This window comes from Brachybacterium sillae (assembly GCF_025028335.1).
In the GTDB taxonomy this organism is placed as follows: Bacteria; Actinomycetota; Actinomycetes; order Actinomycetales; family Dermabacteraceae; genus Brachybacterium; species Brachybacterium sillae.
In genome coordinates this window covers 2,564,804-2,622,245 of record NZ_JAFEUW010000001.1, presented here as the reverse complement: position 1 = coordinate 2,622,245, position 57,442 = coordinate 2,564,804, and the positions used below count along the sequence as shown (strand labels likewise).

Sequence of the window (57,442 nt, the reverse complement as noted above, 5' to 3'; positions counted from 1 at the left end):
GCTGAAGACGAAACGCGGCCACGCCGTCTACGCCCGCCGCAAGACGATCGTGGAACCGGTGTTCGGACACCCCACAACGCGCATGAGTCGGTGCACCGCGACCCGCACGACCCGTCCGTCTACTCGGAGACTTCCGGGTACTACGGCACCCTGCGCGAGCACGGTGACCATCCCGCGCTCGCGGGCAAGGCCGACCGCATGGACGGCCAGTACATCGGGGAGGACGTCGTGCTCGTGGACGACGTGGTCATCGACGCCCGCCGGATCTGACGCGATCCGGCCCCCTCGGAGCGCTCAGATCAGACCGTAGTGCTCGAAGAAGTGGATGAAACTGAGGGACCCGAACTGGTCGGCGGCCTCGCTGCCGAGGAGCTCGCGGGGCTCCACCGTCGAACCGTCCGCGCCGTGCACTGTGACCAGGACGGTCCGTGACCCGAAGCCCTCGTCCTTCTCGAAGATGTACTCGGTCACCTCCCGCCACACTGGATCCAGGGCCTCCAGAAGCTGATCCTGCCCGACGTCGAAGTGGATGTCTCCGCGCAGGCTGGTGCTCATGGTCCCGCCGCCGCTGGTCTCCATCTCGGAGGAGGTCACATGCTCGAACTCCTCCACCGGGTCGTTCAACGGGTCCGTGCGCGACGGCAGCAGACGCCCGCACGCCGCCAGCGCGGCGATCATGCCCGCAAGTCCTCCGGCCATCAGCACTCGCCTCCGCATCCGCTCCGCCTCTCCTGATCCCACCCCTGCGATTGCTCCAGCATCGCATATCCTGCCTGCTCGCTCACCGTCGCCGCGTCTCCCCGGTCCGCCCGCTCAGCTCCAGGCCCCGGCGTCCTGCGCGCTCAGCGCTGCGTGAGGTACAGCGGCTCGCCGTCGATCGTCTCGACGGAGAACAGGGCGGAGCCCCGCTCCCCCTCGGCCAGCTCGAGGGCGACGACCGCGGTCGCACGGTCACCGTCGGTGAGGGCGCCGATGTCCCGGGGCCAGGCGGCTGCGGTGCCGGCGAGCGCGGCCGCGCCGCCCGTTCCACGTCCCGACCACCAGGAGGACCCTGTGGCCGTCGTGAAGATCAACCGCCTCGCCGTCCCCGCCGGACAGGCGGCCGAGCTCGAGAAGCGCTTCACCGCCCGGAAGCGCTCCGTGGACGGGGCGCCCGGCTTCGAGGGCTTCGAGCTGCTGCGCCCGGTCGCGGGCGAGGAGCGCTACTTCGTCCTGACCCGCTGGGCGGATGAGGAGAGCTTCCGGGCCTGGGCCGACCAGCGCGAGGCGCGGGACCCGTCCACCACCGTCTCCCGGGCCGAGGGCATGCTCGAGTTCGAGGTCGTCGACCTGGAGTGACTCGGGCGCTCGGCCCGCCGGTCCGCCCCTGCCTCTCCACCTCCCGCCTCGTTCGGCCGACGCGGGGACGGGGAGAACTCCCCATGGCCTCCTCACCTCCGGGTCTCTAGTCTTCGGAAGCACGGACCACGAGCCTCAGGGGGAATCAGATGGCGGCGTTCACCGCTTCTCTGGACAGCACGTTCGTGCGCGACGCCGCCGCACGGGCACGAGACGCCGGCGCGGACCTCAATCCGCTGTGGCGGACCATGATCACCGTCCCCGACGCCCCGTCCCTCGATCCGGTCGAGCACGATCCCGAGCACGAGACGCTCCTCCGGCGCGCCCTGACCTCACCGTGCGTGGCCGCGGTCGGCGTGACCCCCGCCGACGGCCCGCGCACCGAGCTGCAGATCTCCGTCGATGCCGAGGGCGCCGTCGTCTGCGCCCGGCGAGGCGACGGAGCGGCCGGCTGGTCGCCGGTGGACGCGGAGGCGCTCCCCGAGATCGTCATATCGATGGCCCCTCCGGGATCCCGGCTGGCGGCCCCGGCGTCCATGACCACCCGCTCGAAGGCCACTCGTCTGCAGCTGAGCAGTGCACAGGTCGAGCAGATCCGCAGCGCCGTCGAGCACGGCGACACCGCCGACAGCGCCATCGCTGCGCTCCCGGATCTCGATCCCGACCTGCGCGATGCGCTGACCAGCAAGGGTGATCGAGCGAGCCTCGCGATCCACCTCATCCCGCCCGCCCCGGAGGAGAGCGTGACCCTCCTGCGCCGGTGGACCAGCGGGGAGCGGGGTCTCTACAGCGCCGACGGGCCGGCCGGCCCCGTCGCCGGGGTGCACCCGGTCGAAGACGGGGACTTCTTCGGCACCGTGATCCCCCTGCTGCAGGAGGGCACGCGGATCGCCCGGGCGCACTCAACGGCGGGAGGTGCGGCATGAGCGGCTTCCAGGGGATGGACCCGGAGCAGGCGCGCACCCACGCCGAGCACCTGCGCACAGGATCCCGGCGGATCGATGAGATCCATGCCGAGATCGACGCGTTCGTGCAGGGCGTCGACTGGGTGGGCCCGGACCGCGAGGCCTTCGTCCAGGAATGGGCCGGTCAGGTCCGCCCGCAGGTCAGCACGCTGAGCGAGCGCCTCCAGGGACTCGGCTTCGACCTCGAGGCGGAGGCCGACCAGCAGGATGCGGCCTCGGAGCCCGGCGGCGACGGCGGCGACCCCGAGAGCCTGCTGCCCGAGGACGTCACCGACTTCCTGGACCGGCTCGACGAGGGGATCCGCGGACTGCCCGAAGGGCTCCAGCGCCTGCTCCCCGACACCCCCTGGGCGGAGATGATCGCGGGTGGCGTCGTCGACCTCGCTGAACGGGCCGAGGGCTTCCTCGAGGGCGGACGCGACACCCTGAAGGGGCTGCCCGGACCGCTCGGCGACCTCTTCGACGGCCTGCCCGACGGGGACATCGAGATCCTCGACGAGCGCTCCGAGATCGAGCTCGGCGAGGAGCCCCGCCACGTGCAGGACAGCGACGCCCCGCAGCATCTGGCCGACCTCGTCCTCGACAACTACGAGACCCGCCGCGACATCACGACCGTGCCGCCGGGTGGGGAGTACGACCCCGAGGATTCGGCACAGATCCGGATCCAGACCCTCCAGGGCGCCGACGGCACCGAGCGGTACATCGTGCACGTGCCGCCCACCCAGGGCGCGGACCTGTGGTCGAGCGAGGGCGGTCTCCCGGGGACCCTCGAGGGATGGAACGGGCAGGGCCAGCCCTTCGGCTGGGCCAACAACATCTACGCGATGGCGGGACGGGAGAATGCCGGGGCGAACGCCGTGACGGCCGCGATGGAGGAGGCCGGGATCCTCCCGGGCTCGGACGTCGCCTTCGTGGCGCACTCCCAGGGCGGTCTGGTCGCCGCGCAGCTGGCCGACGATCCCGCCTTCAACGCCGCCACCGGCGCGGAGGGCACCTACAACGTCACCGACATCTTCTCCGTCGGCTCCCCGGTGCAGACCTACACCCCGGCCCAGAGCTCCACCGATGTGCTCAACGTGCAGCACGTCCAGAACGAGGGGACCGACGGGGACTTCGTCCCCACGCTCGATCTCGAGGGGCGCTCCTTCCGTCATCCCGGCGGCAATCCGGCGGAGAACGTGCAGGACGTGCCCATGCAGACTCCGCACGAGAACCCGGACTTCCCGCAGCCGGACGCGGCCCACAACGCGCATGAGTCGGTGCACCGCAGTCGCGACGGCTCCTACTCGGATACGTCCGGCTACTACGGCACTCTCACCCAGCATCCCGACCATCCGACCCTGGCGGGCAAGGCGGATCGCATGGACGGCCGATACATCGGGGAGGACGTCGTGCTCGTGGACGACGTGGTCATCGACGCCCGCCGGATCTGACGCGATCCGGCCCCCTCGGAGCGCTCAGATCAGACCGTAGTGCTCGAAGAAGTCTCCGAAGTGCACGGCCGCGTCCTGGTCGGCATACTCGGAGCCCAGCAGCTCTTTCGGCGCGACGGTGGAGCCATCTGCCCCGTGGGCGACCACCAGGACTCTGCGCATCTCGAACCCGTCGTCGAGCTCGAAGACGTACTCGGTCACCTCCCGCCACACTGGATCCAGGGCCTCCAGAAGCTGATCCTGCCCGACGTCGAAGTGGATGTCTCCGCGCAGGCTGGTGCTCATGGTCCCGCCGCCGCTGGTCTCCATCTCGGAGGAGGTCACATGCTCGAACTCCTCCACCGGGTCGTTCAACGGGTCCGTGCGCGACGGCAGCAGGCGCCCGCACGCCGCCAGCGCGGCGATCATGCCCGCAAGTCCTCCGGCCATCAGCACTCGCCTCCGCATCCGCTCCGCCTCTCCTGATCCCACCGCTGCGATTGCTCCAGCATCGCAGATCCTGCCTGCTCGCTCACCGTCGTCGCGTCTCCCCGGTCCGCCCGCTCAGCTCCAGGCCCCGGCGTCCTGCGCGCTCAGCGCTCCGCGAGGTGCAGCGGCTCGCCGGCGATGGCGCTCCTGCAGGGACGCGGCCTCAGCCCTCGAGGGTGATCAGCTGCTTCCCGCCGGGCGCGACGATCCGCACCTCGGGGCCGAAGGTCGCGTTCTGCACCTCGTGCGCGAACACGTCGGAGGAGACCATCGCGGCGAGGACGCCGGCGCCGCCCGCGCGGAAGAGGAACAGCTGCGTGGAGGACTGGTAGTACTTCCCAGTGAGCAGTTTCGTGCCAGCCGCCTCGTTGACGCGATCTGCGGGGGTGGCCTCCGGGAACACCATCAGCTCGTCGAACTCCACGTCGACCACGTCGGCGAGAGCACGCTCACCACCGCCCTCCCACAGGGGACCGATCGCGTCGTCGATCGTCTTTCCCGAGGTCAGCTTCATGACACCTTCTCCTTCATCCGCAGGTTGTGTGAGCCCGCATCCGGTCACCACGCTCATGGTGAGCATGAGAGCCGCTCGCCGCGTCAGGGTCTTGGCCCCGACGTCCGTCTGTTGCATCAGCTGGTCTGCCTCTCCTGCGGATGGTCGGAGACGATCTGCGTGATCGCTGTCTGCCCTCGCGTCAAGGCGGTCGCGCAGCCGCGCACTGCCTCTGTGTCCTGTCCGAGAAAATTCATGCCCCGCCCCGTCACTCGAGTCGTCGTCTCTCGGCGCCGATGCTAGCCCGTGCTGACAGGGGAGGCGATGGGGAGCACTCCCCATCGCCTCCCGAGTCACGGAGCTTCGACGATCACGCGAACGCGCTGGTCCCGGTGATCGACCGGCCCACGATCAGGGACTGCATCGTGTCGGTGCCCTCGTAGGTGTGCAGCGCCTCGATGTCGGCCATGTGGCGGATCACCTGGTTCTCCAGCAGGATCCCGCTGCCGCCGAGGAGGTCGCGGGCGTCGGCCGCGATGGCGCGGGCCGAGCGGGTGCAGAACACCTTGGCGAGCGAGGCCTGCTCGGGCCGCAGGCTGCCGGCCGATTCCAGGTCCGCCAGGCGCCGGCAGTGCAGCTGCATGGAGGTGAGGGTGGCGAGCATGTCCGTCAGACGCACCTGGACATGCTGGGCCTTGGCCAGAGGGCGTCCGAACTGCACGCGGGTGCGAGCGTGCTCGAGGGCGGCCTCGTAGCAGGCCACGGCGTGGCCGAGCGCTCCCCAGGCCACTCCGCGCGGGTAGCGAACAGCACCCGGGACGTGTCCTTGAAGGAACGGGCCCCGGGCAGGCGCGCATCCAGCGGCACGCGCACGTCGGCCAGATGGATGTGTGCCTGGTGGATGGCGCGCAGGGACACCTTGCCGCGGATCACCTGCGCCTCGTAGCCGGGCAGGGACTGCTCGACCAGGAAGCCGGAGACCTGGCCGTGCAGGGCATCGTCGGAGGGGTCGTCCACCCGCGCCCACACCACGGTGAGGTGGCCGTCGGCCCCGTTGCCGATCCAGCGCTTCTGGCCGCTGATCACCCACTGCTCGCCGTCACGACGGGCGGTGGTCTCCAGGGACACGGAGTCGGAGCCGTGGTCGGGCTCGGTCAGGGCGAAGGCGGCGAAGGCCTGCCCGGTCACCACGGGCTCCACCCAGCGCTGCTTCTGCTCCTCGGAGCCCAGCAGCACGATCGAGCGCAGGGCGAGGCCGCCCTGCACGCCCACCATGGTGCCCACGGAGCCGTCCAGGCGGGACAGCTCCATGGTGACCAGGCCGGTGGCGAGGGGGCTGAGGCGGCGGTGGCCGGGGATGTCCATGCCGTCGGTGAACAGGTCCAGCTCGCCCAGGCGGGCGATGAGGTCGGTCGGGTACTCGCCGCGGTCCCAGCACTCGTCGATGCGGGGCAGCACCTCGGGGGCGAGGGAGCGGGCCACCCGCCAGGCCTCGAGGTCCTCACCGTCGACGTCCTGGAACAGGGCGTAGTGGTCGGCGGTGCGGGGAAGCAGGGCCTCGGCGGTGCTCGGGCAGGGAGATCACGGGGCCGGGGCCGGCGGCGGTCTTAGCGGGGTCCGGGGCGTCAGGGGCATCGGCGATCTCGGTGGTGGTCATCAGTTCATCCTCTCGATGATGAGGGCCATGCCCTGTCCGCCTCCGACGCACAGGGTGGCCAGGCCCAGCTCGCCGTCTCGCGCGCGCAGGCCATTGATCAGGGTCGTGGTCATGCGGGCACCGGTGGAGCCCCAAGGATGGCCCAGCGCGATGGCGCCGCCGTGGACGTTGAGCCTGTCGTGGTCGATGCCGAGGTCCTCTGCCGCCGGGAGCACCTGGGCGGCGAAGGCTTCGTTGAACTCGACCAGGTCGATGTCGTCGATGGTGAGGCCGGCCAGCGCCAGTGCGCGGCGGGTCGACTCCACCGGGCCCAGGCCCATGATCTCGGGGCTGAGGCCGGAGACGCCGGTGGCCAGGATGCGGGCCAGCGGCGCGATGCCGAGCTCCTCGGCGTGGTCTCGGTCCATCACCACCGGCGCGGCAGCGCCGTCGGAGAGCGGGCAGCAGTTGCCGGCGGTGACGGTGCCGTCGGGCCGGAACACGGGGTCGAGCCCCGCCACGGCCTCGAGGGTGACCCCGGGGCGCGGGGAGTCGTCCGTGGTGACCTGGGTGCCGTCAGGGGTCGTGACGGGGGTGATGTCGAGGTCGAAGAAGCCCGCCTCGCGGGCGGCCTCGGCACGGTTCTGGGAACGCACTGCTTACTCGTCCTGCGCCTGGCGGCTGATGCCGCGCAGCTCGGCGACGTTCTCGGCGGTCTGGCCCATCAGGATGTACGGGTCAGGCAGCTCGCCGTCCTCGCGGGGGTCGTGCCAGGGCGCGGGGATCTCTCGGGTGGCGCGGCGGGCGGTGCGCTCCCAGGCGTCCTGGTACAGCGGGTCGCGCAGCTCGTCCTCGATGAACTTCCCGGGGACCATCGTCAGCGACTCCACGCCGGCGAAGACCACGGCCCTGGCCTCACCGGAGAGCACGGCGTGGAAGGCGTTGCGGGTGGTCTGGATGCTGGAGGCGCAGAAGCGGTTCACGGTGCTGCCGGGCACGGTGTCCAGCCCCAGGCGCACGGCGACGATGCGGGCCAGGTTCGCGCCCTGGATGCCTTCGGGCAGGCCCACACCGAGCTGCAGGTCGTCCAGGGTGGTGGGGTCCAGCTCGGGGACCTGGTCGAGGGCGCCTTGAGCCATCTGGGCGGCTAGGAGCGCGGGTCGGTAAGGGGAAACGGAGTCGTCGGTGGTCGCGTGTCGATCATCAGGCCTCGTCGGTCGGCATCCGTCGGATGGGGCTGTGCTGGTCGCCGGAGCGCCGCTGCGTGGCCCGGAGGATCGGTAGGGCGCTGTGCCCGGGCGGTGCAAGCCCCCGCGCGGGCCCTGGTCAGGTGGTCTGGAGGGTGGCCAGGCCGCCGGTGCCGAGGTGTTGGTAGAGCTTTCGCAGGTTGTGACAGGCCGACAGGAGCAGCCACTCTCCGCGTGCTGCTTCCAGGCCGCGTAGCAGGAGCTGTTTGGCGTTCTGCAGGGTGGACATCTGTCCGAACACCGGTTCCACGATCGTCTTGCGGCGGGCGTAGACGGCGTGGCCGCGTTTCGTCTTCAGCGTCCGGGCCATGCGCTGCTTGGCGGTGGCGTTCTTCGGGATCGGCCCGCGTGGGGCCAGCGGGGCCGGCTCGTTGTGCTTGGTCCGGCCGGTGGCGATGAAGAACTCCGTGCCCGTCTCGGCCCTCAAGGCGGTGGCCTGGGTGAGGTTGTCCTCGGAGCAGTAGCCGGCATCGGCCAGCACCTCGCCGGGAGTCTGGCCGGTGTTGGCTGCGGTCTGCTCGGTCAGCGGGATCAGGTTCGCCACGTCGGCGGCGCAGTCGGTCACGTCGGTGGCCACGATGACCTGGTGGGCCTCATCGACCACGGCCTGGGCGTTGAAGCACTGATGGAACGCCCCGTCGGAGGTCTTCATGATCCGTGACTCGGGATCGGTGAAGTTGCGCTGCGCCTTCGGTCTGACGGTGGCCTTGGCCTCGGCTGCCGCGACCCGCTGGGCGGTGGTCTGCTCGTCCTCGCCCTTCTGTTCGGCCTTCTCCCGGGCGGCGGCTGCGGCGCGCTGGCGGGCCTCTTCTTCCAGCGCCGCCTTGGCCTGGCGGATCTTGGCCAGGCGGGTCTCGCGGCGGCGCAGCTCCTCGGGCAGCTCATCACCGCGTCGGTCTTTGCCGTACTTGGCGTCCTCGGCCTTGTCGATCTCCTCGGCCTCGGCCAGCAGCTCGGAGACCTCCTGGGCCAGGACCTTCTCTCGTTCGCTCATCCGCGCGTAGCTCATCGCCTTGCGCCGCGAGGCGTTGGCACGCACCTTCGTGCCATCCAGCGCCACCCTCCCGAGCTTGACCATGCCCGCGGCCTGGCACAGCGCCAGCGCCTGGAGGAACAGGTGGCCCAGCGCTGAGAGGTGGCGCTTGCGGAAGCGGGCGATGGAGCGGTAGTCCGGGGCGCTGCCGGCTGCCAGCCAGCGGAAGGCGACCACGTCCACGCAGGCGCTCTCCAGCTTGCGCGAGGAGCGCACCCCGGTGGTGTAGCCGTACAGCAGAATCCGCACCATCAGCCGCGGGTCATACGGCGGGGCGCCCCGCCCCTCGCTGTAGGCCGCGTAGATCCGTGACAGGTCCAGGTGCTCATCGACCAACTCGGCGATGAACCGCGCCATGTGCTCGCCCGGCAGCCACTCATCCAACGACGGCGGCAGCAACAGGTCCTGCTCCGGAGCGAACGCCCGGAACGTCTTGTCCGCACCGGCGACCTCCTCGCCAGTTGCAGGCTCCGGTGCCGGTCGCCGGAAGGCCTCACCGTCGAACAACTCCTCACCGCTCATGACCAGATTCTCCCGGCTGCCGTGCCCTCAGCCGCGGACCGGGGCTGGCGTGTTACTGACCCACGCTCCTAGGTCGTCGGGGCGGACGTCCTTGAGCGAGCCCTTGCGGGCGCGGCCGATGGGGGAACGGGCGGCGGCGACGATCACGGCCTCGGGCACGGCTTCTCCTTCGATGTCGGTGCTCGGCGTGGGCGCGGTCGAGCGGCGCCCACTGTTCTTGATACTACGGGTTGCAGTTACTTTGTGGGAGGTCCAGGACTCGACCACTCCGGGCCGCACACCGACGGCACCGGGCGCGACGCCTACGATCAGGGAGTGACCGCGCCCGGCTTCACCATCGACACCCCGCGCCTCGAGGACGCCCCGGCCATCGCCCGCGTGCACGTGGAGAGCTGGCGGGACGCCTACGCCCATCTGCTGGAGGACCACGAGCACTGGTTCGGCGCCCCGGCGCTGGAGCGCCGCACCGCCCAGTGGACGCGCTTCCTCACCCCGGGGGATCCGCACCAGGGGCGCAGCACGGCGAAAGTGGGCCGCAGCCCTGAGGGACAGGTGGTGGGCTTCGCCACCGGTGGACCCAGCCGCGATGCGGATGCCGGGCCACCGCTGGAGCTGTTCGCGCTGTACACCGACCGCGCCTGGTACGGCACGGGCCTGGGGCGGGCCCTGGTGGAGGCGGTGCTGGAGGGTGCCTCCGCCAGTGTGTGGGTGGCCGCGGAGAACCCACGGGCGCGCCGCTTCTACGAGAAGCTCGGCTTCGCGCCCGACGGTGCCGAGAAGGTGGAGGAGCACCTGGGGAACCTGCTCGACATCCGGATGGTGCGCTGAGGAGTAAGGAACGTCAGTTCACAGCCGTCTTGCCGTGCTCAGCGCCGCCACGTAGGACCATCCTCGGTAGCCAGGGATGAAAGAGCTCCCCGAGCGCCAATTCGAGAAACCCGCGCCTCGGCGTGGGTTTCTGCGTTGTAAGGCATACTCTCCTCCATGCTGCTGGGGTACATCGACGAGGTGGGTGGCACGGCCAGCGGCCTAGTATCCGAGGTATGACGCCGCCGTCGCCGCCCGCCGATGCCACGCAGCCCCCTCCGCCCCGATGGTCGGGGCCGCCGCGCCCGTCGTCCCCGGGCTGCTGGACCGGGCCGTGCGCGTCGGCGTGACCGCACTGCTGAACAACCCCTCCCTGGCCGTGGATCCACGAGTCTCCCCCCTGCGCGAGCCGGAGCTGCGGCCCTGGAGATCGCCCGGGCGATCAGGGAGGGTCTCGGCGCGCACCATCATGGGAAGGACTCACGGGCGCGGGCCTATGTGGGTCAGGCCAAGGTCACCGACGGATGGCGCGCAGCCAGAACCGTTTGCGGGTCAGCCGTACCGAGCCGCCGTCCGTCTCTCGGTGGATCGCCATGAGCCGGTCGGCGTAACGGTCGACCGTGAAGTCGTCAGGGGTCTCCCAGGGCACCAGCTGCAGGTACGCCACGAGGGCCGCGACGTCGCGGAACTCGTAGGCGCCCACGTGCTCGTCACCGTCCACGACACGGAACCCCGCGGCCTCGAGCTCACGCCGCATCGTCCCCAGGTTCACGTGAGGGAGCTCGTCGTGGCGCCCGAACCATGCCCCCAGCTCGTGGGCCTCGTCCCCACCCACCTGCTGGGTGACGAACTGCCCGCCTCCTGCCACGACCCGCGAGAGCTCGCGCGGGGAGAACGACTCGTGCCGATTGAGGACCAGGTCGAAACGGCCGTCCGAGAAGGGCATGACCGCCGCGTCCACGTCGTCGTCGGGCGCCGCGTACTCGACGACCCGGATGCCCAGCGGGGACAGCGTCCTCCGAGCCACCGGCAGGTTGGGAGCCCACCCCTCCGTGGCCGTGGTGTCGGGCGGGAGGGCGTCAGCGAAGGACGCGAGCAGCTCCCCCCCGCCGGTTCCCATGTCCAGCACCCGTGTGGCGCCGGCCAGCGCCGTCCGCCAGATCGCCCCCAGGTTCCACGGCACGCGCGACTCGGTCATCCGATCGGCGAGATCGGAGAAGTCCCACCCCTGCGGCTGAGGACGCTCCTCGGCACGCCACGTCTCGACAAGCCGCTCTTCCTCTTCGCGCATGAGCGCCATGCTACGCACCCGAAAGACAGACCACTTGCCGGAGTCACGCTGTCCTCGGCATGAGCGTGAAACCACGCCCGTGATCACGGCCGCTCGGTGAGGGCGGGGAGCCATAGAAGGATCGCCCGCAGCAGGACAGCGGCGCGGTAGGTCGAGGCGAGCTTGTCGTATCTGGTCGCCAGGCCGCGCCACTGCTTGAACCGCTCGAAGCTGTTCTCGATGACGTGCCGCTTGTGGCTTCGTTCGCTTGGTGGCGGGGTTTTTGCAGCGCTCCGTGGCGGTCTTGTTGCCGCGATCACGCAGGACTGGCTGCAGGTAGGTGTCGCGGTCTGAACCGAGAGGGGTGCGCCCGGTCGGGGCCGTTTGGATCGCAGCCGCTACGTCAGAGTCCGAAGGCTCCGCCGCTGACGAGGATCACGATGCCGAGGCCGATGAGAACGATGGGGAAGAGGATGTTCTCCCAGCGTTCGAGCACTTCAGCGATCGGGGGGCGGGTGGCGACGAACTTTGCCAGGGCCACCAGGACCGCGACGAGCGCGAGGAAGACGATGCAGTAGGCGACTACTGCGAGAGGTTCCACGCTGAGGAAGACCGGGGTGTAGACGCCGATGTTGTCGCCGCCGTTGGCAAAGGTGACGCCTGCGACTGTCCACACGCCGACCTTCTTGCCGGCAACCTTGGCCTCGTCGTCATCGTCGTCATCGTCTCCGCGCCAAGCCTGCCATCCGGCCCAGAGGCCGAGGCCCAGAGGGATGAGACCGAAGTACGGGATGGCTGCCGAGGGCAGGAATGCTCCGGCACCGATGGTCACCAGGACCGCGGCACCGAGGATGCCGGCGAATCCGAGGTACTGGCCGGCCAGAATGCGGGCGGTAGTGCCGCGCTGGCCTGCCCCTCGCGCGAAGAAGAGGGAGAGCACGATGATGTCGTCGATGTTGGTCGCTGCGAACAGGCCCATCGCCTGCAAGACCGAGGTGAGGATCATGCGCCCTCCCCAGCTGCGTCGCATCCGGGAAGCGAGCAGGCGGGATAGATGCACGGGGCGTCTTCGTCCACTGCCAGGGTGGCATCGACCAGTGCCGTCAGCGCCTGCGCCAGGTGTGAATCGGCGATCTCATATCGTGTCCGACGACCCTCGGGCTCGGAGACGACGATCCCGCAATCACGCAGGCATGCCAGGTGGTTGGACACGTTCGGGCGTGTCAGGTCCAGATCTCGGGCCAGTTCCGCCGGGTAAGCGGGATGGTCGAGCAGGGTCAAGATGATCCGGGATCGAGTGGGGTCGGCCAGTGCACGACCCAGGCGGTTCATCACGTCGAGACGCGAAGCAATAGTCAGCATGGACTGAACTATACAGCGCGCACTGAACACTCGGTCACAGGCGTCGGCCCAGATCGCATGCCCGTAAGGGGAGCCCTCACCGGACACCACCTCTACTTATCGAGAGGAACGACGGCACGCCTGGCGGGCTGTCCCGTAAGACCCGTCCGGTGAACTGTCCGGTGAAGGGAGGCTATATGACACACTGGGGAGCATGTCCCCCTTGAAGGTCGACTATGCCTGAGTCTCCACCGACGAGCAGGACCTGACCGCGCAGCGTGACGGACTCGCGGCGTTCGGCGTCGATCCCAAGCGCATCTACGTCGATCACGGGCTCACGGGCCGCAACGCCGACCGTGAGGGCCTGCGGCAGGCGCTGGCTGCCTGTCGGGACGGCGATACGTTCGTGGTCACCAAGCTCGATCGGCTGGCGCGTTCAGTCCGTGTTGCCCACCAGATCGCCGACGACCTCGCGGCGCGGGAAGTGAAGCTGAGCATCGCCGGATCGGTGTACGACCCGACCGACCCGATGGGGAAACTGTTGTTCAACGTGCTGGCGATGGTCGCCGAGTTCGAAGCCGACCTCATCCGTGCCCGCGCCCGCGAGGGGATGAAGGTCGCCAAGGCCAAGGGCCGGCTGCGCGGGAAGTCACCGAAACTCACCCCCCGGCAAGAAGCTCACCTCGTCCAGCTACATGCCGCGGACGAGCACACCGTGGGCGAGCTGGCCGAGCTGTTCAGCGGGGGCCACCGCCCTCCTGCGTACCGGCGTGCCGTTCGTGGCCACGAATGTGGACGCCACGTTCCCCACAGCGAGCGGCCCGTGGCCGGCCACCGGCGCGGTCGTCGCAGCGATCCAGACCGCCAGTGGGCGCCGACCGGTCGTGGTGGGCAAGCCGGGACCGGAGATGTTCCGCCTGGCCCAGCGCGGGCTCCCTGCTACGACGAGAGTGGTGGTCGTGGGGGACACCCCGGCTACGGACGTCGTCGGGGCGCACTGCGCGGGCCTGCCGGCGATCCTCGTCGCTCCCGCGACGCCGAGCAGCGGCCGTCGGCAGTGTGATCCCACCGTTGCGGAGGCCACGGTCACGGGCCTGGCCGGGCTGTTTGATCCGGCCCTTGGCATCGGCCCGATGCGCCCGTCGCCGTACCCGTGGCCGGACGAGGTGCGGGCGGGTGTGGCCGCGGTGGTCTTCGACGAGGCCGGGCGCGTGCTACTGGGGCGCAGGCTGGACAACGGGCTGTGGGGACTGCCTTCGGGACACGTCGAGGTGGGCGAGACTGCCGCCCAGGCGGCGGTGCGGGAGGTCGCCGAAGAGACCGGCTTGCAGGTGCAAGTGCAGCGGCTGGTGGGGGTGTACTCGGACCCCGCCTCGCAGGTTTTCGCCTATCCCGACGGGAGAGTGACCCAGTTCGTCACCACCACCTTCGCCTGCCTCCCGCGCGGCGGTCAGATGCACCCTGATGGTGTGGAGACCTCACCGGCGGGTTTCTTCTCCCCGGATGAGCTTCCGGCACCGTTGCTCCCCATGCACCCGCGGTGGCTCACCGACGCCCTCTCAGGCGACACAGGACTCATCGACTGATAGGACGCATCCCCTTCGGGGCGCATGGTGTCAAATGCGCTGGCGCTTCTCGTGCGGAGCACCGGCCTGAGCGCGCCGTTTACCTTGATCAACCCCGGGTCCGGTCTCCCACCGTCCGAGCAACACCACCGGACGGTAGGAGTCTCCAGGGCGGCGACCAGCTCTCGAAAGATCATGATGAGCGCGCGCCCAAGGGCGCACCGACCAATGACCTCAGATGGGCCAGGTCTCCTGCCGGTGGGCGGCGTCCCAGAACATCCACTCGTACTGGGTGGCGCGGTGGAACGCGGTGTGCATGCGCGCCAGTGTGCCGGGGCTGGCTTGATCGGCGAGGTGGTCCACGATGTCCCGGGCGGTGTCGGTGGCGGCGGTGAAGTCTGGATCGCCGTAGGTGGCGATCCAGTCCCCGTACGGGTGCGTGCTCAGGTCACCGACGGCGGCCTTCAAACGGGTGCCGACGTCGTCGTAGACCCAGAAGCACGGCAGGATGCCGGCCGCGAGGACCGGGTAGTTTCCCGCTGTCGCGAGGCTCAGCAGGTAGGAGGTGTAGGCAACCGTGGTCGGTGAGGGCTCGGCGGCGGTGAGGTCGGTGACGTGGGTGGCGTGCAGCTGCCGCTCGACCTCGACCACCTCCCGCGCGGCCTGCGCCCAGAATGCCATTTCCTCCGACGCCTGGGCCTGAGCGGCGGCCGCGGCCAGGACCCGGCCGTAGTCGGCCAGGTAGAGCGCGTCCTGGGCGAGGTAGTGCCGGAACGTCTCTTCCGCCAGGGTCGCGTCGCTCAGCTGGTGCAACAAGGGCAGCGCGTCGATCGCCTCGCGGACCCTGGCCGTGCGATGCCACGCCACGGTGCTGAACACGCCAGTGTCGTCGTGGTCGCGAATCGTCTCGGGCATGGAGGTGTGTGGGCTGGTCATCGGTCGCTGTCCTTCCAGTCGTTCTCGTCTTTCCAGATGTCGTGGCAGTGGTGCACGGGGCCGGGTCCGTGGCCGATGTGGAGCGCGTCGGCGGCCCGCAGGGTGCCGGTGAGCCAAGTCTTGGCCTGGCGGGTGGCCTCTAGCAGGGACCCGGTGCGCGGGGCGAGTGCGGCGATCGCGGAGGACAGGGCGCACCCGGTGCCGTGGGTGTTGACCGTGGCTACCCGCGGGCCGGTCAGCAGCTGCTCGCCCGCGTCGTCGAGCCACAGGTCGGTGGCGTGTGCGTCGCCGCCGAGGTGGCCCCCCTTGACCAGCACCCGCGCGGCGCCCAGCTCCCGGAGCGCGATGGCCTGGGCGCGCATGGTGTCGAGGTCTTCGGCGGGGTCGGCGTCGAGCAGCACGGCGGCCTCGGGGACGTTCGGCGTGATGAGGGAGACGTACGGCAGGAGTTGGCGCATCGGCTCGACGGCGTCCTCGGCCAGCAGCCGGGAACCGGCGGTGGACACCATGACGGGGTCGAGGACCACAACCGGCACCGCGTCGGAGCGCTTGTCGAGGAAGGCGAGGACGGTCTCGATGGTGGCCGCGGAGGCGAGCATCCCGATCTTGGCGGCGTCAACCGCCACGTCGTCTACGAGGGTGTCCAGCTGGGCGCGGACGAAGTCCGCGGGGACGACGTGGACACCGGTGACTCCCTGGGTGGACTGGGCGGTCAATGAGGTGAGCACCGCGGTGCCGTAGGCACCCAGTGCGGAGAAGGTCTTGAGGTCGCCTTGAATACCGGCCCCGCCGGAGGGATCGGAGCCGGCGATCGTCAGCGCGATCGGTGGGCGGGGGTTCACGGTTGCCCGTCCCACGCGGCCCGCAGGCTCGCGGCCGCCACGGCTGGTTCCTCCGCGGCGCACACCGTCGAGACGACCGCCACGCCGGCGGCGCCGCTGTGGCGCAGCATGCCGGTGCGTTTCGTGGTGATGCCGCCGATGGCGACGACCGGCCACGGGCTCGCGGCGGCCACCGCAGCCACCCCGCCCGGGCCGATCGGAGTGCCGTGGTCAGGCTTGGTCGCCGTCGGCCACACCGGTCCAACGCCGAGGTAGTCCAAGACGCCGTCACCGAGCCCGCGTGCTGTGCGAACCTGCTCGATCGTGCTGACCGACAGCCCGACTATGGCGTCCGGCCCGAGCAACTGCCGGGCCTGAGCAGGCGGCATGTCGCGCTGACCGACGTGGACGCCGTCGGCGCCGATGTCCTGAACGAGGTGGACCCGGTCATCGATAATCAGCGGCACCCCGGTCCCCGCCAGCACCTCGCGGACCGCCACGCCGAGGGCGACGAAGTGGGCGTCGGTGGCGCCCGGGTCACGCAACTGCACCACGGTGACTCCGCCCGCGACCGCAGCCTGCACGGTCGCGGGCACCCCCCGTGGGCCGCACAAACCGGTGTCGGTGACCAGGTAGAGGCTGAGGTTCACCGGTCGGCGGGTCACCGGAGCACCACCTTCTCGGTCAGCTCCTGCGGGTTGAGGGTGGCGAGAGAGTCCAGCAGCGCAACGGCGAAGCTCCCCGGCCCGGCGGCACGCTCGGCCGCGACCTCGGCGGCCACGGTGTACGTCGCGGTCGCGGCCGTGGCGGCCAGGAGCGGGTCGTCGGTGGTGGCGGCGAAGGCAGCCATGAGCGCGCCCAGCGCGCACCCACCGCCAGTGACCTGGGTCAACCATCGATGGCCGTTGGCCACCCGCACCAGCCGGGTGCCGTCGGTGAGGTGGTCGACCTCCCCGGAGACCGCGACGATGGTGCCGTGCTCCCGGGCCAGCGCCCGGCCGGCGTCGACGGCATCCTCGGCGGCGTCGACGCTCTCCGGACCCCGCCCACCGCTGCCCCCACCGGCGAAAGCGAGAATCTCTGAGGGGTTGCCACGGACGAGTGCCGGGGAGGCGTGGGCAAGCAGGTCGACGACAACCCGGCTGCGCCAGGCGAGCCCACCCACCCCGACCGGGTCGAGCACCCACGGGGTGCCGGCCGCCGCGGCGGCACTGACCGCGCCGTGCATCGCAGCCACCGTCGCCTCTTGGGGCGTGCCGAGGTTGACCAGGACCCCGTCGGCGACGGCGGCGAACGGCCCGGCTTCCTCCGGGTTGTCCACCATCGACGGAATGGCGCCGACCGCGAGCAGGACGTTCGCTGTCCACTGAGCGACGACGACGTTGGTCAGGCACTGCACCAGCGGGGCATGCCCGCGCATCGCCGCCAAGGCCTCGCCCACAGCGGCAGCATCGAGTGGGACAGTAGGGACGGAAGAAGGTGCCGACATCGGCGACGTTCCCTTCGCTAGTACGAACTAGATCAGGTTCAACGGGTGTGATCTCAGCCGTACCAGCACGGCACCCCGCGTCATTCACCAGCTTAACATCCGCACCGTTCCCAGCACCATGCCCTCGCTTCAGCGATCGCAAAAGGGTCGCGCCTCGGACCGTCCGGGCGTGCTGTCACCAGTGCCCGGCTGCGCTACGGCGTTCCTAGGCCGCCGCAGCCCTCACCATGACGCCTCACCAGACAACGGCTGCGCAACCTTAAAATGTGCAGTCGACTTCGGACACTCGTGCAGTGGACTTCGAAAACTGACACGTGGAGCTGATCATCGTCGACGAGGCCGAACGACTGCGTCCCGCCGCTCTGGAACTGCTGCGCGATTGCTACGACCGCGACGACATCGCCCTGATCCTGATCGGCATGCCCGGCCTGGAGAAGCAGTTCAGCCACTACCCCCAGTTCTACAGCCGAGTCGGCTTCGCCCACCAGTACCGGCCCCTGGACAAGACGAACTGCTGTTCGTCCTCGAGCGACACTGGCGATCCCTCGGCAAGACCCTCGACCCCGACGACTTCACCGACGCCCAAGCCATCGCAGCCATCGCACGGATCACCCGCGGCAACTTCCGGCTCCTCGAACGCCTCTTCCCCCAGATCCAGCGGGTCCTGAAGATCAACGAACTCGACACCATCACCAACGACGTCATCGAAGCCGCACAGAGCACCCTGGTCATCGGTGTCACCTGACCCCGCCACGAAGCGACCGAAGAACCCCGCCATTCAGCAGACGAAGTCACATGCCGCTTGACGTACCTGCCTGGATCGGTCAGCGGCGGACGTCCACCACGCGAACCACGGCGTTTCCGGTTCGACTGCTGGTCCCGAGGTTCAGCAATCACAGCCGTGATCCCTCGACTGCGCAGCAGGGTGCGGTGGCCCGCGAGGAGTACGCCTTGTCTGCCAACACCGCGTCAGGGGTGGTGCGAGGCCGCCCCACCCAGTCGCGCGGGACCCGAACCGCAGCGAGCAGGTGCGGGAACATCTTCGAGTCGCTGCCTTGCCCCGGCCCGACGGCGATGACCATGGGACGTCCCTTGCCGTCGCACAGCTGATGGACCTTCGTCGACAGACCGCCACGCGATCGCCCGATCTCATGATCGACCGGCTCGGGCATCTGCATCATGTAATTCGATGGAGCGCCCCGCGAGGCGCCTGGTGTTCGTCGCGTGCTGGTGGGCACACGCGATGGTCGAATCGACCGCAACATCCCAATCCATCACGCCCATGGTGTCTGCCCTGGTCATCAAGGCCGGCAGGACCTTGTCCCAGGTCCCGTCGCCTGCGAAGCGGCGGTGCCGCTTCCACACCGTCAGCCACGGACCGAACTCCGCAGGCAGGTCCCGCCACGCAACGCCGGTCCGGTAGCGGTAGACGATCCCCTCGACCACCAACCGGTGATCCGAGAACCGACGACCCCGCCGCCCGTCCGAAGACGGCATGAAGTCCTCGATCAAATCCCACTCGGCATCCGAGAGCGTCTGCAACCGCGACATGCGATCACCCTTGCCGGCGCAGACTGCGGATGTGGGAGACACGTCCTAGTCCTCCCGTCCGGGGCGCTCCGGCAGCGGAACGTCGGCGGGCCGGGGCGTCAGACCCTGGGCGCTGCCGCGCCGGGCGGCGAGCGCAAGCACCGCGGCGGCCAAGGTGCCGTTCGTCAGACGCCCCTCCAGCACCCCGGTGATGGCGTCCCTTAGCGGCACCCACCGGTGTTCGATCTCGGCCTCCTCGTCCTCGCGCTCCCCAGGGGCGACCTCGCGGATCCCGGTTGCGAGGTACACGCGGATCACCTCGTCGGAGCCTCCGGGGCTGGGACGCAGGTCGAGCAGGACCTCGAGGTGGTCTGCCTCATGGTCGGTCTCCTCCCGCAGCTCCCTCGCGGCGGCCAGGTGTGGTGCCTCACCGTCGATGTCGAGCAGCCCGGCGGGGATCTCCCACAGGGTGCCTCCGGCCGGGTGGCGGTACTGGCGGATCAGCAGCACCCGGTCCTGATCGTCGACGGCGAGCACGGCCACCGCCCCGGGGTGGCGCAGGTACTCCCGCTCGAACCGGACCCCCGGCGCGAAATCGACGGTGTCGGAGACGAGATCGAACACCGCCCCGTCGTGGAGCACCCGGTGGCGCGCCACCGGTCGCCGGGAGATCTCGTCACGCAGCTCGGTCATCATCACTCCCGGTCGTCGGGTGGACCTCCAGCAGGCGGGTGGCCTTCTGGGCGTCGAGGGCGGCGCCGATGAGACCGATGAACAGCGGGTGCGGCCGGGTCGGGCGGCTCTTCAGCTCGGGATGGGCCTGGGTGGCGATGTAGTACGGGTGGACCTGCGGATCCAGTTCGACGAACTCCACCAGGCTGCGGTCGGCGGAGACCCCGGAAATGCGCAGCCCGGCCTCCTCCAGGCGTTCCCGGTAGGCGTTGTTGACCTCGTACCGGTGGCGGTGGCGCTCGGAGACGCTGGTGGTGCCGTAGACGCGCGCGGCGAGGCTGCCTTCGGCGAGGTCGTGATCGTAGGCACCCAGGCGCATGGTGCCGCCGAGGTCGCCCTCGCCGGAGACGATGCTCTGCTGCTCGGCCATCGTGGCGATCACCGGGGCCGGGGTGGTCGGGTCGAATTCGGTGCTGTGGGCGCGGGGCTCCCCGAGCACGGTGCGGGCGTATTCGATGACCATGCACTGCATGCCCAGGCAGATGCCGAGGGTCGGCACCCCGTGTTCGCGGGCGTGGCGCAGCGCTCCGACTTTCCCGTCGACGCCGCGCACCCCGAACCCGCCGGGCACCAGCAGCGCGTCGACGCCCTTCAGAGCGGCGGCGGCTCCTCCCGGGGTCTCGCAGTCGTCGGAGGCGACCCAGCGGATGTCCACCCGGGTGCGGTGGTGGAATCCGCCGGCCCGCAGCGCCTCCGTCACGGAGAGGTAGGCGTCGGGCAGGTCGATGTACTTCCCCACCAGGGCGACGGTGACCTCGTACTCCGGGGCGTGCACCCGGTCGAGGAGGGCGTCCCAGCGGCTCCAGTCGACGTCGTGGCTGAGCAGGTCGAGGCGACGGATCGCGTACGCGTCGAGGCCCTCATCATGGAGGACATGCGGGATGTCGTAGATCGAGGGGGCATCGGCGCAGGTGACGACGGCGTCGAGGTCGACGTCGCACATCGAGGAGATCTTCTGCTTGATGGAGGCGGGCCGCTGCCGGTCGGCGCGCAGCACGATCGCGTCGGGCTGGATGCCGATGGAGCGCAGGGCCGCCACGGAGTGCTGCGTCGGCTTGGTCTTCAGCTCCTGGCTGGGTCCGATGAACGGGACCAGGGAGACATGCACGAAGAACACGTTGTCGCGGCCGACGTCCTGACGGACCTGCCGGGCGGCCTCGAGGAACGGCTGGGATTCGATGTCGCCGACCGTCCCCCCGATCTCGGTGATCACGACGTCGACGTCCTCGCCGGACTGCGCCCGCATCGACTCCTTGATGGCGTTGGTGATGTGCGGGATCACCTGCACGGTGTCCCCGAGGTACTCCCCGCGGCGTTCCTTCGCGATCACACCGGAGTAGATCTGACCGGTGGTGACGTTGGCGGCGCGGGTGAGGTTCTCATCGAGGAAACGCTCGTAGTGGCCGATGTCGAGGTCGGTCTCGGCACCATCCTCGGTGACGAACACCTCCCCGTGCTGGAACGGGTTCATGGTGCCGGGGTCGACGTTCAGGTACGGGTCGAGTTTCTGCATCGTGACCCGCAGCCCACGGTTGCGCAGCAGCATGCCGAGGGAGGAGGCGGTCAGGCCCTTACCGAGGCTGGAGACCACACCGCCGGTGACGAAGATGTGCTTGGTGACGCCGGGATTGCGGAAGGGCTTGGCACGGGCGGGCCCGCTACGGGGCCTCGCGGTTGTGCTGTCACCGGACGCCGAGCGCGGCCTCCGGGCGGACCTGGGGGGCGCCGCCGGAGCGGTCGCATCGGACGGGGCCGGGTTCGCGGTGCTGTCTGCCACGGACTGCCAGATTACCACCGGCGGGCGCGCGTCCCGTGGGTGTCCGCGGAGGCACGCCCGAGCACGTCCTGCAGCTGCGCGCGCAGCTGCGTCTCCCCGGGAAGCCGGGCGGCGCGGGCTCGGGACCGTTCCTCCGCGGCGGTACGGAGGTCCGGGGCGGTCATCTCCTCGATCGCGTCGGCGAGCGCTGCGGCATCCTCCACGGGCACCAGCGGCGCGGCGTCACCCGTGACCCAGCGGGTGCCGCCGGCGTCGGTCGCGACCACGGCCCGGCCCGCCCGGAGTGCCTGTTGCAGGGCGACGGGCTGGCCCTCCCAACGGGCGGAGGAGACGACCAGCTGAGCCTGCTGCAGCAGCTCGGGCACGTCAGCGCGATGCCCGAGCAGACGCAGTGGCAGGTCCTCGCGGTCCCGGCGCTGCTCCAGGTGGGCGCGCTCGGGTCCCTCTCCGGCGACGGCCACCTGCACGGCGACACCGCGGGCACGGAGGATCCCCAGGGCGTCGGCGAGGGTGTCGAAGTCCTTCTGGGGGGCGAGGCGGGCGATCACCAGCACCCGGAGGCCCGCGGCCTGATCCGGGGACCACGCGGGATCGGCGTGCGGGGCCCGGGGTGGGTCCGTCGCGGGGGGTGCAGGGGTGTGCGGCGGAGCGGGGATGACGGCATCGCGCACGTCGCGGGCCCCGGCGCGGCGGGCCGCCCGGGCGAGGTCCGGGGAGACCGCGAGGACGGTGTCGGCCCGTCGGCAGATCAGGCGCAGCAGCGCCGTGCCGATCAGTTGCGGAACGCTGCCGCCCTCGACCCGGTTGTGCAGGGTCACCACCAGGCGCGGGCTGCGACGGGCCAGGAGGGCGAGCGCGGCCAGGGCTCCGGCCCGCAACCCGTGAGCGTGGACCACAAGCGTGCCGGGTCGGCGGGACTCCCGGTGCAGGGTCCGCACAGCGGCGGTGTCGGCACGCGGCCGTGGCCTCTCCCCGATCTCGGCGTCGGAGTGGCGCACCGTGACGCCCTCGTCATGCAGCATCCGCGCCTCGTGGTCGACGTGCGCGGCGAGCCCCCCGGCGGCGCGTCCGCGCACCAGGAGCACCGTCGCAGGCTCCCCACCCCCGGGCGCCCGGATCCCGGGCCGCCGGGTCCCGGGCCGGCCCGCGGTCATGCCGCTGCTCCATCATTCGAGGCGGATGCCTGGCGGCCGCGGCGCACCCTGCGAAGCGACCGGACGCGGGCCCGGTGCAGGAGGACCCGCAGCAGGCGATGTTCGGGGATCGCGACGACGGCGAGCGCCAGCAGCGCGCCGATCATGCCGCAACCGAACCCCAGCAGGACCAGCGCCAGCGGGCCGGGCTGGCCGGCGGCGCCGAGCCGTCCGAGGATCAGACCGGGGATGCCGCCGATCAGCACGGCGAGCGCCGCGGTCGCGACGGTCAGGCCGAGACGTCGTCCCTGACCGCTGGGGCGTACCAGATCGGAGACCCGTCCGAGACCGAGCGCCGCGGAGACCACCTGCCCGAGGGCGATGCACAGGGCGAAGGCGGTCGCGGCCTCGGCGGCACGGCGCGTCGGCGAGGTGAGGGTCAGCGCGAGGATCAGTCCGGTGGCGGTGAGCCATCCCGCGGAGCCGACGAGGAGGGCGTCGCGGGCGCGCAGCGCCGCAGAGAGGATGCGGGTGCACTGGGTGGAGATGGCGTACGCCAGCAGCCCGAGCGCGAAGCCCCCGACGGCGGCACCGACACCCTGCACGGCCGCACGGTCCACGACCTGGAAGAACGCCTCCAGGGCGGGCCCGGCGGCGAGCAGACCGGCCCCTCCCGGCGCCGCGAGCGCCGCGACAGTGCGCAGACTGGAGGCGGCGGTGGCGGCGAACGCGAGGTCGTCACCCACCAGACGCTGCTCGGACAGCTGCGGGAACACGCTCGTGACCAGTGGCGCGACGAGTACCGCGAAGGGCAGCAGGTACACCGCCTGGGCGTACTGGAACACCGGCAGGGTGCCGGTGCCGCCGGCACGCATCGCGAGCGCGAGGATGGCGGCGAGGGCGAGCTGCTGGGCGCCGACCGCTCCGAATCCGGCACCGGCGAGGGCCAGGGCGCGGCGGGCGACGACGCGGCGCAGTCGCCAGGCCGGTCGCAGGCGCAGTCCCGCCCGGTATGCGGGGGCGATCAGCGGCAGCGCCATGGCGAGCACCCCGGCGGTGGTGCCCCAGGCGAGCACGGCCTCCGCAGCGCGATCGACGGTCGCGACGGTCGCGACCGTCGGTGCCAGCAGCGCATACACCCGATAGGAGACGATCACCACCAGGCTGGACAGCAGCGGCGCCAGGGCCGGCCACAGGAAGCGTCGGCGGGCCTGCAGGAACGCTCCCAGCACGATCGCCACGGCGTACAGGGGCAGCTGCAGGGCGAACACCCGCAGCAACCGGGCGGCGAGCTCGATCTCGCCGCGACCGCCACCGCGCAGAATCAGCTCGGCCAGGGGGTCGGCGGCCAGGACCAGCGCGACCGTGAGGGTTCCGGTGATGAGGAGCGACCAGCACAGGATCACGGAGACGAGGTGGGAGGCCTCCCGGGCGGCGCGGGCGGATGCGCCGTCACCGCCGGCGACATCCGGAGCCCCGTCGGCGTCGTCGATCGCGGCGACCCGCCGATCCGGGTTCTCGATCACCCCCGCGACCAGGGGCACCACCAGAGCCGCCAGGGCCCCGCCCGCGGCGACCTCGAACAGCACGTTCGGCACCAGGTTCGCGCTGGCGTAGGCGGTGCCCACATCGCCACCGCCGACGCTCGCTCCGAACACCAGATAACGCAGGAACCCGACGATCCGAGCCAGGACCGTGACCACGAGGATCAGCCCGGCGGCGCGCCGCACCTGCCGGCCCAGCGGTGCGGGCCGCGGGGGGTGGGGACGCGCCGAGGCGGGCCGCGCCGAGACCGGCCGGGCCGGTGTGGGGCGGTGGGGGCTGCTCATGCCGAGGCGCCCTCCGGATCCTGTGGAGCGGGCGGCAGGGGCCGACGACCCCCGGCATCGAGGCGGCGCAGCAGGGAGTTGCGGTCGATGACCGCGCTGAAGCTGACCTTCTCGCTCGCCAGCACCAGGGCGGCCACGACCGCCAGAGCGGTCACGCGTCCGAGCGGGCTGAGACGGCGGGCGGCGGCGGTGCCGGTGAGGAACCCGAGAGTGTTGGCACCCACGTCCCCGAGCATGCCCCGCTCCCGCAGATCCGTGGGAAGGGCGGCCGTGGCCAGGCAGAGCGTGAGCAGTGCCAGTCGTCGCCCGTCACGGGAGCGGGACCGAGGATAGGCCTCGACGCTGTCCTCGGCGTCGTGCCCCGGTGGGAACGGCGCGGCCAGGAGCACATCGGCCACCGCCACCGCCTTCAGAGCGCGTCCGGGACGCAGATCCAGGAGGTTCACCAGGTTGGCGGTGCCGGCGGCGAGGGCCCCGTCGAGCAGGACACCCGAGGCGGTGACGGCGAGCGCCCACGCGCCACCGGGCACACCGTGCCCGGCGGCGCTCCCCGACGGCGGGCGACACACGGCCAGGGGGTGACACCGGTCCGCGGCCGCCGCGGCGAGGGCGACCACGGGGATGCCGATGGCCTTCGCGCCGCCGGTCGTCAGGCGGCCGTGACGCAGCGCCCGCAGGTGCCCGCGGAGTCCTTTTGCCACCGGCACCCCAGCGACGCGCTGACGGTGTTCCACGAGATCATCGGCCAGTCCCAGCGCCGACACCGCGGCGGTGGCCGCCGCCCGCGGACCACCGCCGGTCACTCCGGCCACGGCCCCGGCGACGGCGGAGACGACGACGCCCTCGGCGAGGGTGACGGTGCGGCCGGCGTAGTTCCGGCGGCGCAGTTCCCCTCGGATCGCGTCCCACAGCAGTGCCCCGCGGGGGCTCCCCGGCGCGGTCATTCGCCACCCCCGTCGGACGGCGCGGGGGCACTGCCGGGCAGCATCGACTCCGCGGAGGCGCCGACGCCGAAGTCACCGGGGGTTCCGGTGTCGGCCTGGGCCAGTGCCAGCACCGCGATGACCGGGCCGTACCCCTCCTGCAGGGAGTCGGTGGTGGTCAGGCGGGAGAAGCGGGAGTCCTGTCGGACGGCGCGGATCATCCCGGTGGTGTCGGCACCGCCCGGGGTGGTCGCCGCGAGAACCGACGGCGTCGGCGACTCCACCAGGGCGAGTGCGAGGGCCGTCTGCGCGGACAGCACGCGGCGGGTGCGATCGGCGGCGGTCGCATCGTCGTCCGCGGCGATCTCGAAGGCCGAGGGGTCGGCCGCGGTCCACAGCACGGCCTGGGCGGGGTCGCCGGAGTCGCCGTCGACCCGGACTGCCCCACCCTCCTGCAGCAGCTGCCAGGCGCGCCGGCGTTCCTCGGTGTCGATCTGTTCGGTGTCGGCGGTCAGCAGGCGGCCGATGGTCGCGCTGAGCGCCTCCGCGTCGGTGGGGCCGTCGGCGACAGCACCGGGCGTCTCCTGCCGCAGTTGCGTCAGCAGCGAGGTCCGGGCATCCGCATCCTCGGGGGACCACAGCAGGGGTTGCAGGTCGACGCGGAGAGACACCTCGGCCCCGGCATCCTGCAGGAGCGTGCTGACGGACTCGACGCTGGCGCGGGTGGAGTCGTGATCGGTGACCACGGCGACACGACGCTCGGGGAGGGTTCCGGCGACCAGCCGTGGACCGGAGGCGGTGGCGTAGGCAGCGAGGTCCTCGGTGCGGGCGGTCAGGTCATCGTTCGCGGCGCGCATCTGGTCCCGCTCGGTGCGCAGCTGCTCGACCTGGCCGACGAGCTGGTCACCGAGGTTCTCGCGCAGCGGGCCGGCCCCCAGCACGATGCCGACGGCGAGCGCCAGGAACACCGAGATGAGGGAGACGAGGTGGTAGCGGAAATCGATCACGGGTGGCGTCCTAACCGGTGGGGCCCGGCCCGCTGGTGAACAGGGCCGTGAACCAGGAGAGCAGGTCGTCGAGGCGGGCACCGGCGATCTGCCCCATCGCCTGCCCGCCGGGGGTCGCCCAGAGGGCGGCGGTGAGCGCCAGCAGACCGGCGACGGCGAGGACGACGAGTTGGAGCGTGGAGATCCGCTGCCGGTACAGGCGGGAGACGCCCTTGGCGTCGACCAGTTTCGAGCCGACCCGCAGACGGGTGAGGAAGGTGGAGCTCATGCCGGCGCGGCCCTTGTCGAGGAACTCCTCGAGGGTGCCGTGGGTGCCGACGGCGACGATCACACTGGCGCCCTTCTCATCGGCCAGGAGCATCGCCACGTCCTCACTGGTGCCGGAGGCGGGGAACAGCACGGCATCGCCGTCGAGGCCGAGCTCCCGCAGCCGGTCCATGCCGGGGGCGCGGCCGTCGCGGTAGGCGTGGACCACCAGCTCCGCGCCGCTGGCGAGAGCGCGATCGGAGACGGAGTCCATGTCCCCGATGATGAGGTCGGGTCGCCATCCGGCGTCGAGCACCGCGTCGGCGCCGCCGTCGACCCCGATGACCACCGGCCGGTTCTCCCGCAGGAACGGCCGCAGGGTGGCGAGGTCCTCTTTGTAGTGGTAGCCGCGTACGACGATCAGGACGGGGCGGTCCCGCAGGACGGTGCGGATCTCGGGTGCGCCGACGCCGTCGAGCAGCAGGTCCTTCTCCCGCAGCATGTACTCCATCGTGTTCTGCGCGAACAGCTCCAGCTGCCGGGACAGGCCCGCGCGGGCCTCCGCCTCGGCCCGTTCCACGGCGGCGAGGGAGCGTCGGGAACCGTCCAGGCTCAGCGCGGCGCCGTCGACCCGGACGGTGCTGCCGGTGACGCTGATGCTGTCGCCATCGGTGAGGTGGTCGAACAGCCCTGGTCCCAGGTCGTCGACCAGGACGATCCCGGCCTCGACGAGGATCCGCGGCCCGGCGTTCGGGTAGCGCCCGGAGGTGGAGCGGGCGGCGTTCAGCACTGCGACGGGGCGTCTCTCCACCAGGGCTTCGGCGGCGACCCGGTCGATGTCCTCATGGTCGATGACGGCGATGTCCCCGGCGACGAGCCGCTTGGTGAGGTCCTTCGTGCGCTTCCCCAGTCGCGCGGTGCCGCTGACCGTGCTCACTCGTCGGCCCCGCGCTGCTGGGCGTCGGCCAGCAGCTCCTCGGCGTGGGCGAGGGCCCGTTCGGAGGAGGCGTCCCCGGCGAGCATCCGCGCCAGCTCCGGTACCCGCTGGTCCGCGTCGAGCGCGCGGACGGTGGACCGGGTGACGCCGTCCTCGGCGGTCTTCACGATCTGCAGGTGGGTGGTGGCGTGGGCCGCGACCTGCGGCAGGTGGGTGACGACGATGACCTGCGCATGCTGGGCGAGCCGCGCCAGGCGCTGCCCGACGGCGAGGGCGGCGCGACCGCCGATCCCGGCATCGATCTCGTCGAACACGAAGACGGGAGCCGCGGCGCCGTGGTCGGTGCGCCGCTCCCCCAGCGCCACCTCCAGGGCGAGCATGACGCGGGAGAGTTCACCGCCGGAGGCGGCGGTCGCGACCGGCAGATGGTCGGCCCCCGGGTGCGGCGCCAGCAGGATCCGCACCTCGTCGCGGCCATGTTCGCGGGCGGGGGCCTCCAGCACGTCGACCCGCACGGACGCGGCGGGCATCTCCAGGTGCGCGAGCTCGTCCTGCACAGCCCCGGCGAGGACCTCCGCAGCAGCGTGACGGGCGGCGGTGAGGTGCCCGGCGGCAACCTCGAGCTCCTCATCGATGCGGCGGATCTCCTGCTCGGCGTCGGCGAGCTCCGCCTCGGCGCCGGCGAAACGCTCCAGGTCGGCGGCGGCGGTGCGGGAGGCCTCGAGCAGGCCCTCCAGATCGTCGGCGCCCCCGAGGACCGGCCCGAGATCCCGCACCAGGGCCGTCAGCTCATGCAACCGTTCGTTGGCGGCGTCCAACCGTGCCGGGGACGCGTCGACGTCCTGCGCATACCGCGACAGGTCGGCGGCGAGATCGGAGACCTCCAGCCGCAGGGACTCGATCCGCTCCAGCGCCGGCGCGAGGGCGTCGTCGACCGCGGCGGGACCACGCAGTGACTCCTGGGCGATGTCCAGCAGCGATCCGACGGAGGGGGCGTCCTCCCCGATCAGGGCGAGACTCGCACGTTCGCTGCCGGCGCGCAGCTCCACCGCGTGGCCGAGGCGCTCCAGATCGGCACGGACCTGCTGCTCCTCCCCCGGCTGCGGGTCGATCTCCTCCAGGCGGGTGAGGGCGGCGGACAGTGCGGCCTCGGTGCGGTCACGCTCCTGGTGCAGGGCGAGGGCCCGACGACGGCGCTCCTCGAGGTCCCGGCGGCGTCGCCACAGCTCGGCGTGGGCCTCCCGCAGCGGCCGCACGGTCCCGGCGTCGAAGTCGTCCAGGGCCTCCCGCTGCGCGTCGGCGTCCCGCAGGCGCAGCTGATCGGCCTGCCCGTGGAGGGTGACAGCGGAGCCGACGAGTCGGGCGAGGGTGCCGATGGGGACGGGCACCCCGCCGATCTGGGCGCGGCTGCGGCCGTCCTTGGTGACCCGCCGGGAGATGATCACCTCCCCGTCGTCGGCCTCCGCACCGAGCTCATCGAGGGCGTCCTGCAGGGCGGTGTGGCCGGTCAGTTCGAGGGTGCCGTCGACGGCGCTGGCGGTGGTGGTGCGCCCACGGTCCAGACGCCCGCCGAGCAGCAATCCGAGACCGGTGACGATCATGGTCTTCCCGGCGCCGGTCTCCCCGGTGAGGGCGGTGAATCCGGGGCCGAACTCCAACAGGGCGTCGTCGATGACGCCGATGTGGCGGATCCGCAGGGAGGAGAGCATCAGGCGGCTCCCGGGCCGCGGCCGCGCCATCCCTCGACCGGCAGCTCGAACTTCTCCACCAGGCGGTCCGCGAAGGGGGTGCGGTGCAGGCGCACCAGGCGCACCGACTGCTCGGACAACGTCGCCTCCAACCGCATGCCGGGGCGGATCTCCTCGACCCGACGACCGTCGAGGGTCAGCACCCCCAGGTCGCGGTTCTCGGGGCTGATCTCCACCGCCGCCTGCGAGGACCGTCCCAGCACCAGCGGCCGCGCGAACAGGGCGTGGGCCGCGAGCGGCACCACCACCAGGGCGTCGACCTCGGGCCACACCACGGGGCCGCCGGCACTGAAGGCGTAGGCGGTCGACCCGGTCGAGGTGGACAGCAGCACCCCGTCGCAGCCGAAGGACGACACCGGGCGGCCGTCGATCTCGATCACCACCAGCAGCATCTTCTGCCGGTCGGCCTTCTCCAGCGACGCCTCGTTGAGCGCCCAGTGGGTCGCGAGGAGCCGGTCATCGGCGTCGAACACCCGCACGTCGAGGGCACTGCGCGGCTCGATCACGTACTCCCCTGCGAGCAGCCGCCGCACGGTGAAGGCGAGGTCGGCGACCTCGCTCTCGGCGAGGAACCCGACGTGACCGAGGTTCACCCCGTGCACGGGGACGTCGGCCTCCCGCACCACCTCGAGGGCCCGCAGGATGGTGCCGTCACCACCCAGCACGATCGCGAGCTCCACGGCGTCGGCGGCGGAGACGCTGTCCAGGACGTCGACGGCACCACCGGTCAGGAGGGAGCGCAGATCGGCGTCGGCGAGGTCGCCGGAGAGGATCTCGTCGACCTGCTCATCGATGAGGACACCGCGCACGTCATGGTGCCGCATCTCCGTGACGATCGCGGTGAGCGCCGTCAGTGCCGCCTCGCGCCCCGTATGCGCGTACAGCAGAAAGCGCCTCATGCCTCCAGAGCTCCTTGTCCTCCAGGTCGGTGCGCGGTCAGCAGGTCGTGCCGCGGCCGGGTCCGTGCGCGGCGGACCGTCCGGGCCGGTCCGCCTCCGACGCTCCGGTCGCGCGCTCGATCATGTCATAGACGGCCTGCGCGTCCGGGGAGGCGCTGTGGAGGCCGCGCAGGTGGATGAAGCACTCGACGTTGCCGTCCTGGCCGGGTAGGCGGGACCGCCCGGCACCCTCCAGCCCCAGGCCCAGGTCATGGGCCGTCTCGACCACCCCGAGCACGGCGTCGCGGCGGGCCCGCGGGTCGGTGACGACACCACCCTTGGGCAGGGCGCGGCGCCCCACTTCGAACTGCGGTTTGACCATGAGCAGCAGGGCTCCGTCGGGGCGGGTGACACCGTGCAGGGCCGGCAGGACGGTGCGGAGGGAGATGAAGGACAGGTCCGCCACGGTGAGGTCGACGGGCGGGTCGACGTCCCGGGGACACAGATCACGCAGGTTGACGCCGTCGCGGACCTCGACGCGGGGATCGGCGGCGAGGTGCGGCGCGAGCTGGTCGTGGCCGATGTCGACGGCGAGGACGCGGGAGGCTCCGCGTCTCAGCAGGACGTCGGTGAAGCCACCGGTGGAGGCGCCGGCGTCGAGGCAGCGCAGCCCCCGCGGGGACAGGTCGAGCTCCTCGAGGGCGCCGAGGAGTTTGTGGGCCGCGCGGGAGGCGTACTCGACGCCGTCAGGAACATCGACGACCTCGAGCCGGTCGGCCGGGCCGACAGGCGCGGAGGCCTTGGTGGCGGGACGACCGGCCAGACGCACGCGGCCCTCGGCGAGGATCCGCTGGGCGTGGGTGCGGGAGCGCGCGAGACCCCGGTCGACGAGGGCCAGGTCGAGGCGGCGCGACGGCGCGAAGTCTCCAGCGGGTGCGCCCGCTCTCGACGTGCCACCCGCGCGTGCGAACACGTCGTGAGGGTCCTGACGGGGCAGCGGTTCAGGCACCGGCCTCGGCCCCGCTGCGGCGCAGCTGCCCGGTGAAGGCGTCCTCCGGAAGGTGCCGACGCAGCAGAGCGAGGGCGCACTGGGCGGCGTCGGGGTCATTGTCGGCCCCGCGCAGTTCCAGGTCGCCGTCGACCCAGCGGGCGCTGCTGCGGGCGCACCGAGCGCTGGAACCGTCGGCGGTGATCACCGGCTCGGGGGCGGCGGCACCGAGGGTCGACAGGTCCGCCCGCACCCAGGTCGGACGCTGGGCGGGGATCGCGCGCAGGGCATCCTCCACGGTGTTCACCCCGGTGAGGACGAACAGGCTGTCCAGGCCCGCGGCGCTGGCGCCCTCGATGTCGGTGTCGAGCCGGTCCCCCACCACCAGGGGCCGATCGGCCCCGAGACGGCGCGCGGCCTCCTGGAACATGCCGGGCGCGGGTTTGCCGGCCACCTCGGGGCGACGACCGGTGGCGTGGGCGAGGGCAGCGACCAGGGATCCGTTGCCGGGGGCGAGGCCGCGTTCCGTGGGGAGCGTGGCGTCGACGTTCGTGGCCATCCATGCGGCTCCGCGGCGCAGCGCGTACGCGCCCTCCGCGAGCAGCGGCCAGGCGAGATCCGGGGCGAACCCCTGCACCACCGCGACGACGTCCTCACGGTCGCGGTCGACCGGGGTGAGACCGACCTCGCGGATCTGGGCCGCCAGGGCGTCGGATCCCACCACCAGGACGGTCGCGGCGGGGTCGAGCTGCTGCGCGAGCAAGGCCGCCGCCACCTGCGGGGAGCTGATGACCTCGTCAGCGGAGGCGTCGATCCCGGCCTCCCCGAGGTGTTCCGCGGTCTGCTGGGCGGACCGGGAAGCATTGTTGGTCGCGAAGCCGATGCCGAGGCCCGCTCGGCGCGCGGCCCGGAGACCCTCGGCGGCGTGCGGGATCGGGCGGGCGCCGTGGATCAGCGTGCCGTCGAGATCGACCAGCAGAGCGTCGTAACGGTCGAGCAGGGAGGGGACGACGGGGCGGATCACGCGGCGTCATCCTCCGGGTCCCGGTCGAGGTCCGTCGCGGCACCTTCCTCGGTCGCGCCGCTCTCGGTCGCGCCGCTCCCGCCGATGCCGGCCTGCTCGGTGGCGTCCTCGGGGGCGCCCTCCCGTTCCTCCATCATCTCGTCGTGCGCATCGCGCTGACGGGAGTCGTCACCCTCGTCCGCGTCGCCCTCGGAGTCCTCGTCCTCATCCGACCAGGCGTCGACGACGGTCACCGATTCGTCGTCCTCCCAGCTGGTCTCCTGCGGTTGCGGCGGCACGACCGGTGGCCGGCCGAGCCGTTCGGCGGCGTCGGTGAGCCCCTCGGTGTCGGCATCCGCCGCGAGGGTCAGCCAGCGACGGGCCTCTTCGCGACGCTCCGCCCGGTCCAGCAGATCGGCGTACGCGACCCACAGGCGCACCGGCCACGCCCCGCCGACCTTGTGACGCAGGGCGGGGCCCTCCAGCGAGGCGAGCGCCGTGGCGACATCCCCCGTGTCGGCGTAAGCACCGGCCACCACGATCATGAGTTCGATGGTGGCGGCGGCATCCAGGGAGCCGACATCGGTCGATGCGGCCAGGTCGAGAGCCTTCTCGGGGCGACCCAGGCCGCGCTCCGAATCGGCGAGCAGGGGAACCAGGTCATGCCGACCCGTGATGCGCATGGCGGTGCGCAGTTCGCGGATCGCCGTGCGGTATTCGCCGTTCTCGTACGCGACGACGCCGTAGACCTCCCGGACAGCACCGATGCGTCCCCCGAGGCGCGCGGCGAACTGTGCATGGCGCAGCGCCAGCAGCGGATCCCCGTCCAGGAGCGCGGTGGCGGCGACGAGGTGGCGGCTGACCCGGTGGGCGGTCTCCTTGCTCAGGGCACGCAGTTCCTCACGCACCTCGGCGTCGAGCTCGCGACCGGTGATCTCCTCGGGCACCACGGGCTCTTCGAGTCGCTGGGTCTCCCGCCGGGACTGGCCCGGCCGTCCTGACCGACTGCGCCCGAACGGCTCGTCGGAACGCCCGCCCCATCCATGGTTGTCGTCCCGACGCCGGTGGTCGGCGTGGTCACCGCGATGCTCTCCCCTGCGTCGATCGCCGGCGAAACCGTCCCGACGTGCGGGGCGGCGGCGATCCCCACCTCGGGCATCGTCGCGACGGGTGCCTTCGGTCCAGCGATCCTCCCGCCGCTCGCGTGCATCGCCTCCGAAGCGATCGCGTTCGCCGCGGTCCCCCTCAGGGCGGCGAGAACGCGCGTCGTTCCGACCACGGTCAAAACGCTCACCGCCACGCGTCCGGCCGAAACGCTCACCGTCGCGCGCCCGGTCGAACCGCTCGCCGTCGCGGCGCGTCTCGTGCCGATCGGAGCGGGAACGAGAGGCGTCGCGACTGAAACGGTCGCGGCCGCCCCGATCCGGACCCTCGTCACGACGGGGACGAGAAGCACGCCACGACCGTTCCGCAGTCTCCTCACGGTCGCCGCGGCCCCGCCACGGGCGGTCACCGCCATCTCGTCGAGGGGCGACCCGTCGGCCATCACTGTCGCTCCGGGAACGTCCACCGTCGCTCCGGGGACGTCGCGCCTGGTCGGGGCGGCGTGCATGAGTGCTCTCGCGACCCTCACGGTCACGTCCCCGCGGTGCGCGGGCTTCGTCGTCGCGCTCGCGACCTCCACGGTGCTCTGACACCTGATGCCCCTCTATGACGTTAGACGTACTTCCAGTAGAGCCAATCTAGGACACCTGTCAGCCCCTACACAGCTTGTCCACAACAACCGTGACAGCTCTCACCGGTGCCTGCCGGAGATGTGTCCACGGCCGCCCCGCCGGGGGTGCCAGACCGTCCACGCCGGCACCCGGGAACACCCCACCAGCCACGACCCGCGACCCGCACCCCGCGACCCGCGACCCGCGAGAGAGCATCCCCGAATCCCCACCCCACCCCGGACGGCAGCAGGCACAAAAAAAGAATGGGCCGGGAGCTCAACCAACCCCGACCACACACCCCACAAAAAAGGGGCCCGTGACCAGGACCGGGAACTCCCGACCCACCATGAAGATGTCCGGCGGCGTCCTACTCTCCCACACCCTCCCGAGTGCAGTACCATCGGCGCTGTCGAGCTTAGCTACCGGGTTCGGAATGGAACCGGGCGTTTCCCCGACGCTATGACCACCGTAACACGACGAGACCTAAACCAGCCCCCACACCACCCACCCAAGCTCCCAAAAGAACCCCGGCAAGCGGCCCGGGATTGCTCCCCGAGAACCGCACAGTGAACGCGAGCACACAGCAACACGCAAAAGTGTTGATAAGTCATCGGCCATTAGTACCAGTCAGCTCCACACATTACTGCGCTTCCACATCTGGCCTATCAACCCAGTGGTCTGCTGGGGGCCTCACACCACTCAAGGTGGCAAGGATATCTCATCTTGAAGCAGGCTTCCCGCTTAGATGCTTTCAGCGGTTATCCCTTCCCGACGTAGCCAACCAGCCATGCCCTTGGCAGAACAACTGGCACACCAGAGGTCAGTCCATCCCGGTCCTCTCGTACTAGGGACAGGCCTTCTCAAATATCCAACGCGCGCAGCGGATAGCGACCGAACTGTCTCACGACGTTCTAAACCCAGCTCGCGTACCGCTTTAATAGGCGAACAGCCTAACCCTTGGGACCAACTCCAGCCCCAGGATGCGACGAGCCGACATCGAGGTGCCAAACCATGCCGTCGATATGAGCTCTTGGGCAAGATCAGCCTGTTATCCCCGGGGTACCTTTTATCCGTTGAGCGACACCCATTCCACAATGAGGTGCCGGATCACTAGTTCCTGCTTTCGCACCTGCCCGACATGTCTGTCTCGCAGTCAAGCTCCCTTGTGCACTTACACTCAACACCTGATTGCCAACCAGGCTGAGGGAACCTTTGAGCGCCTCCGTTACTTTTTAGGAGGCAACCGCCCCAGTTAAACTACCCATCAGGCACTGTCCCTGATCCGGATCACGGACCGAGGTTAGGAATCCAGAACGACCAGAGTGGTATTTCAACAGCGACTCCACACGAACTAGCGTCCATGCTTCCCAGTCTCCCACCTATCCTACACAAGCCGTTCCGAACACCAATACCAAACTGTAGTAAAGGTCCCGGGGTCTTTCCGTCCTGCTGCGCGTAACGAGCATCTTTACTCGTAATGCAATTTCGCCGAGTTCGCGGTTGAGACAGTGGAGAAGTCGTTACGCCATTCGTGCAGGTCGGAACTTACCCGACAAGGAATTTCGCTACCTTAGGATGGTTATAGTTACCACCGCCGTTTACTGGGGCTTAAATTCTGAGCTTCACCCCGAAGGGTTGACCCGTCCTCTTAACCTTCCAGCACCGGGCAGGCGTCAGTCCGTATACAGCGTCTTACGACTTCGCACGGACCTGTGTTTTTAGTAAACAGTCGCTTCTCCCTGGTCTCTGCGGCCCTCACAGCTCTCACTGCTCAGGCCCCCCTTCTCCCGAAGTTACGGGGGCATTTTGCCGAGTTCCTTAACCACGATTCTCTCGAACGCCTCGGTATTCTCTACCTGATCACCTGAGTCGGTTTCGGGTACGGGCGACTGGAATTGTCACGCAGGGACTTTTCTCGGCAGTACAGGATCACTCACCTTCCCTGAACGGCTCCCCATCACGTCTCACCCCATACGGCACCGCATTACCGGTGCGCGGGCTGCTCGCTTGGACGGATTAATCCATGAATCCGCGGAAGCTACCTCACTGCGTCATCCCACACGCTGACCTACTACACATTCGGTTCCCACGCTCCCCCACAACCATCACCCGAAGGCGACGGAGCAGGTTCGGATGGTTAGCATCACATGATTCGGTATGGGTCCTCATCCAATCGGTTCGGGAATATTAACCCGATGTCCATCGACTACGCCTGTCGGCCTCGCCTTAGGTCCCGACTAACCCAGGGCGGATTAACCTGGCCCTGGAACCCTTGATCAATCGGCGGACGGGTTTCTCACCCGTCTTTCGCTACTCATGCCTGCATTCTCACTCGTGCAGTCTCCACCACTGGGTTCCCCCGCAGCTTCACTGCCTGCACGACGCTCCCCTACCCACCCGGACGAACCGAGTGACACAGCTTCGGCGGTGTACTTGAGCCCCGCTACATTGTCGGCGCAGAATCACTTGACCAGTGAGCTATTACGCACTCTTTCAAGGATGGCTGCTTCTAAGCCAACCTCCTGGTTGTCTCAGCAACTCCACATCCTTTCCCACTTAGCACACGCTTAGGGGCCTTAGCTGATGCTCTGGGCTGTTTCCCTCTCGACGATGAAGCTTATCCCCCACCGTCTCACTGCTGCGCTCTCACGTACCGGCATTCGGAGTTTGGCTAAGGTCAGTAACCCGGTGGGGCCCATCGCCTATCCAGTGCTCTACCTCCGGCACGAAACACGCAACGCTGCACCTAAATGCATTTCGGGGAGAACCAGCTATCACGAAGTTTGATTGGCCTTTCACCCCTATCCACAGGTCATCCCCTCCATTTTCAACTGAAGTGGGTTCGCGCCTCCACGCGGTCTTACCCGCGCTTCACACTGCCCATGGATAGATCACTTCGCTTCGGGTCTAGAGCCGGCGACTGAACGCCCCGTTCAGACTCGCTTTCGCTACGGCTACCCCACACGGGTTAACCTCGCCACCGACCACTAACTCGCAGGCTCATTCTTCAAAAGGCACGCCGTCACCCTGTAAGGCTCCGACGGATTGTAAGCGCACGGTTTCAGGTACTATTTCACTCCCCTCCCGGGGTACTTTTCACCTTTCCCTCACGGTACTTGTCCGCTATCGGTCACGAGGTAGTATTTAGGCTTACCAGGTGGTCCTGGCAGATTCACACCGGATTTCACGGGCCCGGTGCTACTCGGGAACAGCATCACGCTGCACAGAAGTTTCGTCTACGGGGGTCACACCCTCTCTGCCGTCGCACTCACCACGACTTCGACTACCACTGCGCGATCACGTCACCACCCCGGCAGAGATGGTCGACACGTCCCACAACCCCCAGCCTGCAACCCCTGCCGGGTATCACACAGACCAGGTTTAGCCTCTTCCGCTTTCGCTCGCCACTACTCACGGAATCACTGTTGTTTTCTCTTCCTGCGGGTACTGAGATGTTTCACTTCCCCGCGTTCCCTCCACGCCACCTATACATTCAGTGGCGGGTACCAGGACATGACTCCTGGTGGGTTTCCCCATTCGGACATCCTCGGATCACAGGTCGGTTGCCACCTCCCCGAGGCTTATCGCAGGCTCCTACGTCCTTCGTCGGCTCCTCGTGCCCAGGCATTCACCGTGCGCCCTTATAAACTTAGGCAACACACAAAGACACATATTGCTTACAAGATGCTCGCGTCCACTATGCAGTTCTCAAAGAACAACCCCACACCCCACAACACCACCATCCGGCAGCACCATGAAGGGAGGACCAGCCACACACCCCCGGAACCCACCAGCCACCCCGAAGGACGACCAGCCGACCGAAGGCCGCGTGCAGCCTCACAACCCAATAGCGTGTCTCCACCTGCAACCAGCACCCCCACCCATCGTTCCCACCACCGAAGCGGCGTACTAGACGAGACCGGAGGCACCGGCCAAGCGCCCATTCATTGATGTTCCACCCATGAGCAACCCCGCCTTTCACACGCGGGAAGGAACGAGGCCACCAATCTTGGTGATGCTCCTTAGAAAGGAGGTGATCCAGCCGCACCTTCCGGTACGGCTACCTTGTTACGACTTAGTCCCAATCACCGATCCCACCTTCGACAGCTCCCTCACGAGGATGGGCCACTGGCTTCGGGTGTTACCGACTTTCGTGACTTGACGGGCGGTGTGTACAAGGCCCGGGAACGTATTCACCGCAGCGTTGCTGATCTGCGATTACTAGCGACTCCGACTTCATGGGGTCGAGTTGCAGACCCCAATCCGAACTGAGACCGGCTTTTTGGGATTCGCTCCACCTCACAGTATCGCAACCCTTTGTACCGGCCATTGTAGCATGCGTGAAGCCCAAGACATAAGGGGCATGATGATTTGACGTCGTCCCCACCTTCCTCCGAGTTGACCCCGGCAGTCTCCCATGAGTCCCCGGCATTACCCGCTGGCAACATGGAACGAGGGTTGCGCTCGTTGCGGGACTTAACCCAACATCTCACGACACGAGCTGACGACAACCATGCACCACCTGTGCACCAGTCCGAAGAAGGCCACATCTCTGCAGCTGTCCGGTGCATGTCAAGCCTTGGTAAGGTTCTTCGCGTTGCATCGAATTAATCCGCATGCTCCGCCGCTTGTGCGGGCCCCCGTCAATTCCTTTGAGTTTTAGTCTTGCGACCGTACTCCCCAGGCGGGGCACTTAATGCGTTAGCTACGGCGCGGAAAACGTGGAATGTTCCCCACACCTAGTGCCCAACGTTTACGGCATGGACTACCAGGGTATCTAATCCTGTTCGCTCCCCATGCTTTCGCTTCTCAGTGTCAGTAATGGCCCAGAGACCTGCCTTCGCCATCGGTGTTCTTCCTGATATCTGCGCATTTCACCGCTACACCAGGAGTTCCAGTCTCCCCTACCACACTCTAGCCAGCCCGTACCCACCGCACGTCCAGGGTTGAGCCCTGGATTTTCACGGCAGACGCGACAAGCCACCTACAAGCTCTTTACGCCCAATAATTCCGGACAACGCTTGCGCCCTACGTATTACCGCGGCTGCTGGCACGTAGTTAGCCGGCGCTTCTTCTGCAGGTACCGTCACTTTCGCTTCTTCCCTGCTGAAAGAGGTTTACAACCCGAAGGCCGTCATCCCTCACGCGGCGTCGCTGCATCAGGCTTTCGCCCATTGTGCAATATTCCCCACTGCTGCCTCCCGTAGGAGTCTGGGCCGTGTCTCAGTCCCAGTGTGGCCGGTCGCCCTCTCAGGCCGGCTACCCGTCATCGTCTTGGTGAGCCGTTACCTCACCAACAAACTGATAGGCCGCGAGCCCATCCCCCACCGAAAAACTTTCCAGCAACCACCATGCGGTGGAGACTCATATCCGGTATTAGCCCCGATTTCCCGAGGTTATCCCAGAGTGGGGGGCAGGTTACTCACGTGTTACTCACCCGTTCGCCACTGATCAGATGGAGCAAGCTCCACCGTCACCGTTCGACTTGCATGTGTTAAGCACGCCGCCAGCGTTCGTCCTGAGCCAGGATCAAACTCTCCATAAAAACCTATGGAATCCGAAGATCCCGGCAGATACGAACAACCAGCAAAAACTTGCTGTTGTCCTCACTGCCAAACAAAATATTTGGCATCAACAAACAGACACGCTATTGAGATATCAAGCAACACGCGCACTCAGTGTTCCGAACTCTCTGAGTTCTTCGCTCCGAGGCAACCCTTATAGCTTAGACCCTCCGTTCCGCTCTGTCAACTCGATTCGGTGTGATCCGCATCTCGCTGGGGAGTGGAGAACCCTCGTCGCCGACGATGTCTGCGGTTCGGATCTCTCCGTTGCGCTGTCCCCGTCGGCCGGGCACGAGTGAATACATTAGACGGCCCCACGGGGGTGCGCAAGCTCAGAGGGCCTTTTCTGGGCGTGCTCTGCGACACATCCTGCGCCCAGCCGTCGCGCGCCTCCGCCCGCCGCGCCGCATCCCAGGTCGCCGCATCCTCCGGCGTCTGCTCCCCGGGGCACGATCGAGCGCTCAGCGAGCCCGGTCAGCCGGTACAACGCCCCGGTGCAGAGCCACGATCCCCCCGGTGAGGTTGCGATAGCGCACCTCGCCCAGTCCCTGGGCATGCAGCTGCTCGCGCAGAGCCTCCTGGTCCGGCCATGCGGCGATCGACTCGGCAAGGTACTGGTACGCCTCGGGGGCGCTCGAGGTGAAGCGGGCCATGCGGGTCATGACTCGCGGCAGGTAGGTCCGGTACGCCGCTCGCAGCAGACGGGGCGTCGGCGTGGAGAACTCACAGATGACGATACGTCCCCCCGGTCGCACGACGCGCATCATCTCCCGCACAGCGGCCATCGGCTCCTGCACATTGCGCAGCCCGAAGGAGATCGTGGCGGCGTCGAAGGCGTCGTCGGCGAACGGCAGCCTGGTGGCGTCGGCGAGCACGAACGGCACCTGACGGTGGCGCTCCCGCCCCTCGGCCACCATTCCGGCGGAGAAGTCCGCGGCCAGGGCACGCGCTCCTGCGCGCCGGAGCGCCTCGGTGGAGGTACCGGTGCCCGCGGCGACGTCCAGGACCATCGCTCCCGGCGTCGGTGCGACTGCATCGACCATCGCCCGCCGCCAGGAGCGCACCTGCCCGAGTGCGGCGATGTCGTTGACGAGGTCGTACCGGGCGGCCACGCCGTCGAACATCCTCGCCACGTCGAAGGGCTGCTTCCTGAGATCGGCTCGCGTCATGGCGTCATCCTCGCATCACGTCCCGGACGTTCCCCGAACCGGGCCCCTCGTTCCGCCCACTGTCATCTCCAGCGCCCGTCGGGTGTCTGGGACCACAATGGCGGGGTTCCACCCACGCGGCGGCCCCACGGCCCCCATGGGACCTCCGACCACGCTGCCCCCGGCGGCCCTCCCGGAAGGACCACCACCATGACCTCCCTGCAGGACCTTGAGATCCCCGATGCGCTGCTGCCCGCCGACGGGCGCTTCGGGGCGGGGCCATCCCGCATCCGTCCCGCGCAGATCGAGACCCTCACCGGCGCCGGCCGCACCCTGCTGGGCACCTCCCACCGTCAGGCCCCCGTGAAGGATCTGGTGCGACGGGTGCGCGAGGGCCTGAGCGCCCTCTTCGCCCTGCCGGACGGCCACGAGATCGTGCTCGGCAACGGCGGGTCGACCGCCTTCTGGGACATCGCCACGCTGTGCCTCATCGAGCGCCGCTCGCAGCACGCCGTGCACGGTGAGTTCTCCGGGAAGTTCGCCTCCGCCGTCGACGCGGCGCCGTTCCTCGAGGACCCCTATGTCCGGCGAGCCGAACCCGGTTCCCTCGCACAGGTGGAGGCCTCGGACGAGGTCGACGTCTACGCCTACCCCCACAACGAGACCTCCACCGGCGTGCTCTCCCCCGTCACTCGTTCGCAGGGTGCACGGTCCGACCAGCTGGTCCTCGTCGACGGGACCTCCGCGGCCGGTGGCGTGGCGGTCGATCTGCAGGGCATCGACGCCTACTACTTCGCGCCGCAGAAGTGCCTCGGGTCCGACGGAGGTCTCTGGCTCGCGGCCCTCTCCCCCGCCGCCCTCGAGCGCGCGGAGAGACTCGCCGCCTCCGACCGGTGGATCCCGGAGTTCCTCTCCCTGCCGGTGGCCGTGGCGAACAGCCGCAAGCAGCAGACGCTGAACACCCCCGCGGTCGCGACCCTGCTGCTGCTGGCGGAGCAGGTCGAATGGCTGCTCGCCCAGGGAGGTCTGTCCTGGGCCGACGCCCGCACCCGAGCGACCAGCGGACTCCTCCACGCCTGGGTGGAGCGTCGTGAGGAGCTGTCGTTCTTCGTCACCGAGCCGGCGGCTCGCTCCACGGTCGTCACCACCATCGACGTCGACCCCCGCATCGACGCCACCGAGGTGACCGCCCTGCTGCGCCGACACGGGGTGGTCGACATCGAGCCCTACAGGAAGCTGGGGCGCAACCAGCTACGCATCGCCACGTTCCCCTCAGTGCCGGAGGAGGACGTGCAGGCGCTCATCGCGGTGCTCGACCTGGTGCTGGATCGCGCGGTCGACCTCGCGTCCCGCTGACACGTCAACTGCGCGGCCGACGAGATCGTCGGCCGCGCAGTGGCCGTCCCGTCGCGAGCCAGGCGGAACACGTTCTCGCCAGGGGAGGAACGGGCGAGGACCAGGCGAGCCCCCGGGCAGGGCCAGAGGCCCGGGCGGAGATCAGCCGCCGATGATGCCCGTCAGCAGCCGCTCCACGGTCGGTCGCAGGAAGTACAGCAGGAACAGCGCCGCGACGACGTACAGCAACCAGTGGACCTCTCGCGCGCGACCACGGACGACGCGCAGCAGAACGTAGGTCACGAAACCCGCCCCCATGCCGACGGTGATGGAGTACGCGAAGGGCATGAGGATGATGGTGAGGAACGCAGGGATCGCGACCTCCGGATCGGTGAAGTCGATCTGCGTCACCTGGGTCATCATGAGGAAGCCGACGAGCACCAGCGCGGGCGTGGCGGCCTCATAGGGAACCATCGCCACCAGTGGGGCGAACAGCACCGTCAACGCGAAACAGGCAGCGGTCACCACCGAGGCGAGACCGGTGCGGGCACCCTCCCCGACACCGGCTGCGGATTCGGCGTAGCTCGTGTTCGAGGAGACACCGCCGAGACCGCCGGCGATCGCGGCGAGGGAGTCGACCACGAGGATCCGCTGGGAGTGCTCGATGTCGCCGTCGGCCTGCAGGAGGTCGCCCTCGGTGGCGACGGCGACCATCGTGCCCATGGTGTCGAAGAAGTCGGCCAGCAGCAGTGAGAACACGATCATGAGGGCGCCGACGACACCGACCGCGGCGAGACCACCGAGGAGGTCCACCTCGAACAGGGTGGACAGGTCGGGCGCCTGGATCGGGGAGCCCTGCAGGGCGGGGACGTTCATGCTCCACCCACCGGGGTTGCCCGGATCGGACTCGGAGGCCGGAGCGAAGGCCCCCAGCTGCAGCACCGACTCCATGATGATGGCCAGCACCGTCGAGACGATGATCGCGATGAGGATGGCGCCCGGCACCCGGCGCACGAAGAGCACGATCATCAGCAGCAGCCCGACGACGAACACCAGGGCGGGCCAGCCGGTGAGGGCCCCGTCGTTGCCCAGCTGCACCGGGGTGCCGGTGGCGTGGGTGACGAAGCGGGCGTTGAACAGGCCGATGAACGCGATGAACAGACCGATGCCGACACCGATCGTCGACTTCAGGAAGGCAGGGACGGCACGGAAGACGGCGCGCCGCAGGCGGGTCAGGACGAGGATCAGCACCAGCAGACCCTCGATCACCACCAGGCCCATGGCGCCGGCCCAGGTCATCCCCGGCAGCGACACGACGGAGTAGGCGAGGAAGGCGTTCAGGCCGAGGCCGGTGGCCAGTGCCAGGGGGAACTTGGCCCAGGCACCCATCAGCAGGGTCAGCAGGGCGGCGATCAGAGCGGTCCCCGCGGCCACCGCGGGGATGTTCGGCTCGGTGCCACCACCGAGGTACTGACCGGTGGAGTCGGGGACGGTGCCGATGATGAGGGGGTTCAGCACCACGATGTAGCACATGGCGAAGAACGTGACGAGACCGCCGCGGATCTCGCGACCGACGGTCGAGCCACGGCGGGTGATGCCGAAGTACCGATCCAGGGCAGAGGTTCCGGACGCGGTCGGGAGGGAGGAGGAACCACCGGCGGTGGTATGGGGGGATGAGGGGGTGGTCATGCCCGCATCGTAATGGCGGGCCGCGGCCTCTCCGCAGGTCGCGGGCCCGGGTGCGACGCACTTCGCGTCACACCCGGGCCCGACGGTGGGGACGGATGCTCGGAGCGGCATCCGCGCGGACTCAGTGCGGCAGCCGGACCTTGTTGTCCTGCACGTACCGGTAGTAGTCGGTCAGCTCCAGCTGCGAGGCGGCGGCCTCATCGAGCACCACGGTCACCGAGGGGTGCATCTGCAGGATGGTCGCGGGCCAGCGCGCGCTGATCGGCCCCTCCACCATCTGTGCGACCGCCGGTGCCTTGTGCTCGCCCTGGGCCGTCAGGACGATCGAGCGGGCCTCCATGATCGTGCCGAGACCCTGCGTGAGCACATGGATCGGCACCTCGTCCGGGGAGTCGAAGAAGCGGGCGTTGTCGGTGACGGTCTGCTCGGTGAGGGTCTTCACGCGGGTACGGGAGCTGAAGGAGCTGGTGGGCTCGTTGAAGCCGATGTGCCCGGTGGCGCCGATCCCCAGGATCTGCAGGTCCACTCCCCCGGCCTCGACGATCGAGCGATCGTAGCGGGCGGCTGCGGCGATCGGATCGGTGGCCTCCCCGTCGGGCGAGAGCACCAGGGCGTCGTCGATGTCGATCTGGGAGGTGAAGTTGTCCCGGATGAAGCGGTAGTAGCTCTGCTCATGGGTGCGGGGCAGGCCGACGTACTCATCCAGCAGGAATGCCCGGGCGGCGGCGAAGCTCAGCCCCTCCTCGCGGTGCCGCCGGATCAGCTCCCGGTAGGCGAGCACAGGGGATGAACCGGTGGCCAGGCCCAGGGTGACACCCTCCGGGTGGCTGCGGATGACCTGCTCGAACCGATCTGCGACGACGGCCGCCGCCTCCTCGGCGGTGGAACGGACGATGACCTCCATGTGTCCTCCTCGAGAGCGACCCGAGATACTCAATCCTGACTATCCATCGGGTCAAACGATCACCAACGGTCACAGTCTATCGCGGGAGGAGCCCCCCGCAGTGTCCGAGGGTCCCCGTCCAATGGGGCCGCCGCAGCGGGACACGCTCACGAGCGGCACGCCCGGCGTCGCCCATCCCGCCGGGGATGCGGAACGGCCCCGGAGCAGATGCTCCGGGGCCGTTCCCCCGTGCGGTGCACCGGGTCGGATCCCTGCGGCGTCACCGCCGCGCGGTGTCCGTCCGGTGTCGGGCCGCGGTCAGTTCTTCTTCGGGGTGCTCGCAGCGGCGAGCTCGAAGGCGTGCCGCGGATCGCGGCTCTCCGGGATGCCGATGATGTCGCGGCGGGAGACCAGGTTGGAGACCCAGCCGGACACGACGGCGACCTTCCGCCCCAGGGTCGGCATGGCGTAGACGTGGAAGGCACGGGCCGCGAGCCAGGACGGAATGCCCTTCAGCTCGATGGTCTTGTCGCCGAACACCAGGTAGCCGACGCCCTTGTACTGGCCGAGAGTCGCCATGGTGCCGAGGTTCTTGTGGAAGTAGTCCACCAGCGGGCGGCCCTGGATGGAACGCACGATGTTGTCGGCGATCCGCTTGCCCTGGCGGGTGGCGTGCTGGGCGTTGGGGACGCACACCTTGCCCTCACCGGACGCGAGGTCCGGCACGGTGGTGCAGTCACCGCCGGCGAAGATGTTCTCGAGCGGGCCGTCCTCGCCCTTCACACGGAGATCGGCGAGGCAGTCGAGACGGCCGGTCTGGTTCAGCGGCAGGTCGGACTGCGCCAGCACCGGGTTCGGCTTGATGCCGGCGGTCCAGACGATCAGGTCGGAGGCGAACTCGTCGCCGTCGGAGGTGACGACCACGCCGTTCTCGCAGGAGTTCATGAAGGTCTCGAGCTTGACCTCGATGCCGCGGGCGCGCAGCTGGCCGAGCGCATGCTTGGACAGCTCCTCGCCGACCTCGGGGAGGATGCGGCCCATGGCCTCGATGAGCACGAAGCGCACGTCGGAGGCGTGCAGGTCCGGGTAGTGGCGCAGGGCGTCGCGCACCATGTCCTCGGCCTCCGCGAGGGCCTCGGCCCCCGCGAAACCGCCACCGACGAAGGTGAAGGTCAGCAGGCGACGGCGGGTCTCGGAGTCCTTCGTGGACGCGGCCTCCGCCAGGTTGGCCAGGATGCGGTCACGGACGGCGACGGCCTCCTCGACCCACTTGAAGCCGATGGCGTGCTTGGCCAGGCCCGGGATCGGGAGGGTCCGCGGCACGGAGCCCAGGCCCACCACCAGGTAGTCGTAGGTGATGTCGAGAGTCGAGTCCTCCTCGGTCGCGACGGTGACGGTGCGATCGGCGTGGCGGATCTCGGTGACAGCACCGGTGACGACCTTGGCGCCCGGGAGAGCCTTGCGCAACGGCGCGAGCACGTTGCGCGGGTCGATCATGCCGGAGCCGACCTCGGGGAGGAAGGGCTGGTACGTCATGTAGGGGCGGGAGTCGACGACCGTGACCGCGACGTTGGCGCCGAGAGCCTTGCGCAGGTCGGTCGCGACGTTCAGGCCGACGGAGCCGCCACCCAGGATGAGGACGTGGGGCTTGCCGTTGGAGGTGGTGTTCATGTCACCAGAGTAGGCCGTGTGGGGCCGCATCGGGGAAACCGACGGCCACCCACCTGCACTCACGATGCGTCGGGAAGCCTCTCCAGGGCGCTCTGGGCGATGCCGTCGAGGATGTCGCGCTCACTGGTCCGCACGGTGTTGATCTCCCCGGCCGCTGCCACCCGCTCGATGATCCGGGACCAGATGAGGGCCCCGGCGCCGATCACATCGATGCGCCCGGGATGGATGGCCCCGTGCTGGGCGCGCAACTCGCGGGAGCTGTGCAGGACGGTATCGGCGAGATCCTGGATCTGCGCGACCGGCAACGACGCGCCGTGAGTGGCCTCCGGACGGTACTGCTCGAGGTTCAGGGCGAGGGCGGTGAGGGTGGTGACGGTCCCGGCGACGCCCACGAGAGCCCGAGCTCGGGCCCACGGCACCTCGGCGGCGGCGCGATCGAGCTGGGCATCGACCTCTGCCCGCGCCGCGTCGATCTCCGCGGGCGTCGGCGGGTCCGTGGGAAGGCACCGCTCCGTCAGGCGCACGGAACCGAGGTCCAGGCTGATCGCGGCGGTGGGCTCGTCGCGGCCGAGCACCAGTTCGGTGGACCCCCCGCCGATGTCGACCACCAGGATCTCCCCCTCGGGCAGATCCGGCAGCGCACCGACGGCCCCGCGGAACGACAGGCGCGCCTCCTCGTCGCCGGAGATCACCTCCGGGTCGACGCCGAGGATCTCCCGCACACCGCGCACGAAGGCCTCACGATTGGAGGCATCGCGGGTGGCGCTGGTGGCGACGAACCGCACCGCCTCCACCTGGTGCTGCGCGATCAGGCGGGCGTAGCGGCGGCAGGCATCCAGGGTGCGGTCGATCGCCGCGGGGTCCAGCACGCCGGTGCGGTCCACCCCGTAGCCGAGACGCACCACCTCCATGTGCCGCTCGAGATCGACGAGCGGGCCGCCGGGCTGCTCCTGGCGGGCGATGAGCAGACGGATCGAGTTGGTGCCGCAGTCCACGGCGGCGACAGTGCGGCTCATGCGCCCTCCTCGGGGGTCGGACCGGCAGCGCGCCGGTCGGTGTCGATGGACCCGGCGGCACGGGGCTCGTCGGCGGGGTTCTCGCACCGGCAGACACCGAGCGAGGCGATGCCCTGGTCCCGCAGCTCCCCCAGCACCCGGTCGGCGACGGGGTTCACCCCGGGGCCCTCCGCAAGGGCCTGGCCGACAAGGGCGTGGAGGCACTTCACCCGCGTGGGCATACCCCCGGCGGATATCCCGTCGATCTCCGGGGTGGTGCCGAGCTGCTCCCGCCGGGCGATGTACCGCTCGTGGGCGGCCCGGTAGGCGGCGGCAAGGTCCTCGTCGTCGGCGAGGTCAGCGGTGAGCTCGGCCATGCGGCCGGTGGCTTCGACCCGGGAGACCGCGGCGACCATGCTCGGCAGGGTCAGGTACAGGGAGGTCGGGAACGGGGTGCCGTCCTCCAGGCGGGGGCGGGTACGCACGACGGCGGGAGCACCGCAGACACAGCGAGCGGCGATGGAGACCACCCCGCGCATGTCGCGACCGAGCTGGTCGTGCATCAGCGCGAGGTCCTCGGCGGTGGCGGGTGTCTCGGAGGGGAGGGGCGGCAGGTCGGTCACGGGGTGGTCTCCTGCGGCGGACGAGCGCCGGTCGGGGTGGGCTGCTGGGGGTCACCGGAGGGGGACTCCGGCACATCGTCGGGGGACAGCACGCTGGCACCTTCCACGCTGGTCCACAGCGCGGCGAACCATTCCTCGCGCTGCGCTTCGGCCCGCGCCTGCTCCGACTCGGTGCGGGGCACGGGCCGTCCGGAGGTGTCGGTGAGGCGGTACTGGGTCTCCCCCGGCATCACGAACAGCAGACGTTCGCGGGCCTGGGCGGCCACGAAGGTGGGGTCGTCCCAGCGGGCGACCTCGGCCTCCAATCGCTCGACATCCGCCTGCTGCTCGGTCACCTGGCGCTCCAGCGCCTGCAACTGCTGCCGCTGGGCCACGTAGCTGTTGACCGTGGGAAGGAGCAGTGCCAGAGCAATCACGGTGACGGCGATCAGGGCCAGGCCGCGGCGCGTGAGTCCACCGAGCAGACCCTCGGGCGCATCGGCACCGGAGGCGTCGCTGCGCGGGCGTGCGGCCCCGGCGGGACGGCTGCCCGCCGAGGAGGCGCCACTGCGGGCGGGACGGCTGCCGGCGGCGGCAGGGCCCCCACGGCCGGGCCGGCGTCCGGTGCGGGCAGCGGCCCCACCGGCCGAGGCCGGGGGGCGGGGACGTGACGCCGCGCCGTGGGGTGACGCGGCGACCGGGCGCCGCGCAGTACGCGGGGCGCCCGGTCGTCGTGCGGTCATGCGGTCGAGGCTACCGCCCTCAGGCGGTGAAGCGCGGGAACGCGGAGGCGCCCGCGTAGCGCGCCGCGGTGCCGAGCTCCTCCTCGATGCGGATGAGCTGGTTGTACTTGTTCACGCGCTCGCCACGGGCGGGGGCGCCGGACTTGATCTGGCCACAGCCGGTGGCGACGGCGAGATCCGCGATGGTGGTGTCCTCGGTCTCACCCGAGCGGTGGGACATCATCGAGGAGAACCCGCTGCGCGTGGCCAGCGCCACGGCGTCGAGGGTCTCGGAGAGCGAACCGATCTGGTTCACCTTCACCAGCAGGGCGTTGGCGGCGCGGGTCTCGATGCCGCGCTGGAGACGCTCCGGGTTCGTGACGAAGAGGTCGTCGCCGACGAGCTGCACGCGGGCACCGAGACGCTCGGTGATGGCGGTCCAGCCCTCCCAGTCCTCCTCGTTCAGCGGGTCCTCGATGGACACCAGCGGGTAGGCGTCGACCAGCTCGGCGTAGTAGTCGATCATCTCGGCGGTGGAGCGCGAGGAGCCCTCGAAGGTGTAGGAGCCGTTGTCGAAGAACTCGCTGGCGGCCACGTCGAGGGCCAGGGCGACGTCCTTGCCCGGGGTGTACCCGGCGGCCTGGATGGCCTCGAGGATCAGGTCGAGGGCCTCACGGTTGGAGCCGAGGTTCGGGGCGAAGCCGCCCTCGTCGCCGAGGCCGGTGGCCAGGCCGCGTTCCTTGAGGACGGACTTCAGGGCGTGGTACACCTCGGCGCCCCAGCGCAGGGCCTCGGTGAAGGTCTCCGCACCGATCGGAGCGATCATGAACTCCTGGATGTCGACGTTGGAGTCGGCGTGGGAGCCGCCGTTGAGGATGTTCATCATCGGCACGGGCAGCAGACGCGCGTTCGGGCCGCCGACGTACTGGTACAGGGGCAGCTCGCAGAAGTCGGCGGCGGCCTTCGCCACGGCGAGGGAGACACCGAGGATCGCATTGGCGCCGACGGAGCCCTTGTTCGGCGTGCCGTCGACCTCGAGCAGGATCTCGTCGATCTCGCGCTGCTGGCGCACGTCCATGCCGATGATGCGGGGGGCGAGCTCGTTCTCGACGGCCTCGACGGCCTCCTGCACACCCTTGCCCAGGTAGCGCTTCTTGTCACCGTCGCGACGCTCCACAGCCTCGAACGCGCCAGTGGAGGCGCCGGAGGGGACCTCGGCGCGGGCGTAGCTGCCGTTCTCCAGCAGCACCTCGACCTCGACGGTGGGGTTGCCGCGGGAGTCGAGGATCTCGCGGGCGATGACGGACTCGATGACGGACATGCTGTTCCTTACCTTCGGTGGGATCCGGCAGGGCGAGTCGTCGTTGACCGCCGCGCCCAGTCTACGGGGAGGCCGACGGGACGTTAGGGTCATCACAGCCCACCCGGCCCCCGCGCGCCGCTTCAGACGCATCGCGGGACCGCACCGTGGGACCTCACCGCGAGACCCCGGAGGACACCGTGACCGACCTCTCCCGACCGTCCTTGGGACGCACCCTCCCCCGGGAGGCCGTCGACTCCGCCGGCGCGATCCTCGAGGACTGGCTCGCGACAGTCGTGCGCACCCGATCCCTGACCGGGATCCAGGCAGCGATCTGGCACGAGGGGGAACTGGTCACGGAGGTGGCGGTCGGCACCGCGGACCTCACCGCGGACATCCCCCTGCGCACCACCCATCGCCTGCGCATCGCCTCCCATTCGAAGATGTTCTGCGCCATGACGGTGATGCGCCTGGTCGAGGATGGGCGGCTGCGTCTGGACGACACCGTCGCAGACCATGTGCCGCAGCTCGCCGACGCGCCGGTCGCCGACCGGACCGTCCGGGACCTGCTCTCCCACTCGGCGGGGGTGACGCGGGACAGCGCGGACTCCCGCTGGTGGCAGCTGGCCACGCGCTTCCCCGACCGGGAGGCGCTGATCGAGCTGTGCCGCGGCCCGATCGTCCTGACCGCGGCCGGTGACCACTTCCAGTACTCCAACATCGGCTACGGCCTGCTCGGGCTCATCATCGAAGCCGTCTCCGGCGCGACCTTCGCCGAGGCCGTGCAGCGCCTGGTGTTGGATCCCCTCGGGGTGGAGGCTGTGGGCCCGGATCTCCCGGTGGACGCCCCGGGCCCCGCGGATCCCGCCGGTTTCGCCGCCGGGCACACCACGCCGGTGCACGGACCCCGTCGGACCGTCGCGCAGATCCCCACCGGCGCTCTCGCGGCCGCCACCGGTTTCTGGGCCACCGCCGGGTCGATCGCGACCGCCGTGGGCCGGGTGCTGTGCGACGGCGAGGTGCTGCAGCCCCGCTCCGTGCGGGAGATGCGCCGCCGGGTGTGGACGGTCCGCGAGGGCGGCCACTACGGCCTCGGCCTGCAGGAGGGGACCTTCCACGGTTTCGGTGTGATCGGTCATTCCGGGGGTTTCCCCACGGGACTCTCCCGCACCTGGGTGGTGCCGGAGAGCCGCCTGGTCGTGAGCGTGATCGGGACGGCGCCCGATGCCCCCGCCAGTGACCTCGCCGCCGGGATCCTCGGACTGCTGGCCCTGGCTCACGGCGCACCGGCGCCCGGCGCGGAGTCCCATGAGGGTCCCGCCGCGCAGGGCGGTGCCGGGGCGGGACGGCCGCGCCCGGCCCCGCTTGCCGATCAGCCGCCGGTGCGGATCGGGGACGACGAGATCCCGGCACGGCGGGTGGCCCAGGCGATCGCGGGGACCTACGACTCCCTGTGGGGACGCACCCGTCTCGCGATCCTCGGGGACCGTCTCTTCGACCTCGGCGCTGCGGCGCTCGACCCCGCCGACGGCGCCGTCGAACTGGCCGTCGCCGGCACGACCCCGGATCCCATCCAGGACGGCACCGACTGTGTGCGCCTCGCGACCTGGGGGGATGCCGGGTACGGCTCCTGGGCGGAGGACGTCCTGGCCCGCTGGGAGGACGGCCGTTGCACCGGCATCATCGACACCGGTCAGCTCGCTGTGCCGTCGGAGGAGTACACCCTGCCGGAGCACATCGACGCGCCCTGACCCGCCTGCCGCGAGCGCCCAGTCTATGCCGGACGGTCGCGGTCTCTGGTGGACGCGCCGCCGCGGCGTTCAGCGCCGCGCCAGGCGCGCCAGGAGGGACCTCAGCAGGCTCTCGGGGTCCTGATCTCGGGCCTCTGCGGCGACCACCAGGTCCAGCAGGGCGCGGGCTGTGTGCGCGCCCTCCGGACCGATCGCGGGATCCGCGGCAAGCTCCTCCCCCGCCGCATCGGCCCGCGCGAGCAGATCCGACAGATCCCCCGACGAGCGGGTACGGTGGACGGCCTTCGCCGCCCGCTGCAGGGCGGGCAGCTGCCGGGGGATCCCCGCGAAGGGATCGCGCGGCCCCGGCACGGCATCGTCCTCAGCGGCCTGCTCGCCGGATCGCGCTGCGGCCTGCTCGGCGGCCTTGGCGGCATGCCACTGGCGGATGATCGCCTCGACGTCGCCGCGGTCGCGGAGGACCCGGTCGGCGTCGGGACCGAACACGTGCGGGTTGCGGCGCTCCATCTTCGCGACGAAGGCGCGCGCCACGTCGTCCACATCCCAGGCGGGCTCCTCCTCCTGCCCGATGCGGGCGTGGAACAGGATCTGGAAGAGCAGGTCCCCGAGTTCGTCGACGAGCGGCGGCAGGGCGCCATCGGTCCCCGCGGAGGTGGGCGCGTCGATCGTCTCGAGCACCTCGTGGGTCTCCTCCAGCAGGTACCGGGCGAGGGAGTGGTGGGTCTGTTCGGCGCTCCAGGCGTCACCACCGGGAGCGCGCAGCGCCTCCATCACCTCGACCGCGCGCAGCAGCTGACTCCCGCGCGGCGCCGACGCGCTCTCGCGCCCGGAATCCGCGACGCTCATGACGCAGTTCCGGTGGGGCGTGCGGTCGCGTCGGCTCCGTCTCCGGTGCCGGTGTCCCCGGAGGCGGGGTCGAGGGCGTCGAGAGTCTCGGCCGCACCGGGCAGGAGTCGCCGCAGCACGGTGCGGCACCATTCCAGCAGCTCGTGGTCGCGCAGGTCGTCGCCGCCGACGCGGGAGGTCGTCGGACGAGGCACCAGCACCTGCCGCACAGCCGGTTTGAGCGTGGTGCCGGGGTACAGGCGCTTCATCCGCATCACGGCGGAGTCAGCGGGAACCACCGGCGAGAACCGGATGGAGCGGCCGTGGACCATCACCTCGTCGACACCGACCGCGCGACACTCCAGCCGGAACCGGGCCACGTCGAACAGCACCTCCACCGGGGCGGGCGGCGCACCGTACCGGTCGGTGAGCTCCTCGCGGACCTCCTGCAGCGCGGTGAGGTCCTCGGCCCCGGCGATCTTCGCGTACGCCTCCAGGCGCAGACGCTCGGAGGGGATGTAGTCGTGCGGCACGTGGGCGTCCAGCGGCAGTTCCACCTTGACGTCCTTGACGGGGGCGGTGCTCTCGCCGCGGAACGCCGCCACGGCCTCCCCCACCATCCGCACGTACAGGTCGAAACCGACCCCGGCGATGTGCCCGGACTGCTCCCCGCCCAGCAGGTTGCCGGCGCCGCGGATCTCGAGATCCTTCATCGCCACCTGCATACCGGCCCCGAGGTCGGTGTTCTGGGCGAGGGTGGTGAGGCGGTCGTGGGCGGTCTCGGTCAGCGGCTTGGAGCCGTCGTAGAGGAAGTACGCGTAGGCGCGTTCGCTGGAGCGGCCCACGCGACCGCGCAGCTGGTGCAGCTGCGACAGGCCGAAGGTGTCGGCGCGTTCGACGATGAGGGTGTTGGCGTTGGCGATGTCCAGACCGGTCTCCACGATGGTGGTGCACACCAGGACGTCGAAACGCTTCTCCCAGAAGTCGACGATCACCCGCTCGAGCTGGTGCTCGTTCATCTTCCCGTGGGCGACCTCGACGCGGGCGTCGGGCACGAGGTCCCGCAGCCTGCTCGCGACCCGGTCGATGTCCTCCACCCGGTTGTGGATGTAGAACACCTGGCCCTCGCGCAGCAGCTCCCGGCGGATGGCGGCGGCCACCTGTTTGTCCTCCTCCGCTCCGACGTAGGTGAGGACGGGGTGGCGCTCCTCCGGCGGGGTGGAGAGGGTGGACATCTCCCGGATGCCGGTGACGGCCATCTCCAGGGTGCGCGGAATGGGGGTGGCCGACATGGACAGCACATCCACGCTGGTGCGCATCGCCTTCAGCGTCTCCTTGTGCTCGACACCGAAACGCTGCTCCTCGTCGATGATCACCAGGCCCAGGTCCTTGAACCGCACCTGACCGGTGATCAGACGGTGGGTGCCGATGACGACGTCGACGGTGCCGTCAGCGAGTCCGCGGATGGTCTCCTCCGACTCGCGGGCCTCGGTGAAGCGGGACAGACCCCTCACCGTGACGGGGAAACCGACGTAGCGCTCGGTGAAGGTCTCCAGATGCTGTTTGGCCAGCAGTGTCGTCGGGCACAGCACCGCCACCTGCTTGCCGTCCTGGACGGCCTTGAAGGCGGCGCGCACCGCGATCTCGGTCTTGCCGTAGCCGACATCACCGAGGATCAGCCGGTCCATCGGGACGGCCTTCTCCATGTCCCTCTTGACGTCCTCGATGGCGGTGAGCTGGTCGGGCGTCTCCACGAACTCGAAGGCGTCCTCCAGCTCGCCCTGCCACGGGGTGTCGGGGGCGAAGGCATGTCCCTGGGCGTGCTGCCGCGCGGAGTACAGCCGCACCAGTTCGTCGGCGATCTCCCGGATGGCCTTGCGGGCGCGGGACTTCGTCTTCGCCCAGTCGGAGCCGCCCATCCGGTTGACGGACGGCTCCTCCCCACCGACGTACTTGGTGACCTGGTCGAGCTGATCGGAGGGCACCGAGAGACGATCCCCCGGCTGGCCGCGCTTGCTGGGGGCGTATTCGATGACGAGGTACTCGCGGGTGGTGCGTTTCGCGCCCACGCCGACGGTGCGGCTGGTCATCTCGACGAACCGGCCGACGCCGTGCTGGGCGTGGACCACGTAGTCCCCGGGGCTCAGCTGCAGCGGATCGACGGCGTTGCGCCGCTTCACGGCGATGCGTCGGTCGCCGCCGCCGCGGCGGGTCCCGGATTTGCCGGTGAGATCGCGTTCGGTGACCAGCAGCAGGTGCAGCCCCGGATCGACGAGCCCGTCGATGAGCGGCGCGGTCGTGACGAGCACCTCCCCGGCGGCGGGGACCTCCTGCAAGCGCTCGACGTACCGGGCGGGTACGCCCTCGGTCTGGAGGTTCTCGGCGGCGTGGCGGGCTGCCCCGGCGCCGGTGAACGTGAGGACGGTGGCCCAGCCGTCGGCGCGGCGGGTGGTGAGGTCCTTCGCGGCCGAAGCCGTGGATCCGGTGTACCCGGGGTGGGCGGTCGCGGCGGCCGTGACGTCGGCGTCGTCCCAGCCGAAGGGGGCGATCTCCGCCCAGCCGAGTCCGACGGTGGAGGCGTGATCACGGACCTCCTGCAGGGTGAGGAAACTCGCGGATCCGACATCCACCGGCATGCCCCCACCCGCGGCAGCGGTGGACCAGGCGGCCGCGAGGAACTCCTCGGTGGTGGAGACGAGCTCCTCGGCGCGGGCACCGACGCGTTCCGGGTCGAGCACCAGCACCTGGCTGTGCTCGGGCAGCACATCGATGACCTGCTCCATTCCGTCGACCAGCACCGGGCCGAGGGATTCCATGCCCTCGACGGCGATACCGTCGGCGAGACTCAGGAGCATGTCGCGCACACCGGGCAGCTGCTGCGCCGCGCTGCGGGCGCGCTCGCGCACCTCGTCGGTCAGCAGGATCTCCCGGCAGGGCGGAGCGTCGAGGCCGTGCGGGACGGCCTCGAGGGAACGCTGGTCGGCGACGGAGAACCACCGGATCTCGTCGACTTCGTCGCCGAAGAGTTCCACGCGCACGGGATGCGGTTCGGTGGGCGGGAAGACATCGAGGATGCCGCCGCGCACGGCGAACTCCCCGCGCCGTTCGACCATGTCCACGCGGGTGTAGGCGGCGCCGACGAGTTCCTCGACCAGCTGCTCCAGGGGGTGGTCGTCACCCACCTGCGCCCGCACCGGTGCGAGGTCCCCCAGCCCGGTGGCGATGGGCTGGATCAGACTGCGCACCGGCAGCACCAGGGCGCGCACCCCCTGCCCCTCCTCGGGGTGGGCAAGGCGCCGCAGGGTCGCCAGGCGCGCGGCGACGGTGTCGGAGCGCGGGGAGAGACGCTCATGCGGGAGGGTCTCCCAGGCGGGGAACTGTGCCACCCCCTCCGAACCGATCAGGGCGCCGAGGGCCGCGGCGACGTCCTCTGCCGCGCGGGTGGTGGCGGTGACCACCACCAGCGGGGCCTCCACCGTGGCGCGGGCGGCGAGGTCCGCGGCCGCGAGCGGATGCAGGCCGGTCGGCGCGATCATGCGCACGGTCTCGCGCCCCGCGTCGGCCACGGCCTCACGCAGACCCGTGAGGTCCTCCCCCTGTGCGAGGAGGGTCAGCAGCGGCGCAAGCGGCGCGGCCTCGTGGGCTCGGTCTGGTCCGGTGGTTGTCATGCACCCTCCCGGGGGGCGTGGACGCGCTGCTGCGCGGAGAGCAGACCGTCGAGGACGAGCATCTGCACCGCATCGGCGGCCTCGGCGATGAGCACGTCGAGGGTGCGGCGCTCGGTGGAGTTGAACGGGGCCAGGACGAAGTCGGCGGTGCCCTGTCGGCCCGGTGGGCGTCCGACACCGACGCGGACCCGGAGGTAGTCGCGGGTGCCGAGGGCCTTGGAGATGTCGCGCAGACCGTTGTGGCCACCTTCCCCTCCACCCTGCTTCAGGCGGATCGTGTCGAAGGGGATGTCGACCTCGTCATGCACCACGATCACGTGCGCCGGATCGACGGAGTAGTACGAGGCGAGGGCCTTCACGGGACCGCCGGACGTGTTCATGAACGTGGTCGGCTTGGCGAGGATCGTGCGGGTGCCGGTCACCGGGTCGCCCATCCGTCCTTCGACGACGACGGCCTGGGCACGGCGGGCGGCGCTGAACGCAGTACCGCCGGCGAGGTGATCGAGCACCATCTGCCCGATGTTGTGGCGCGTGGCGGCGTAGCGCGGGCCCGGGTTGCCGAGGCCGACGATCAGGTGGGTGGAATTCATGCGCGTCCTTCCCGGGGCCGGTGCGGCGCGGTGCCGCGATCCGACGGGGCCCCGGCGGGCAGGGCCCCGTCAACGGTACCGGGGCGCCGCGACAGTGCGCGACGCCCCGGTGGGCTGGGGTGAGCGGGACGACGGCTCGCCGGGCGCGCGCTCGTCCCGCCGCGGGTCACTCCTCCTCGGAGGCACCGCCCTCGGACTCGCCGCCCTCGGACTCCTCGCCCTCGGTCTCCTCGCCCTCGGCCTCATCCTCGGACTCCTCCTCGACCTTCGGCACCTGCACGCCGACGACGAGCAGCTCCGGGTCGTTGATGAGCTCGGCACCGGCGGGGAGGGTGACGTCGCCGGCGAAGATCTGGAAGCCCTCCTCCTGGCCGTCGACGGAGACCTCGATGTTCTCCGGGACGTTGAGGGCGTCGACCTCGATGGTGAGGTTCTGGAGATCCAGCACGGAGATGGCCGGGGGCACCGGCTCGCCGGTGACGGTGACGGGGACGTCCACCTGGACCTTCTCGCCGCGCTTGACCAGCAGCAGGTCGATGTGGCTGATGATGCGGGTGAGCGGGTGGCGCTGGATGTCCTTGAGCATGCCCAGCTCGCTGGAGCCGTCGGGCAGGACGAGCTCGAGCAGGGCGTTGCTGTTGCGCGCCGCCAGGGCGGTCTCGTGACCCGGCAGCACCAGGTGCATCGGGTCGGACCCGCGGCCGTAGAGGACGGCGGGGATCTTGTCCTGCTGGCGGATCCGGCGGGCGGCGCCCTTGCCGAAGTCCTCGCGCAGCTCGACGGAGAGCTTCTCGGCCATGGTGTGGCTCCTCGGGGATCGGAGGTGGTGGCGAGGGTACGCGCCACCGGGGCATCCCGAGGGTCGTACCGCGTCGATCACGGGAGCCGC

At 70.1% G+C, this 57,442-nt stretch carries 47 protein-coding genes, 3 rRNA genes, 5 pseudogenes and 1 riboswitch; of the genes and pseudogenes, 11 read left to right on the top strand and 44 right to left on the bottom strand.

The window, feature by feature from the left end; genetic code table 11:
• The first annotated feature begins 90 nt into the window (after positions 1 to 90).
• On the top strand, positions 91 to 270 hold the full coding sequence (locus JSY14_RS12130; protein WP_259559712.1) for a hypothetical protein: 180 nt from the start codon (positions 91 to 93) through the stop codon (positions 268 to 270).
• Positions 271 to 294: 24 nt separating this feature from the next.
• On the opposite strand, the gene JSY14_RS12125 is transcribed toward JSY14_RS12130, so the two are convergent.
• Complete coding sequence (locus JSY14_RS12125; protein ID WP_259559420.1) at positions 295 to 699, bottom strand: hypothetical protein; 405 nt, start codon at positions 697 to 699, stop codon at positions 295 to 297.
• 143 nt (positions 700 to 842) lie between these two features.
• Complete coding sequence (locus JSY14_RS12120) at positions 843 to 1,073, bottom strand: hypothetical protein (protein ID WP_259559418.1); 231 nt, start codon at positions 1,071 to 1,073, stop codon at positions 843 to 845.
• On the opposite strand from JSY14_RS12120, the gene JSY14_RS12115 reads away from it, so the two are divergent.
• From JSY14_RS12115 to JSY14_RS12105, 3 genes are all read left to right on the top strand, one after another.
• A complete protein-coding gene (locus tag JSY14_RS12115) occupies positions 1,054 to 1,338 on the top strand; it encodes an antibiotic biosynthesis monooxygenase family protein (protein WP_259559417.1) in 285 nt (94 codons plus the stop codon). The two genes, JSY14_RS12120 and JSY14_RS12115, sit on opposite strands and share 20 nt — an antisense overlap.
• Before the next feature lie 149 nt (positions 1,339 to 1,487).
• Positions 1,488 to 2,264 (top strand): hypothetical protein, encoded by a 777-nt coding sequence (locus JSY14_RS12110; protein ID WP_259559416.1) that lies wholly within the window; start codon positions 1,488 to 1,490, stop codon positions 2,262 to 2,264.
• Positions 2,261 to 3,736, top strand: coding sequence for a WXG100 family type VII secretion target (locus JSY14_RS12105; RefSeq protein ID WP_259559415.1), 1,476 nt, complete (start codon positions 2,261 to 2,263; stop codon positions 3,734 to 3,736). Before JSY14_RS12110 ends, JSY14_RS12105 begins: the two co-directional genes overlap by 4 nt.
• A 24-nt stretch (positions 3,737 to 3,760) precedes the next feature.
• On the opposite strand, the gene JSY14_RS12100 is transcribed toward JSY14_RS12105, so the two are convergent.
• The 6 genes and pseudogenes from JSY14_RS12100 to JSY14_RS12075 form a co-directional block, all read right to left on the bottom strand.
• On the bottom strand, positions 3,761 to 4,165 hold the full coding sequence (locus tag JSY14_RS12100; RefSeq protein ID WP_259559414.1) for a hypothetical protein: 405 nt from the start codon (positions 4,163 to 4,165) through the stop codon (positions 3,761 to 3,763).
• Positions 4,166 to 4,367: 202 nt separating this feature from the next.
• A complete protein-coding gene (locus JSY14_RS12095; RefSeq protein ID WP_259559413.1) occupies positions 4,368 to 4,718 on the bottom strand; it encodes a hypothetical protein in 351 nt (116 codons plus the stop codon).
• A 349-nt stretch (positions 4,719 to 5,067) separates the two neighbouring features.
• A pseudogene (locus JSY14_RS12090) lies at positions 5,068 to 6,251 on the bottom strand (acyl-CoA dehydrogenase family protein).
• A 102-nt stretch (positions 6,252 to 6,353) separates the two neighbouring features.
• Positions 6,354 to 7,511: pseudogene (locus JSY14_RS12085) on the bottom strand (acetyl-CoA C-acetyltransferase); the annotation flags it as partial.
• A gap of 148 nt (positions 7,512 to 7,659) precedes the next feature.
• Entirely contained in the window at positions 7,660 to 9,135 is a 1,476-nt protein-coding gene (locus JSY14_RS12080; protein WP_259559412.1) for an IS1182 family transposase, read from the bottom strand.
• Positions 9,136 to 9,162: 27 nt separating this feature from the next.
• Entirely contained in the window at positions 9,163 to 9,294 is a 132-nt protein-coding gene (locus JSY14_RS12075) for a hypothetical protein (protein ID WP_259559410.1), read from the bottom strand.
• A 156-nt stretch (positions 9,295 to 9,450) separates the two neighbouring features.
• On the opposite strand from JSY14_RS12075, the gene JSY14_RS12070 reads away from it, so the two are divergent.
• Complete coding sequence (locus tag JSY14_RS12070) at positions 9,451 to 9,963, top strand: GNAT family N-acetyltransferase (RefSeq protein WP_259559408.1); 513 nt, start codon at positions 9,451 to 9,453, stop codon at positions 9,961 to 9,963.
• A gap of 493 nt (positions 9,964 to 10,456) precedes the next feature.
• Here JSY14_RS12070 and JSY14_RS12065 read toward each other — a convergent pair whose 3' ends face one another.
• From JSY14_RS12065 to cmtR, 4 genes are all read right to left on the bottom strand, one after another.
• Positions 10,457 to 11,233 (bottom strand): class I SAM-dependent methyltransferase, encoded by a 777-nt coding sequence (locus JSY14_RS12065; RefSeq protein WP_259559400.1) that lies wholly within the window; start codon positions 11,231 to 11,233, stop codon positions 10,457 to 10,459.
• Between the two features lie 83 nt (positions 11,234 to 11,316).
• Positions 11,317 to 11,532, bottom strand: coding sequence for a transposase (locus JSY14_RS12605; protein WP_432803642.1), 216 nt, complete (start codon positions 11,530 to 11,532; stop codon positions 11,317 to 11,319).
• A gap of 83 nt (positions 11,533 to 11,615) precedes the next feature.
• Positions 11,616 to 12,218 carry a cadmium resistance transporter gene (locus tag JSY14_RS12060; protein WP_259559399.1) on the bottom strand — a complete coding sequence of 201 codons (603 nt, stop codon included), beginning with the start codon at positions 12,216 to 12,218 and terminating at the stop codon, positions 11,616 to 11,618.
• Positions 12,215 to 12,574 (bottom strand): Cd(II)/Pb(II)-sensing metalloregulatory transcriptional regulator CmtR, encoded by a 360-nt coding sequence (cmtR, locus tag JSY14_RS12055; protein ID WP_259559398.1) that lies wholly within the window; start codon positions 12,572 to 12,574, stop codon positions 12,215 to 12,217. Before cmtR ends, JSY14_RS12060 begins: the two co-directional genes overlap by 4 nt.
• A 193-nt stretch (positions 12,575 to 12,767) precedes the next feature.
• On the opposite strand from cmtR, the pseudogene JSY14_RS12050 reads away from it, so the two are divergent.
• Positions 12,768 to 13,343, top strand: a pseudogene (locus JSY14_RS12050) (recombinase family protein); the annotation flags it as partial.
• Positions 13,249 to 14,139 (top strand): NUDIX domain-containing protein, encoded by an 891-nt coding sequence (locus JSY14_RS12045; protein ID WP_432803641.1) that lies wholly within the window; start codon positions 13,249 to 13,251, stop codon positions 14,137 to 14,139. The pseudogene JSY14_RS12050 and the gene JSY14_RS12045, both read left to right, overlap by 95 nt.
• A gap of 213 nt (positions 14,140 to 14,352) precedes the next feature.
• Here JSY14_RS12045 and JSY14_RS12040 read toward each other — a convergent pair whose 3' ends face one another.
• From JSY14_RS12040 to thiM, 4 genes are all read right to left on the bottom strand, one after another.
• Positions 14,353 to 15,054 (bottom strand): TenA family protein, encoded by a 702-nt coding sequence (locus tag JSY14_RS12040; protein WP_017824196.1) that lies wholly within the window; start codon positions 15,052 to 15,054, stop codon positions 14,353 to 14,355.
• Positions 15,051 to 15,896, bottom strand: a complete 846-nt coding sequence (gene thiD / locus JSY14_RS12035; protein WP_006590957.1) for a bifunctional hydroxymethylpyrimidine kinase/phosphomethylpyrimidine kinase — start codon at positions 15,894 to 15,896, stop codon at positions 15,051 to 15,053. The genes JSY14_RS12040 and thiD overlap by 4 nt, the downstream gene beginning before the upstream one ends.
• Positions 15,893 to 16,540, bottom strand: a complete 648-nt coding sequence (gene thiE, locus JSY14_RS12030; RefSeq protein WP_259559396.1) for a thiamine phosphate synthase — start codon at positions 16,538 to 16,540, stop codon at positions 15,893 to 15,895. The genes thiD and thiE overlap by 4 nt, the downstream gene beginning before the upstream one ends.
• A complete protein-coding gene (gene thiM, locus JSY14_RS12025; RefSeq protein ID WP_432803640.1) occupies positions 16,537 to 17,364 on the bottom strand; it encodes a hydroxyethylthiazole kinase in 828 nt (275 codons plus the stop codon). The genes thiE and thiM overlap by 4 nt, the downstream gene beginning before the upstream one ends.
• Positions 17,356 to 17,452, bottom strand: a riboswitch (TPP riboswitch). It overlaps the preceding gene by 9 nt.
• A 223-nt stretch (positions 17,453 to 17,675) precedes the next feature.
• On the opposite strand from thiM, the pseudogene JSY14_RS12020 reads away from it, so the two are divergent.
• Positions 17,676 to 18,109, top strand: a pseudogene (locus tag JSY14_RS12020) (AAA family ATPase); the annotation flags it as partial.
• Here the strand turns inward: JSY14_RS12020 and JSY14_RS12015 are convergent.
• The 13 genes and pseudogenes from JSY14_RS12015 to JSY14_RS11955 all read right to left on the bottom strand — a co-directional run.
• Positions 18,025 to 18,915: pseudogene (locus JSY14_RS12015) on the bottom strand (IS5 family transposase); the annotation flags it as partial. The pseudogenes JSY14_RS12020 and JSY14_RS12015 overlap by 85 nt on opposite strands.
• A 45-nt stretch (positions 18,916 to 18,960) precedes the next feature.
• Positions 18,961 to 19,587, bottom strand: a complete 627-nt coding sequence (locus tag JSY14_RS12010; protein WP_259559394.1) for an NUDIX domain-containing protein — start codon at positions 19,585 to 19,587, stop codon at positions 18,961 to 18,963.
• Positions 19,571 to 21,235: a CTP synthase gene (pyrG, locus tag JSY14_RS12005; protein WP_259559695.1), complete on the bottom strand. Its 1,665-nt coding sequence runs from the start codon at positions 21,233 to 21,235 to the stop codon at positions 19,571 to 19,573. Before pyrG ends, JSY14_RS12010 begins: the two co-directional genes overlap by 17 nt.
• Before the next feature lie 179 nt (positions 21,236 to 21,414).
• Complete coding sequence (locus JSY14_RS12000) at positions 21,415 to 22,557, bottom strand: glycosyltransferase (protein WP_259559393.1); 1,143 nt, start codon at positions 22,555 to 22,557, stop codon at positions 21,415 to 21,417.
• Complete coding sequence (locus JSY14_RS11995) at positions 22,554 to 24,365, bottom strand: lipid II flippase MurJ (protein WP_259559392.1); 1,812 nt, start codon at positions 24,363 to 24,365, stop codon at positions 22,554 to 22,556. The genes JSY14_RS12000 and JSY14_RS11995 overlap by 4 nt, the downstream gene beginning before the upstream one ends.
• A complete protein-coding gene (locus tag JSY14_RS11990; protein ID WP_259559391.1) occupies positions 24,362 to 25,309 on the bottom strand; it encodes a hypothetical protein in 948 nt (315 codons plus the stop codon). Before JSY14_RS11990 ends, JSY14_RS11995 begins: the two co-directional genes overlap by 4 nt.
• A complete protein-coding gene (locus tag JSY14_RS11985) occupies positions 25,306 to 26,295 on the bottom strand; it encodes a copper transporter (protein ID WP_259559390.1) in 990 nt (329 codons plus the stop codon). Before JSY14_RS11985 ends, JSY14_RS11990 begins: the two co-directional genes overlap by 4 nt.
• 10 nt (positions 26,296 to 26,305) lie before the next feature.
• On the bottom strand, positions 26,306 to 27,478 hold the full coding sequence (gene steA / locus JSY14_RS11980) for a putative cytokinetic ring protein SteA (protein ID WP_259559389.1): 1,173 nt from the start codon (positions 27,476 to 27,478) through the stop codon (positions 26,306 to 26,308).
• A complete protein-coding gene (gene recN, locus JSY14_RS11975; protein ID WP_259559388.1) occupies positions 27,475 to 29,187 on the bottom strand; it encodes a DNA repair protein RecN in 1,713 nt (570 codons plus the stop codon). Before recN ends, steA begins: the two co-directional genes overlap by 4 nt.
• Positions 29,187 to 30,125: an NAD kinase gene (locus JSY14_RS11970; RefSeq protein ID WP_259559386.1), complete on the bottom strand. Its 939-nt coding sequence runs from the start codon at positions 30,123 to 30,125 to the stop codon at positions 29,187 to 29,189. Before JSY14_RS11970 ends, recN begins: the two co-directional genes overlap by 1 nt.
• A gap of 37 nt (positions 30,126 to 30,162) precedes the next feature.
• Positions 30,163 to 31,077, bottom strand: coding sequence for a TlyA family RNA methyltransferase (locus JSY14_RS11965; protein ID WP_259559385.1), 915 nt, complete (start codon positions 31,075 to 31,077; stop codon positions 30,163 to 30,165).
• Positions 31,078 to 31,105: 28 nt separating this feature from the next.
• Entirely contained in the window at positions 31,106 to 32,116 is a 1,011-nt protein-coding gene (locus JSY14_RS11960; RefSeq protein WP_259559384.1) for an HAD-IIA family hydrolase, read from the bottom strand.
• A complete protein-coding gene (locus JSY14_RS11955) occupies positions 32,113 to 33,042 on the bottom strand; it encodes an FUSC family protein (protein ID WP_259559382.1) in 930 nt (309 codons plus the stop codon). Before JSY14_RS11955 ends, JSY14_RS11960 begins: the two co-directional genes overlap by 4 nt.
• 96 nt (positions 33,043 to 33,138) lie before the next feature.
• Between JSY14_RS11955 and JSY14_RS11950 the strand changes: the two genes are divergently transcribed.
• Positions 33,139 to 33,789, top strand: a complete 651-nt coding sequence (locus JSY14_RS11950; protein ID WP_259559381.1) for a hypothetical protein — start codon at positions 33,139 to 33,141, stop codon at positions 33,787 to 33,789.
• A 375-nt stretch (positions 33,790 to 34,164) separates the two neighbouring features.
• On the opposite strand, the gene rrf is transcribed toward JSY14_RS11950, so the two are convergent.
• From rrf to JSY14_RS11930, 4 genes are all read right to left on the bottom strand, one after another.
• Positions 34,165 to 34,281: ribosomal RNA gene (rrf, locus tag JSY14_RS11945) — 5S ribosomal RNA — on the bottom strand.
• A gap of 127 nt (positions 34,282 to 34,408) precedes the next feature.
• A 23S ribosomal RNA gene (locus tag JSY14_RS11940) occupies positions 34,409 to 37,466 on the bottom strand.
• Positions 37,467 to 37,836: 370 nt separating this feature from the next.
• Positions 37,837 to 39,355, bottom strand: a 16S ribosomal RNA gene (locus JSY14_RS11935).
• Together the 16S, 23S and 5S rRNA genes form the textbook arrangement of a ribosomal RNA operon.
• A gap of 480 nt (positions 39,356 to 39,835) precedes the next feature.
• Complete coding sequence (locus tag JSY14_RS11930; RefSeq protein WP_259559380.1) at positions 39,836 to 40,543, bottom strand: demethylmenaquinone methyltransferase; 708 nt, start codon at positions 40,541 to 40,543, stop codon at positions 39,836 to 39,838.
• 189 nt (positions 40,544 to 40,732) lie between these two features.
• On the opposite strand from JSY14_RS11930, the gene serC reads away from it, so the two are divergent.
• Positions 40,733 to 41,878, top strand: coding sequence for a phosphoserine transaminase (gene serC / locus JSY14_RS11925; protein ID WP_259559379.1), 1,146 nt, complete (start codon positions 40,733 to 40,735; stop codon positions 41,876 to 41,878).
• A gap of 141 nt (positions 41,879 to 42,019) precedes the next feature.
• Here the strand turns inward: serC and JSY14_RS11920 are convergent, their stop codons facing one another.
• The 7 genes from JSY14_RS11920 to eno form a co-directional block, all read right to left on the bottom strand.
• Complete coding sequence (locus JSY14_RS11920) at positions 42,020 to 43,546, bottom strand: NCS2 family permease (protein ID WP_259559378.1); 1,527 nt, start codon at positions 43,544 to 43,546, stop codon at positions 42,020 to 42,022.
• Positions 43,547 to 43,667: 121 nt separating this feature from the next.
• Positions 43,668 to 44,450: a glucosamine-6-phosphate deaminase gene (nagB, locus tag JSY14_RS11915; protein ID WP_259559376.1), complete on the bottom strand. Its 783-nt coding sequence runs from the start codon at positions 44,448 to 44,450 to the stop codon at positions 43,668 to 43,670.
• 297 nt (positions 44,451 to 44,747) lie between these two features.
• The gene (locus JSY14_RS11910) at positions 44,748 to 46,100 is read right to left on the bottom strand and encodes an NAD(P)/FAD-dependent oxidoreductase (protein ID WP_259559374.1); all 1,353 of its coding nucleotides are present in this window, start codon (positions 46,098 to 46,100) and stop codon (positions 44,748 to 44,750) included.
• A gap of 59 nt (positions 46,101 to 46,159) precedes the next feature.
• Positions 46,160 to 47,116, bottom strand: a complete 957-nt coding sequence (locus JSY14_RS11905) for a Ppx/GppA phosphatase family protein (RefSeq protein ID WP_259559373.1) — start codon at positions 47,114 to 47,116, stop codon at positions 46,160 to 46,162.
• A complete protein-coding gene (locus JSY14_RS11900; protein WP_259559692.1) occupies positions 47,113 to 47,658 on the bottom strand; it encodes a DUF501 domain-containing protein in 546 nt (181 codons plus the stop codon). The genes JSY14_RS11905 and JSY14_RS11900 overlap by 4 nt, the downstream gene beginning before the upstream one ends.
• Before the next feature lie 56 nt (positions 47,659 to 47,714).
• A complete protein-coding gene (locus JSY14_RS11895) occupies positions 47,715 to 48,440 on the bottom strand; it encodes an FtsB family cell division protein (RefSeq protein WP_259559372.1) in 726 nt (241 codons plus the stop codon).
• A gap of 19 nt (positions 48,441 to 48,459) precedes the next feature.
• On the bottom strand, positions 48,460 to 49,740 hold the full coding sequence (gene eno, locus JSY14_RS11890) for a phosphopyruvate hydratase (protein ID WP_259559371.1): 1,281 nt from the start codon (positions 49,738 to 49,740) through the stop codon (positions 48,460 to 48,462).
• Between the two features lie 179 nt (positions 49,741 to 49,919).
• Here eno and JSY14_RS11885 point away from each other — a divergent pair, with 179 nt between their 5' ends.
• Positions 49,920 to 51,470 (top strand): serine hydrolase domain-containing protein, encoded by a 1,551-nt coding sequence (locus JSY14_RS11885; protein WP_259559369.1) that lies wholly within the window; start codon positions 49,920 to 49,922, stop codon positions 51,468 to 51,470.
• Positions 51,471 to 51,539: 69 nt separating this feature from the next.
• On the opposite strand, the gene JSY14_RS11880 is transcribed toward JSY14_RS11885, so the two are convergent.
• The 4 genes from JSY14_RS11880 to JSY14_RS11865 all read right to left on the bottom strand — a co-directional run bounded on the left by JSY14_RS11880 (position 51,540) and on the right by JSY14_RS11865 (position 57,352).
• Positions 51,540 to 52,316, bottom strand: a complete 777-nt coding sequence (locus JSY14_RS11880) for a MazG nucleotide pyrophosphohydrolase domain-containing protein (protein WP_259559368.1) — start codon at positions 52,314 to 52,316, stop codon at positions 51,540 to 51,542.
• Positions 52,313 to 55,963 carry a transcription-repair coupling factor gene (gene mfd / locus JSY14_RS11875; RefSeq protein ID WP_259559367.1) on the bottom strand — a complete coding sequence of 1,217 codons (3,651 nt, stop codon included), beginning with the start codon at positions 55,961 to 55,963 and terminating at the stop codon, positions 52,313 to 52,315. Before mfd ends, JSY14_RS11880 begins: the two co-directional genes overlap by 4 nt.
• Positions 55,960 to 56,553, bottom strand: coding sequence for an aminoacyl-tRNA hydrolase (gene pth, locus JSY14_RS11870; RefSeq protein WP_259559366.1), 594 nt, complete (start codon positions 56,551 to 56,553; stop codon positions 55,960 to 55,962). Before pth ends, mfd begins: the two co-directional genes overlap by 4 nt.
• Positions 56,554 to 56,719: 166 nt before the next feature.
• Entirely contained in the window at positions 56,720 to 57,352 is a 633-nt protein-coding gene (locus JSY14_RS11865) for a 50S ribosomal protein L25/general stress protein Ctc (protein WP_259559365.1), read from the bottom strand.
• Between the last annotated feature and the right edge of the window lie 90 nt (positions 57,353 to 57,442).

Excerpts from the sequence above, each read along its gene's own strand:
- JSY14_RS12010 (WP_259559394.1), bottom strand. The coding sequence starts at position 19,587 with ATGACCGAGCTGCGTGACGAGATCTCCCGGCGACCGGTGGCGCGCCAC.
- JSY14_RS12125 (WP_259559420.1), bottom strand. The coding sequence starts at position 699 with ATGGCCGGAGGACTTGCGGGCATGATCGCCGCGCTGGCGGCGTGCGGG.
- JSY14_RS11970 (WP_259559386.1), bottom strand. The coding sequence starts at position 30,125 with ATGAGGCGCTTTCTGCTGTACGCGCATACGGGGCGCGAGGCGGCACTG.
- JSY14_RS12065 (WP_259559400.1), bottom strand. The coding sequence starts at position 11,233 with ATGCGCGAAGAGGAAGAGCGGCTTGTCGAGACGTGGCGTGCCGAGGAG.
- JSY14_RS12080 (WP_259559412.1), bottom strand. The coding sequence starts at position 9,135 with ATGAGCGGTGAGGAGTTGTTCGACGGTGAGGCCTTCCGGCGACCGGCA.
- JSY14_RS11895 (WP_259559372.1), bottom strand. The coding sequence starts at position 48,440 with ATGACCGCACGACGACCGGGCGCCCCGCGTACTGCGCGGCGCCCGGTC.
- nagB (WP_259559376.1), bottom strand. The coding sequence starts at position 44,450 with ATGGAGGTCATCGTCCGTTCCACCGCCGAGGAGGCGGCGGCCGTCGTC.
- JSY14_RS11880 (WP_259559368.1), bottom strand. The coding sequence starts at position 52,316 with ATGAGCGTCGCGGATTCCGGGCGCGAGAGCGCGTCGGCGCCGCGCGGG.
- JSY14_RS11865 (WP_259559365.1), bottom strand. The coding sequence starts at position 57,352 with ATGGCCGAGAAGCTCTCCGTCGAGCTGCGCGAGGACTTCGGCAAGGGC.
- JSY14_RS12110 (WP_259559416.1), top strand. The coding sequence starts at position 1,488 with ATGGCGGCGTTCACCGCTTCTCTGGACAGCACGTTCGTGCGCGACGCC.
- JSY14_RS11910 (WP_259559374.1), bottom strand. The coding sequence starts at position 46,100 with ATGAACACCACCTCCAACGGCAAGCCCCACGTCCTCATCCTGGGTGGC.
- JSY14_RS11920 (WP_259559378.1), bottom strand. The coding sequence starts at position 43,546 with ATGACCACCCCCTCATCCCCCCATACCACCGCCGGTGGTTCCTCCTCC.
- JSY14_RS11990 (WP_259559391.1), bottom strand. The coding sequence starts at position 25,309 with ATGACCGCGCCGGGGAGCCCCCGCGGGGCACTGCTGTGGGACGCGATC.
- JSY14_RS12040 (WP_017824196.1), bottom strand. The coding sequence starts at position 15,054 with ATGACCAGCCCACACACCTCCATGCCCGAGACGATTCGCGACCACGAC.
- JSY14_RS11900 (WP_259559692.1), bottom strand. The coding sequence starts at position 47,658 with ATGCACGACCAGCTCGGTCGCGACATGCGCGGGGTGGTCTCCATCGCC.
- JSY14_RS12100 (WP_259559414.1), bottom strand. The coding sequence starts at position 4,165 with ATGGCCGGAGGACTTGCGGGCATGATCGCCGCGCTGGCGGCGTGCGGG.
- JSY14_RS11950 (WP_259559381.1), top strand. The coding sequence starts at position 33,139 with ATGGTTGTCGTCCCGACGCCGGTGGTCGGCGTGGTCACCGCGATGCTC.
- JSY14_RS11930 (WP_259559380.1), bottom strand. The coding sequence starts at position 40,543 with ATGACGCGAGCCGATCTCAGGAAGCAGCCCTTCGACGTGGCGAGGATG.
- cmtR (WP_259559398.1), bottom strand. The coding sequence starts at position 12,574 with ATGCTGACTATTGCTTCGCGTCTCGACGTGATGAACCGCCTGGGTCGT.
- JSY14_RS12060 (WP_259559399.1), bottom strand. The coding sequence starts at position 12,218 with ATGATCCTCACCTCGGTCTTGCAGGCGATGGGCCTGTTCGCAGCGACC.
- JSY14_RS12095 (WP_259559413.1), bottom strand. The coding sequence starts at position 4,718 with ATGAAGCTGACCTCGGGAAAGACGATCGACGACGCGATCGGTCCCCTG.
- JSY14_RS11995 (WP_259559392.1), bottom strand. The coding sequence starts at position 24,365 with ATGAGCAGCCCCCACCGCCCCACACCGGCCCGGCCGGTCTCGGCGCGG.
- eno (WP_259559371.1), bottom strand. The coding sequence starts at position 49,740 with ATGTCCGTCATCGAGTCCGTCATCGCCCGCGAGATCCTCGACTCCCGC.
- JSY14_RS12105 (WP_259559415.1), top strand. The coding sequence starts at position 2,261 with ATGAGCGGCTTCCAGGGGATGGACCCGGAGCAGGCGCGCACCCACGCC.
- mfd (WP_259559367.1), bottom strand. The coding sequence starts at position 55,963 with ATGACAACCACCGGACCAGACCGAGCCCACGAGGCCGCGCCGCTTGCG.
- JSY14_RS11905 (WP_259559373.1), bottom strand. The coding sequence starts at position 47,116 with ATGAGCCGCACTGTCGCCGCCGTGGACTGCGGCACCAACTCGATCCGT.
- thiM (WP_432803640.1), bottom strand. The coding sequence starts at position 17,364 with ATGTCGGCACCTTCTTCCGTCCCTACTGTCCCACTCGATGCTGCCGCT.
- pth (WP_259559366.1), bottom strand. The coding sequence starts at position 56,553 with ATGAATTCCACCCACCTGATCGTCGGCCTCGGCAACCCGGGCCCGCGC.
- JSY14_RS12045 (WP_432803641.1), top strand. The coding sequence starts at position 13,249 with ATGCCGCGGACGAGCACACCGTGGGCGAGCTGGCCGAGCTGTTCAGCG.
- recN (WP_259559388.1), bottom strand. The coding sequence starts at position 29,187 with ATGCTCTCCTCCCTGCGGATCCGCCACATCGGCGTCATCGACGACGCC.
- serC (WP_259559379.1), top strand. The coding sequence starts at position 40,733 with ATGACCTCCCTGCAGGACCTTGAGATCCCCGATGCGCTGCTGCCCGCC.
- JSY14_RS12000 (WP_259559393.1), bottom strand. The coding sequence starts at position 22,557 with ATGACCGCGGGCCGGCCCGGGACCCGGCGGCCCGGGATCCGGGCGCCC.